Origin of the sequence: Parasulfuritortus cantonensis, from assembly GCF_004337445.1 — a bacterium.
Lineage (GTDB): Bacteria > Pseudomonadota > Gammaproteobacteria > Burkholderiales > Thiobacillaceae > Parasulfuritortus > Parasulfuritortus cantonensis.
The window spans coordinates 1-51,698 of record NZ_SJZB01000035.1; the positions used below are offsets into that span (position 1 = coordinate 1).

Genomic DNA, 51,698 nt, shown 5'->3' on the forward strand with positions numbered 1-51,698 from the left:
CAGGTTCTGGCGCAGGCCGTGCGCGAGCATCCGGAGAAGGGGGATTACCGGACGGCGCTCATCCGTGCGCGCGAACAGTACATCCTGCGCGAGCTGGGCGCCGGCGACGCCGCCGTCAAGGACGGCCAGTTCGATGGCGCGGAACGCCATTACCGGGCCGTGCTCGGCCAGCACCCGGAGAACCCGCGCGCCCTGGCCGGCCTGGCCGGCCTGGACACGCTGCGCCGCAACCGCGTCCTGTTCGGCGAGGCCCAGGCGGCCTACCGGCGCGGCGACAACGAGGTGGCGGGCAACCTGTTGCACTCCATCCTGGTACGCGAGCCGGACTTCGCCGAGGCGGCCGCGCTGCGCCGGGAGATCCAGCAGAAGGACGGCCGCGACCGCGGCATCGAGTTCCCGCAGCTGGCGGCGGCGTTCCGCAAGCCGGTCACCCTCGAGTTCCGCGACGTGCCGCTCAAGATGCTGTTCGACAGCGTCGCCCAGCAGGGCGGCCTGAACTTCGTCTTCGACCGCGACGTGCGCGCCGATCAGCGCTCCACCCTGTTCGCGCGCGACACGCCGCTCGCCGACGTGCTCGACATGCTGCTGTCGTCCAGCCAGCTGGCCAAGAAGGTGCTGAACGGCAACACCCTGCTGATCTACCCGAATACGCCGGCCAAGCAGAAGGACTACCAGGACGTCGTCGTGCGCGGCTTCTTCCTGGCCAACGCCGATCCCAAGCAGACCATGACCATGCTGCGCAGCATGGCGCGGATCCGCGACGTCCATGTCGACGAGAAGCTCAACATGGTGGTGGTGCGCGACAACCCCGAGTCCGTGCGCCTGGCCGAAAAGCTGATCCGCATGGCCGACCAGCCCGAGCCGGAGGTGATGCTCGACGTCGAGGTGCTGGAGGTGAAGCGCTCGAAGCTGATGGACCTGGGTGTCCAATGGCCGACGGCGTTGAGCGTCCTGAGCAAGGAGAAGGTCGCGTCGACGACGACCACGAGCACCTCCGTGTACAGCGACCAGCTACAACGACGTGCCCCTGACCCTCAGCCTGCTGCGCCACCTGAGCAGCGATACCACCCTGATGAACTCGGCCCCGACGCTCAACGCCGGCAAGACCGATTCCGACGTCAACCTGCTCGCCAACCCGCGCATCCGGGTCCGCAACAAGGAAAAGGCCAAGATCCACATCGGCGACAAGGTGCCGGTGATCACCTCCAACGTCACCTCCACCGGGGTCACCTCGGAGTCGGTGTCCTACCTCGACGTCGGCCTCAAGCTGGACGTCGAGCCGCAGGTGTACCTGGACGGCGACGTCGCCATGAAGGTCGGCCTCGAGGTGTCCAACATCGTCCAGCAGGTGAAGAGCAGTACCGGCACGCTCACCTACCAGCTCGGCAGCCGCAACGCCACCACCGTGCTGCGCCTGAAGGACGGCGAGACCCAGGTCCTGGCGGGCCTGATCTCGGACGAGGAGCGTACCAGCGCCGCCAAGGTGCCCGGCCTGGGCGACATCCCGCTGCTCGGCCGGCTGTTCTCCTCGCACAGCGACAACAACAGCAAGACCGAGATCGTCCTCCTGATCACGCCGCACATCCTGCGCAACGTGGTGCGTCCGGAACTGGCCGAGGAGGAGTTCTACGCAGGCACCGAGAGCATGGCCGCCGACCAGCCCATCCGCCTGCGCCGCACCGGTGTCCTGGGTGGCGTCGGCGGCCAGCCGGCCGGTCCGGCTATCCCCGATTCCGTGCTGGTCCGGACGCCGGCCGCGTCCGACGCCGGGGCCGAGGAGGCGCCGGCGCCCGCCGAGGAAGGCAACGCCCCGGCCGACAAGGCGCCCGAATGAGGCTGCCCGGCCGCGGCACGCGCGGTTTCACCCTGATCGAGCTGGTCGTCGCCGTCGCCATCGTCGGCGTCCTGGCGGTGCTGGCGACGCCCCTGCTCGAGGTGACCATGCAGCGCCGCAAGGAGACCGAGCTGCGCGACGCCCTGCGCCAGATCCGCCAGGCCATCGACGCCTACCACCAGGCCGTGTTGGACAAGCGCGTCGAGGTGCCGGCCGACGCCTCGGGCTACCCGCCCGAGCTCGACGTGCTCGCCAACGGGGTGCCCGACATCACCCGGCCGGACCGCCAGCCGATCTACTTCCTGCGCCGGCTGCCGCGCGACCCCATGTATCCGGCCGCCGACGTGCCGGCGCGCGAGACCTGGGGCAAACGCAGCTACGCCAGTCCGCCGGACGCGCCCCAGGAAGGCGACGACGTCTACGACGTCTACTCCCTGTCCACGGCGAGCGGTCTGAACGGCGTGCCGTACCGGGCCTGGTGACCATGCGCCGGCGCGGTTTCACCCTGATCGAGCTGCTGGTGGTGCTGGCCATCATCGCGACGCTGCTGGCCCTGGCGGCGCCGCGCTATTTCCAGCACGTCGAGCGATCCAAGGAGGCGGTGCTGCGGGAAAACCTGGCGACGCTGCGGGACGCCATCGACCAGTACCACGCCGATACCGGGCGCTGGCCGGCCACGCTGGCCGGCCTCGCCGAGTCGCGCTACGTGCGGGCCGTCCCGGTCGACCCGGTGACCGACAGCACCGAGACCTGGACCACGGTGCCGCCACCGGATGGCGGCGAGGGGATCTACGACGTCCACAGCGGCGCGCCGGGCGAGGCCAGGGATGGTACGGCGTACGCCGGCTGGTGAGCGCGGCTTCACCCTGCTCTGGCTGCTCTTCCTGGTCGCCGGCATGGGGGTCGGCCTGGCCGCGCTGGGCACCGTCTGGCACACCGCCGCCCAGCGCGAGAAGGAAAAGGAGCTGCTCTTTGCCGGCCTCGAGTACCGGCGCGCCATCGCCAGCTTCTGGCAGGCCGTTCCCGGCCAGCAGCGCCTGCCCCGGGAACTCCGGGAACTGCTGCGCGACCCCCGTTTTCCGACCACCGTCCGGCACCTGCGCCGGCTCTACCCGGACCCGATGAACAACGGCCAGGACTGGGGCCTGGTCCGCGACGCCGACGGCGGCATCGCCGGGGTGTACAGCCGGTCCGACGCGAAGCCGTTCAAGACGACGGGCTTCCCGGCCGGCCTGGACGGCTTCGCCCAGGCCGAGAGCTATCGCGACTGGGTGTTCCAGTTCCAGCCCCCGGTCGTGCAGCCGGTGGCCCGGCCGGGCAGCAAGGCCGCCCATCCGGAGGTGCTGTAGTCCGGTCGGCGCCCGGCCGGGGATAGGGCGGGGGCGCGAACGCGCATACAATGCGCGGGTTTTCATGGACACCCGCCGCCGCATGGCTTATTCCGAATCCTCCATCCGCGTCCTCAAGGGCCTGGAGCCGGTCAAGGAACGTCCGGGCATGTACACCCGGACCGACTCGCCCACCCACATCATCCAGGAAGTCATCGACAACGCCGCCGACGAGGCCCTGGCGGGCTTTGCCGGCAAGATCGCGGTGACCCTGCACGCGGATGGTTCGGTGTCGGTCGAAGACGACGGCCGCGGCATCCCGGTCGGCATCCACCCGGCCGAGGGCGTGCCGACCGTGGAGGTGGTCTTCACCCGTCTGCATGCGGGCGGCAAGTTCGACAAGAAGTCCGGCGGCGCCTACGCGTTCTCCGGCGGCCTGCACGGCGTCGGCGTCTCGGTGACCAACGCGCTGTCGTCGCGCCTGGAGGTGTTCGTCAAGCGCGAGGGCCAGTTGCACCGCATGGTGTTCGGCGACGGCAACGTGATCGAGCCGCTTGCGGTGGCCGGCAGCGTCGGCGCCCGCACCACCGGCACCGTGGTGCGCGCCTGGCCGAACGGCAAGTATTTCGACAGCCCGAAGATCAAGCGCAACGAGCTGGAACGCCTGCTGCGCGCCAAGGCGGTGCTGCTGCCGGGCGTCAAGGTGATCCTCAAGGACGAGGAATCGGGCGAGGAGAAGGTCTGGCAGTACGCCGACGGCCTGGTCTCCTACCTGAACGAGACCCTGCCCGAGGCGGGCGAGGGCAGCTACGTCAGCCCGGTGTTCGCCGGCGAGCGCTACGCCGGCGCCGACGACGCCGCCGGCTTCGCGGAGGGCGAGGGCGCCGCCTGGGCCCTGGCCTGGTGCGAGGCGGGCGGGGCGGGCGAGTCCTACGTCAACCTGATCCCGACCCCGTTGGGCGGTACCCACGAGGCCGGCCTGCGCAACGGCGTGTTCGACTCGGTCAAGGAGTTCGTCAGCCACCACGGCCTCCTGCCCGGCAAGGTCAACCTGCAGGCCGACGACGTCTGGAAGCACGTCCGCTACGTCCTCTCCGGCCGGGTGCTCGATCCCCAGTTCCAGGGCCAGACCAAGGACAAGCTGACCAGCCGGGACGCCATGCGCCTGGTCGCCACCCGGGTCAAGGATCCGCTCGACGCCTGGCTGAACGGCCACATCGACGCCGGCAAGAAGATCGCCGAACTGGCCATCAAGACCGCTCTCGCCCGGCAAAAGGCCGGCAAGGTGGTGGAGAAGAAGAAGCAGTCGGGTGCCGCCGTGCTGCCCGGCAAGCTGACCGACTGCGAGTCGGAGGACATCGCCCGCAACGAGATCTTCCTGGTCGAGGGCGATTCCGCCGGCGGCTCCGCCAAGCAGGGCCGCGACCGCGAGTACCAGGCCATCCTGCCCCTGCGCGGCAAGGTGCTGAACACCTGGGAGGTGGCCCGGGGCGAGATCTTCGCCAACAACGAGGTGCACGACATCGCCGTCGCGCTCGGCCTCGATCCGCACGATCCGGACGCCCCCGACAGCGTCCTGGACAACCTGCGCTACGGCAAGATCATCGTCATGGCCGACGCCGACGTCGACGGCAGCCACATCCAGACCCTGTTGCTGACGCTGTTCTTCCGCCATTTCCCGCGCCTGATCGAACTCGGCCACGTCTACATCGCCCAGCCGCCGCTGTACTCGATAAAGGTGGCGGGCCAGGGCAAGAGCCGGCCCGAGCGCCGGCTGTACGCCCTGGACGAGGACGAGCGCGACCAGATACTCGCGCGCCTGGCCGAGGACGGCGTGCGCGAGGCGAACATCCATGTCGGCCGCTTCAAGGGCCTGGGCGAGATGAACCCGGAGGAACTGCGCGAGACCACCATGCATCCGGACACCCGGCGCCTGTTGCCGGTGACCCTGCCGCGCAGCGAGCTGGACGAGGTGAAGCGCATGTTCACCCTGCTCATGGGCAAGGGCGAGGCGGCCGGCCGCCGGGCCTGGATGGAACAGAACGGCAATCTGGTCGAGGCGGACATCTGATCATGAACCACGACGACGATTCCCTGGACCTGTTCGCCGACCTGCCGCCGGCCCCCGAGCCGGCCGGCGAACAGCCGCCCGAGCCGCCGGCGGACGGCGGGCCCCTGTACAGCGTCGACGGCGACGGCGGCGTGCCCCTGCACCTGTTCGCCGAACGCGCCTACCTCACCTATGCCATGTCCACCGTGCTCGACCGGGCGCTGCCCTTCGTCGAGGACGGCCAGAAGCCGGTCCAGCGGCGCATCCTCTACGCCATGCGCGAGCTGGGCAACCGCTCCGACGCGCCGTTCAAGAAGTCGGCCCGCATCGTCGGCGATGTCATCGGCAAGTTCCATCCGCACGGCGATTCCGCGGTCTACGAGGCGGCGGTGCGCATGGCCCAGGATTTCACCCTGCGCTATCCGCTCATCGAGGGCCAGGGCAACTTCGGTTCCCGCGACGGCGATTCGCCGGCCGCCATGCGCTACACCGAGGTACGGCTGTCGAAATTCGCCGAGGACGTCCTCCTGGCCGAGATCGAGCGCGGCACGGTCGACTTCCGGGAGAACTACGACGGCACCCTCAAGGAGCCGGCCCTGTTGCCGGCGCGCCTGCCGGTGCTGCTGCTCAACGGCGTCTCCGGCATCGCCGTCGGCATGGCTACCGAGATCGCCCCGCACAACCTCAAGGAGGTGGCCGAGGCCTGCATCGCGCTCATCCAGGGCGGCAAGGACGAGGCGGTCTACGGCGCCATACCGGGCCCGGACTTCCCGGGCGGCGGCCAGATCATCTCGGCCCCGGAGGACATCCGCAAGGCCTACGAGAGCGGCCGCGGCAGCCTGCGCGTGCGCGCCCGCTGGGCGGTGGAGCCCCTGGCCCGCGGCCAGTACCGCATCGCCATCACCGAGCTGCCGCCCGGCACCTCGACCGCCAAGGTCCTGTCCGAGATCGAGGAGCTGATCAATCCCAAGCCCAAGACCGGCAAGAAGTCGCTCTCGGCGGAACAGCAGAACCTGAAGAATGCCGTCCTGGCCGTGCTCGACACCTTCCGCGACGACTCCGACAAGGCCCATCCGGTGCGCATCGTCCTGGAACCGCGCAGCCGGACGGTGACGGCGGACGACATGATGACCCTGCTGCTGGCCAACACCTCCCTGGAGGGCAACGCCAGCCTGAACATGACCATGATCGGGCGCGACGGCCGGCCGCAGCAGAAGAACCTGCCCCAGGCCCTGCGCGAATGGTGCGAGTTCCGCATGGAAGTGGTGGAACGGCGCCTGCGCTTCCGCTTCGACGAGGTGGCGCGCCGCATCCACATCCTGGAAGGCCGCATGGTCGCCTTCCTGCGCATCGAGGAGGTCATCAGGGTGATCCGCGAGGCGGACGCGCCCAAGGCCGAACTGATGGCGGTGTTCGGCCTGACCGAGGTGCAGGCCGAGGACATCCTTGAGATACGCCTGCGCCAACTGGCCCGCCTGGAGGGCATCAAGATCGAGCGCGAGCTCAAGGACCTGCAGGAGGAACGCGACAGCCTACAGCAACTCCTGGACAGCGAGGGCGCCCGGCGCCGGCTGATCGTCCGGGAGATCCGCGAGGACATGAAGAAGTACGGCGACGCCCGGCGCACCCTGATCGAAGCGGCCGAGAAGGTCACCGCCGCCATGGTCGACACGGTGGCCGACGAGCCGGTCACCGTGATCCTGTCCAGGAACGGCTTCATCCGCAGCCGCGCCGGCCACGGGGTCGACCGCGCGTTGCTGACCTGGAAGGACGGCGACGGCGAACTGGCGGTGATCGAGACCCGCACCGTGCACCCGGTCATCCTGCTCGACGGCGCCGGCCGGGCCTACACGGTACGGCCCATCGACCTGCCGGGCGGCAAGGGCGACGGCGTGCCGGTGTCGTCCCTGGTTGAGCTGCAGGGCGGCGGGGTCAGGGCCATGCTGTCGGCCGCGCCGGAGACCCGCGTTCTCATGACCACCACGGCCGGGGTCGGCTTCATCGGCCGGATCGCCGACATGGTGTCGCGCCTGCGCGCCGGCAAGGCCTACATGGCGGTCGACGAGGGCGCCGAACTGCTGCCGCCCAGCCCGGTCCCGGAATCGGCCCGGTTCGTTGCCGCCCTGGCCGACGAGCCGCGCCTGCTGGTGTTCCCGATCGAGGAGATGAAGGAGCTTTCGGGCGGCAAGGGGGTCATCCTGATCGCCCTGGACGGCGCCGAGAAGCTGCTCGGGGCCAAGGCCTGCGCCGATTGCGTGACCGTGTTCGGCATCGGTCGGGGCGATCGTCCCGTGGACTATCAAGTCTGCAGCGAAACCGTCGATAATTACGCCGGCAAACGGGCCCGGAAGGGTAAGCCGTTGTCCGTGAAGTTCAAGCGCGTGCTGGGTGTGCGCTGACAGTCTGCTCCATGGTCGAGTGAAGTACCTTAAGAGAGACGCATGACACAAGAAACGAAGACTCAAGCGCCCGCCTGGGATGTCCCACGCGAGGCCGGGCGCACGCATGACCCCCTGTTGGAGTGTTTGATGACCCTGGCCCGCCTGCACGGCGTGCCGCATACCCGCGACGCCCTGGTTGCCGGTCTGCCCCTGGTCGACCGCCAGCTGACCCCATCGATATTCGGCCGCGCGGCGAGCCGGGCCGGACTCAGCAGCAAGATCGCCCAGCGCAGTCTGGCGTCGCTGACCGGGGCCCTGCTGCCGGTCATCCTGTTGCTCAAGGATCGTACCGCCTGCCTGCTGGTCGGCTGGGAGGCCAACGGCGCGGCTCGGGTGATGCTCCCCGAACTGGGCGACGCCGCCACCGTCCTGTCCCGGCAGGAACTGGAGGCGCGCTACCTGGGCAGCGCGATCTTCTGCCGGCCCCGCTTCCGCTTCGACAAGCGCGCGCCGGAGGTGCGCCAGGTGCCCCACCGGCACTGGTTCTGGGGCGCGATCCTGGAGAACCTGCCGGTCTACAAGGACATCCTGTTCGCGGCCTTCCTGATCAACAGCTTCGCCATCGCCCTGCCCATGTTCACGATGAACGTGTACGACCGGGTGGTGCCCAACCAGGCGACCGAGACCATGTGGGTATTGGCCGTCGGCCTGGCCATCGTGATGGCGGCCGACATCACCCTGCGCCTGATGCGCGGCTACCTGATCGACCGCGCCGGCAGCCGGGTCGACGTCGACCTCTCGGCGCGGATCATGGAGCGCGTGCTCGGCATCCGCATGGAAAGCCGCCCGGTCTCGGCCGGCGCCTTCGCGGCCAACCTGCGTTCCTTCGAGACGGTACGCGATTTCATCGCCTCGGCCTCGGTGACCACCCTGATCGACCTGCCGTTCGCCTTCCTGTTCGTGTTCGCGATCGCCTGGGTGAACTGGGTGATGATCCTGCCCCTGCTGGCCGGCATGGTGCTGGTGATCGGCTATTCCGTCCTGGTGCAGAGCCGCATGCACGAGCTGGCCGAGACCACCTACCGGGCCAGCGCCATGCGCAACGCCAACCTGGTCGAGAGTCTGGTCGGGCTGGAGACCGTCAAGGCGATCGGCGCCGAGAGCGTCATGCAGCGGAAATGGGAGCAGAGCGCCACCTTCCTGGCCCGGACCACCACCCAGCTGCGCCTGCTGGCGGCAACGACCATCAACGGCGCCATGGGCGTGTCGCAACTGGTCTACCTGACGGTCATCGTGCTCGGGGTCTACCAGATCGGCGCCGCCGAGCTGACCATGGGCGGCCTGATCGCCTGTTCCATCCTGACCTCGCGCGCCATGGCGCCGTTCGGCCAGGTGGCCGGTCTGCTCACCCAGTACCACAATGCCGCGACGGCGTTGAAGTCGCTCGACCAGATCATGGCCAACGAGGTGGAGCGCCCGGCCGACGCCAGCTTCGTGTCGCGCAGCCACTTCGAGGGTGCCATCGAGTTCAACGACGTCAGCTTCGCCTATCCGAACGAGGAACGCGACGCCCTCCGGCACGTCTCCTTCCACATCAAGCCGGGCGAGCACGTGGCCCTGATCGGCCGGGTCGGCTCCGGCAAGACCACGCTGCAAAAGCTCATTCTCGGCTTGTACCGCGCGACTTCGGGCTCGGTACGCATCGACGGCGTCGACATCCGCCAGCTCGATCCCGCCGAGTTGCGGCGCAGCGTCGGCTACGTCCCGCAGGACCCGACCCTGTTCTTCGGCACCTTGCGCGAGAACATCGTCCTGGCGTCGCCCGACGTCGACGACTCGGCCCTGCTCGCGGCGGCCGACGTGGGCGGCCTGCTGGACATGGTGAACCGGCATCCGCGCGGTTTCGACATGGTGGTCGGGGAGCGCGGCGAATCCCTGTCCGGCGGCCAGCGCCAGGGGGTCGCCATCGCCCGGGCGGTCGTCACCGCGCCGCCCGTCCTGCTGCTCGACGAACCGACCGGCTCGATGGACTTCAGCAGTGAGGACGAAGTGAAGCAGAAGCTGCGCAGCTACGCGGCCGGCCGCACGATGGTGCTGGTCACGCACCGGACTTCGCTGCTGGACCTGGTCGACCGCATCATCGTCATCGACCATGGCAGGGTCATGGCCGACGGTCCCAAGGCGGCCGTCATCGAGGCGCTCAAGCAAGGCCGCATCGAGAGGGCGAAATGAACGACGAAAAGAAGAAGACCCCGAAGATCGAGATCCAGGGCGGCAAGAAGCCGCAGGGCCCGCTGCCGGACTCGATCCCGCTGCCCGACTGGATGGACCGGCCGCGCAACGGCCTGGACCGGCTGCTGTCGCGCTGGATTCCCAAGGAGAACAAGGAGGAACTCGACTGGGTCAGCGACGCCGACTGGGCCCGCATCCAGCAGGAACCGCTGCGCGCGCGCTTCGTCCTGCGCTGGTTCGGCATCATCCTGGCGGTGCTGCTGCTCTGGGCCGCCTTCGCGCCGATCGACGAGATCACCCGCGGCCAGGCCAAGGTCATCCCGTCGCGCCAGCTTCAGGTCATGCAGGCCGTGGACGGCGGCGTGGTGTCCGAGATCAACGTGCGCGAGGGCCAGGTGGTCGAGGCCGGGCAGCAGTTGCTCAAGATCGACCCGACCCGGTTCGTCTCCTCCCTGGGCGAGAACCGCGCGCAATACCTTGCCTACCTGGCCAAGGCGGCGCGCCTGAAGGCCATTTCCGACGGCACGAGTTTCGTGGTGCCGCCGGAGGTCGCCAAGGAGGCCCCCGATCTGGCCGAGCAGGAACGTTCCTTATATCTGTCCCGGCGTTCCGAACTCGATGCCCAGATCGCCATTGCCCGCCAGCAACTGGCCCAACGCAATCAGGAACTGGTCGAGGTCAAGGCACGCCGGGACCAGGCGGCCCAGGCCTACGACCTGACCGCCAAGGAGTTGTCCGTCACCAAGCCGCTGGCCGGCTCGGGGGCGGTGTCCGAGGTCGAGTTGCTGCGCCTGCAGCGCGACCTTGGCCGCTTCCAGGGTGACCGCGACCAGGCGGCGGCGCAGATTTCGCGCATCCAGTCGGCGATCGCGGAGGCGCAACGCAAGATTCAGGAGGTCGACCTCAACTTCCGCAACCAGGCCCGCATCGATCTGGCCGACACCACGGCAAAGATCAACAGCCTGTCCGAAAGCAGCACGGCCCTGTCCGACCGGGTCAAACACTCCTCGGTACGCTCCCCGGTCAAGGGCACGGTCAAGCGGCTTCTGGTCAATACCGTGGGCGGCGTCGTCCAGCCCGGCGCCGATATCGTCGAGGTGGTGCCCCTGGAGGACGTCCTGTTGCTGGAGGTCAAGATACTGCCCCGGGATATCGCCTTCCTGCGCCCCGGCCTGAAGGCGACGGTGCGCTTCACGGCCTACGACTTCTCCATCTACGGCAGCATGGACGCGGTGGTCGACCAGATCGGCGCCGACACCATCACGGACGATAAAGGCAATTCGTTCTATATTGTCCGGGTACATACCCTGAAATCCAGTCTGGGCAAGAACCTGCCCATATTGCCGGGCATGGTGGCCGAGGTGGACATCATGACGGGCAAGAAGACTGTGCTTTCATATCTGCTTAAGCCTATCCTGAGAGCACACGCTCACGCTTTGACAGAGAGGTAACGGTGGTGAAGCGGCATATTTTCCTGACCCGCCGGGCCCATGAGGTCGCGCGCTGGCGCGAGGCATTCCCGGACGCGGAGGTGGTGTCGTACTCGGATATCGGCACCATCCTGGTCGGCAGCCCGGGTGAGGCCATGATCTGGCTGCACCTGCCGACCGAGGCCGGGGCCCCGTTGCCGGATGCCGCCGGCAGCCAGTCCGGGCCGGTGGAACGGCGCCGCGACGCGAACTCCGCCGAACTGGTCAACCTGGCGGTGCACATCGCCCCCAGTTGCGCGGTCGTCGCGCTGAGTAACTACGTCACCCAGGAGGAAGGCCTGCTTTGCCTGGAGGCGGGGGCCTCCGGGTATACCAGCGCACTGTCCAACCCGGCCGTCCTGCGGCAGATCGCCATGGTGGTGGAAAACGGCGGCCTCTGGGTGGGCCCCGACCTGATGGCCCGCCTGCGCACCGCGCTGTCCCGTCTGCAACCGCAACAGTTGCGCATGATCGAGGCCAAGCTGGCGGCCCTGAGCCCGCGCGAGCGGGAGGTGGCCTTGGCGGTTTCCGCCGGCGCGGCGAACAAGGAGATCGCCCGCGACATGGGGATCACCGAACGGACGGTGAAGGCGCACCTTACCGAGATATTCGAGCGCATGGGTGTGCGCGACCGCATGCAGCTGGCGTTGCTCATCAACGGCAAGGCGGCCGAGAATTAAGCGGTAAAGCCTTCCCGGCAGGGCGTTTCCGAGCGGAGTTTCGGGACGCCGTCGGGGGCCGCCGGGCGTGTCCGGGCGATACCCCTGTACCAAGGTCCAATATTAATTGCTTGCCATCGGCTCTATATAGAGGGCAAGCAATATTCCCAATGAATTGGCTCATCTACCAAAGGACGCAATCATGGCCGCTATCCAATCCAATCAAGCCATTGCCCATGTCGTTTCCGTAAAGGGCGAAGCCTTCGCACGTGCCGCCGACGGTTCCATGCGGCTGCTGAAGGCCGGCGATATGATCTACGTCGGCGAAACGTTGGTGACCGGCCACGGTGCCGAGGTCGTGCTGGCGTTCCAAGATGGCCATCAAGCCACCATCCTCCCGAACGAGTCCTTCTACATGGCTCCCGAGGTCGCCCACGACTTCCAGCCCGACATGAACCAGGCCGCGGTCGGCACCGCCGAGATCGACAAGGTTATCCAGACCATCGCCCAGGGCGGTGATCTCAACAACATGCTGGAAGAAACCGCGGCGGGCATCGCCGCCGGCGTCGGTGGCGAGAACAGCGGCAATTCGTTCGTCCGCCTGCTGCGCATTTCCGAAAGCGTGACTCCGCTCGACTATCAGTTCACGCCGACCACCGAAGGCGTGCTCTACGAGCCCGAGGGCACGGTGTACCCGACCGATCAGCCGGTCAACGGGACGATCACGCTGGTTGCAGAGAACCCGGTCTATGAAGGTAGCGATGGCATCACCTATACCGCGATTCTGTCCACCCCGGCCTTGAGCGACATGACCGTCACGCTGTCCAACGGCCTGATCATCAATATCGCCCAGGGTGCGGTGAGCGGCTTCGTGGTGGCCCCGGTCCAGGGTGACGACGTCTACGTCGACCCGGAAACCGTCACTGCCATGATCAGCAGCGTGGTCGGCGGCGGTTTCGATACGCTGACCGTGGATGAAACCCAGGCCGTTACCGCGGTACAGGACACGATCAACACGGTGACGGTGGGGATCACGACGAGCGACGTGCTCGAGAACGCGCCGAGCGTGTTCACGGTGACGGTGAGCCAGGCGCTGGATCGCGACCTGACGGTGACGCTGTCGAACGGCGCGACGGTGACGATTGCGGAGGGTGACACCTCGGTGACGTACACGGTGGCGGCGCAAGGCGACGACGTCTATGTGGACCCGGGCTTCGTGACGCTGGGCGTGAGCGGTGCGAGCGTATCGGGTGCGACGTTCGAGAACCTGGTGATCAGCCCGGCTTCGGCGACGTCGAACATCACCGACACGATCAACACGGTGACGGTGGGGATCACGACGAGCGACGTGCTCGAGAACGCGCCGAGCGTGTTCACGGTGACGGTGAGCCAGGCGCTGGATCGCGACCTGACGGTGACGCTGTCGAACGGCGCGACGGTGACGATTGCGGAGGGTGACACCTCGGTGACGTACACGGTGGCGGCGCAAGGCGACGACGTCTATGTGGACCCGGGCTTCGTGACGCTGGGCGTGAGCGGTGCGAGCGTATCGGGTGCGACGTTCGAGAACCTGGTGATCAGCCCGGCTTCGGCGACGTCGAACATCACCGACACGATCAACACGGTGACGGTGGGGATCACGACGAGCGACGTGCTTGAGAACGCGCCGAGCGTGTTCACGGTGACGGTGAGCCAGGCGCTGGATCGCGACCTGACGGTGACGCTGTCGAACGGCGCGACGGTGACGATTGCGGAGGGTGACACCTCGGTGACGTACACGGTGGCGGCGCAAGGCGACGACGTCTATGTGGACCCGGGCTTCGTGACGCTGGGCGTGAGCGGTGCGAGCGTATCGGGTGCGACGTTCGAGAACCTGGTGATCAGCCCGGCTTCGGCGACGTCGAACATCACCGACACGATCAACACGGTGACGGTGGGGATCACGACGAGCGACGTGCTCGAGAACGCGCCGAGCGTGTTCACGGTGACGGTGAGCCAGGCGCTGGATCGCGACCTGACGGTGACGCTGTCGAACGGCGCGACGGTGACGATTGCGGAGGGTGACACCTCGGTGACGTACACGGTGGCGGCGCAAGGCGACGACGTCTATGTGGACCCGGGCTTCGTGACGCTGGGCGTGAGCGGTGCGAGCGTATCGGGTGCGACGTTCGAGAACCTGGTGATCAGCCCGGCTTCGGCGACGTCGAACATCACCGACACGATCAACACGGTGACGGTGGGGATCACGACGAGCGACGTGCTCGAGAACGCGCCGAGCGTGTTCACGGTGACGGTGAGCCAGGCGCTGGATCGCGACCTGACGGTGACGCTGTCGAACGGCGCGACGGTGACGATTGCGGAGGGTGACACCTCGGTGACGTACACGGTGGCGGCGCAAGGCGACGACGTCTATGTGGACCCGGGCTTCGTGACGCTGGGCGTGAGCGGTGCGAGCGTATCGGGTGCGACGTTCGAGAACCTGGTGATCAGCCCGGCTTCGGCGACGTCGAACATCACCGACACGATCAACACGGTGACGGTGGGGATCACGACGAGCGACGTGCTCGAGAACGCGCCGAGCGTGTTCACGGTGACGGTGAGCCAGGCGCTGGATCGCGACCTGACGGTGACGCTGTCGAACGGCGCGACGGTGACGATTGCGGAGGGTGACACCTCGGTGACGTACACGGTGGCGGCGCAAGGCGACGACGTCTATGTGGACCCGGGCTTGGTGACGCTGGGCGTGAGCGGTGCGAGCGTATCGGGTGCGACGTTCGAGAACCTGGTGATCAGCCCGGCTTCGGCGACGTCGAACATCACCGACACGATCAACACGGTGACGGTGGGGATCACGACGAGCGACGTGCTCGAGAACGCGCCGAGCGTGTTCACGGTGACGGTGAGCCAGGCGCTGGATCGCGACCTGACGGTGACGCTGTCGAACGGCGCGACGGTGACGATTGCGGAGGGTGACACCTCGGTGACGTACACGGTGGCGGCGCAAGGCGACGACGTCTATGTGGACCCGGGCTTGGTGACGCTGGGCGTGAGCGGTGCGAGCGTATCGGGTGCGACGTTCGAGAACCTGGTGATCAGCCCGGCTTCGGCGACGTCGAACATCACCGACACGATCAACACGGTGACGGTGGGGATCACGACGAGCGACGTGCTCGAGAACGCGCCGAGCGTGTTCACGGTGACGGTGAGCCAGGCGCTGGATCGCGACCTGACGGTGACGCTGTCGAACGGCGCGACGGTGACGATTGCGGAGGGTGACACCTCGGTGACGTACACGGTGGCGGCGCAAGGCGACGACGTCTATGTGGACCCGGGCTTGGTGACGCTGGGCGTGAGCGGTGCGAGCGTATCGGGTGCGACGTTCGAGAACCTGGTGATCAGCCCGGCTTCGGCGACGTCGAACATCACCGACACGATCAACACGGTGACGGTGGGGATCACGACGAGCGACGTGCTCGAGAACGCGCCGAGCGTGTTCACGGTGACGGTGAGCCAGGCGCTGGATCGCGACCTGACGGTGACGCTGTCGAACGGCGCGACGGTGACGATTGCGGAGGGTGACACCTCGGTGACGTACACGGTGGCGGCGCAAGGCGACGACGTCTATGTGGACCCGGGCTTGGTGACGCTGGGCGTGAGCGGTGCGAGCGTATCGGGTGCGACGTTCGAGAACCTGGTGATCAGCCCGGCTTCGGCGACGTCGAACATCACCGACACGATCAACACGGTGACGGTGGGGATCACGACGAGCGACGTGCTCGAGAACGCGCCGAGCGTGTTCACGGTGACGGTGAGCCAGGCGCTGGATCGCGACCTGACGGTGACGCTGTCGAACGGCGCGACGGTGACGATTGCGGAGGGTGACACCTCGGTGACGTACACGGTGGCGGCGCAAGGCGACGACGTCTATGTGGACCCGGGCTTGGTGACGCTGGGCGTGAGCGGTGCGAGCGTATCGGGTGCGACGTTCGAGAACCTGGTGATCAGCCCGGCTTCGGCGACGTCGAACATCACCGACACGATCAACACGGTGACGGTGGGGATCACGACGAGCGACGTGCTCGAGAACGCGCCGAGCGTGTTCACGGTGACGGTGAGCCAGGCGCTGGATCGCGACCTGACGGTGACGCTGTCGAACGGCGCGACGGTGACGATTGCGGAGGGTGACACCTCGGTGACGTACACGGTGGCGGCGCAAGGCGACGACGTCTATGTGGACCCGGGCTTGGTGACGCTGGGCGTGAGCGGTGCGAGCGTATCGGGTGCGACGTTCGAGAACCTGGTGATCAGCCCGGCTTCGGCGACGTCGAACATCACCGACACGATCAACACGGTGACGGTGGGGATCACGACGAGCGACGTGCTCGAGAACGCGCCGAGCGTGTTCACGGTGACGGTGAGCCAGGCGCTGGATCGCGACCTGACGGTGACGCTGTCGAACGGCGCGACGGTGACGATTGCGGAGGGTGACACCTCGGTGACGTACACGGTGGCGGCGCAAGGCGACGACGTCTATGTGGACCCGGGCTTGGTGACGCTGGGCGTGAGCGGTGCGAGCGTATCGGGTGCGACGTTCGAGAACCTGGTGATCAGCCCGGCTTCGGCGACGTCGAACATCACCGACACGATCAACACGGTGACGGTGGGGATCACGACGAGCGACGTGCTCGAGAACGCGCCGAGCGTGTTCACGGTGACGGTGAGCCAGGCGCTGGATCGCGACCTGACGGTGACGCTGTCGAACGGCGCGACGGTGACGATTGCGGAGGGTGACACCTCGGTGACGTACACGGTGGCGGCGCAAGGCGACGACGTCTATGTGGACCCGGGCTTGGTGACGCTGGGCGTGAGCGGTGCGAGCGTATCGGGTGCGACGTTCGAGAACCTGGTGATCAGCCCGGCTTCGGCGACGTCGAACATCACCGACACGATCAACACGGTGACGGTGGGGATCACGACGAGCGACGTGCTCGAGAACGCGCCGAGCGTGTTCACGGTGACGGTGAGCCAGGCGCTGGATCGCGACCTGACGGTGACGCTGTCGAACGGCGCGACGGTGACGATTGCGGAGGGTGACACCTCGGTGACGTACACGGTGGCGGCGCAAGGCGACGACGTCTATGTGGACCCGGGCTTGGTGACGCTGGGCGTGAGCGGTGCGAGCGTATCGGGTGCGACGTTCGAGAACCTGGTGATCAGCCCGGCTTCGGCGACGTCGAACATCACCGACACGATCAACACGGTGACGGTGGGGATCACGACGAGCGACGTGCTCGAGAACGCGCCGAGCGTGTTCACGGTGACGGTGAGCCAGGCGCTGGATCGCGACCTGACGGTGACGCTGTCGAACGGCGCGACGGTGACGATTGCGGAGGGTGACACCTCGGTGACGTACACGGTGGCGGCGCAAGGCGACGACGTCTATGTGGACCCGGGCTTGGTGACGCTGGGCGTGAGCGGTGCGAGCGTATCGGGTGCGACGTTCGAGAACCTGGTGATCAGCCCGGATTCGGCGACGTCGAACATCACCGACACGATCAACACGGTGACGGTGGGGATCACGACGAGCGACGTGCTTGAGAACGCGCCGAGCGTGTTCACGGTGACGGTGAGCCAGGCGCTGGATCGCGACCTGACGGTGACGCTGTCGAACGGCGCGACGGTGACGATTGCGGAGGGTGACACCTCGGTGACGTACACGGTGGCGGCGCAAGGCGACGACGTCTATGTGGACCCGGGCTCCGTGACGCTGGGCGTGAGCGGTGCGAGCGTATCGGGTGCGACGTTCGAGAACCTGGTGATCAGTCCGGATTCGGCGACGTCGAACATCACCGACACGATCAACACGGTGACGGTGGGGATCACGACGAGCGACGTGCTTGAGAACGCGCCGAGCGTGTTCACGGTGACGGTGAGCCAGGCGCTGGACCGCGACCTGACGGTGACGCTGTCTACCGGTGACTTGGTGACGATCGCGGCGGGTGCGACCGAGGCGACCTACACGGTGCCGGCGCAGGGTGACGACGTCTACGTGGACCCGGGTTCGGTGACGGTATCCGTGACGGGTGCGAGCGTGGCGGGCGCGACGTTCGAGAGCCTGCTGCTCAGCCCGGCCTCGGCGATCTCCTACGTTACCGACACCATCGATACCACCACGGTTACCCTGGAGGGTACCTCCGCGAGCGAGGGCAGCACGCTGACCACGATCACGGCGACGGTGGACTACGTGCCGGAAACCAACCTGACGCTGACGATCGTCAACGACGCGACGCACGCGACGCTGGGGACCATCACGATCCTGGCCAATCAGACGACGGGCAGCATGACCTACAACGTCCCGTCCGGCGCGACCATCGAGGTGAGCATCTCCTCCTATACGGGTGGCAACTACGAGTATCTGGATACCAGCGACACGGCCTTCATCGGTTCGCCGCCGAATATCCTGAACGGCACCCTGGTCACCAACACCAACGTGGTCGACCAGAGCCTGGTGCTGACCTTCGTGGACGAGACGACGCCGCAGAATTCCTACGCGAAGTTGTTCTCGCTCAATGCGCAAGGCCAGCAAGGCTTGGTGAACACGGATACCGGCTTCAACATCGACACCACCGCCAAGTACGCGGTGTCGCTGGAGGCGGTGGCCGACCAGGGTACGAAGGAGATCGTCACCGACTTCAGCCTCGAAGGGGTGCAGATCGTCGGAACCGGTAACCAGCAGATGGACTCGTCGGCCGCCGGCAAGCCTTATGCCTTTACCGCCGAGATCATCCCGCAGGGGTCGCTCACCCAGGCTGTCACGGCGTCGACCGACGGCGACAATGCGTCGAATACGCTTGGCGATCCGTCCTCCACCGCGGTGAACTACCTCTGGGGCGGAAACGGTGTCGATACGCTGAACGGCGGCGACGGGATGGACTTCCTGAACGGCGGCGGCGGTGCCGATAAGGTCTACGGTAATGGCGGCAACGACCTGTTGGTCTACGATTCGGCCGATACCGTCATCGACGGCGGCGCCGGGTTCGACACCCTGCGTCTGGATGGTGGCGCCTTGTATCTGTGGCAGAACCCGTCGGCGACGGAAGGGATCGTCGATCTCCGCGGTGTGACCAGCGTCAGCAACATCGAGGCCCTGTTGATCACCGACGACACGGCGTCGGCTTCCGACAAGGGTACAACGGTGTACCTGAATGCCGCCGACGTCTTCAACATGACCGACAGCGAGCATGTCCTGTACGTCAACGGCAACGATGGCGACAAGGTGGACCTGTCCGGTGACGCGGCGGGGACCTGGACCAACACGGGCTACGACGCGACGGGCAACTTCCAGGTCTACGAGGCCACCTATGGTGGCGCGACCGTGAAGTTGCTGGTTGAGGACGGTGGCAACCAAGTCAGCGTGACCCTGGCGCCGTAAGCTCGGCACGGGGGCCGGCCCGCCGGGCCGGTCCCCGGGGCAGCGTTCGATTCTCTATACTGGCGAACCTGGCGGATAATCCCCCAGGTTCTTTTTTTGGAGGCCGGAGATGCCGTACGTGGAGCGGGATGAGGCAGGGAAGATCGTCGCCATGGCGGCGCAGGAATCTGGCTCGGTCCGGGAGTGGTTGGCCGAGGACAGCCCCGAGTTGGAGGCTTGGCTGCGCGGTATGGCCTCCGGGGCGGCGGGCGACGCCAACGCGGTACGGGCGCTGGGCGAATCCGACCTGGCCGTGATCCGCGTGGTGGAAGACTTGATCGACCTGCTGATCGACAAGAACGTGCTGTGCTTCACGGACCTGCCGGCGGCGGCACAGGAGAAGCTCCTGAATCGGCGTTCCCTGCGCCGGGCCCTGCATCCGCTGGTCGTGATGAAGGACGACGACGGCGTCATCTGATCCGGAACGCCACAGGGCGCGGCCGCCGATGTCGGCGGCCGTACCCCCGGTCGTTCAGTCCTGCACCCGGCGGGTGATCTCCTGTCCGGTGGCGCCGTCGAAGCCGAGCTCGATCAGGGTGGCTAGCTCGGCCGCCGAGCTGACTCCCTCCGCAATTACCAGCATGCCGACGTTATGGGCAATGCGGCATAGGCCGCGCAGGAATTCCTGGTTCCCAGTGTGGCTGTCGATGTCGCGAACGTAATTGCTGTCGATCTTGAGGTAGTCCAGACCCAATTCGGCCAGACGGGCGATCTCGCCGAAATGATGGCCGAAATGTTCGATGCCGAGCTTGCAGCCATGCCGGGCCAAGTGGTGGCAGAAGCTCCGGAAGGCGTCGAAGTTGCGGAAAGCCCCGTACTCTGGCACTTCTATCCACAGGCGCTTGGCCTTGTCCGGGTTGTGGCTCAGCAAGGCCGCCAGGTCTTCGTTGAAACGCCAGTCGGCAATGGTTTCGGCGGACAGGTTGACGGCGATCTCCTGCACGGCCTGGTCGAGATGGTCGAGGGCGATCTGGACGACGTCCATGTCCACGGCACTCGACAGCTTGAGGCGCAGCGCCATCGGCATGAAGTCGCCGGCGGTGAGCCATGGGCCGTGCGGGTCCAGCTGCATGCGGGCGGCGCTTTCCTGGTGCAGGGGCTGGTTCGACGCCGCCAGCACCGGGTAGCGTTCCAGCCGGATGCGGCCATCGTGGATCGCCTCGGACAACTCATGACGCCAGGATTCCGCACTGCGGCTGCCGGTCATCGACTGTTCCTCGGAAAGCACGTGGAGGGCGTTCATGCCCTTGCTTTCCGCCATTGCCAGTGCCTTGTCCACCCCGGACAGCAGGTCGCGCATTTCGTCGCCGCGTCGGAAGGCAACCACCCCGATATGGAACATCTCCTCAAGCTGCGGCCAGGCCGGCACGAGGTCCTCCTCCAGGGCCTGACGCAGGGTTTCGCCGAATCGGCGCGGGTCGTGTTCGCCGGTGGCCAGGAGTACGAAGTCGGCACCGTTCAGGCGTGCCGGTACGCCGTTGTCGCAGCCCTCGGCGAAGCGCTTCAGGACATCCGCCATATGCTGGATGAGGCGGTCGGTCAGTTGGTGACCCATGTCCGCGTTGATCTTGTCCAGGTGGCTGATCCGGACCAGGGCCAGATTGCCCTCTGCGGCGGCCTCCGCGGCGGTGAGTTGCTCGCGCAACTGGGTCATGAAAAATTCGCGGTTGGCGAGATCGGTCAAAGCATCGTGGTTGATCTGGCGGCGCAACTCGTCCAAACGCGCGGCCTCCTCGGCAAAGATGGCCTTGAGGCGGCTGACCATGGCATTCATGGCGACGACCACCGAGCGCAATTCCGGGGTACGCGGTTCGCCGACGGTGATGAAGCGACGCTCCTGAATGGCCTCGGCCTGCTGGACCACGCCGTGCAAGGGCTTGAACACGAAACGCAGCACCGCCGTGCCGAGCAGACCGGCCAGGCCGCCGGCGAGCAGGAACCACGCCGCCAGGCGTTCGACACCGTGCCAAAGGGCCTGGTAGGCGAAGCGGCTATGGCTGACCAGTCGGATGCTGCCGTACTGCTTCCAGCCATCCTGGACCAGGGCGGTCCCAGGGGCCGCATTGATCGGGAACATGCGCACGAACCAGGCCGGTGCGCCACTGGCGTCGCCGGCGTAATGGCGTTCGACCAGCACCTGATGCTTGGGATCGGTGAGGACGATTTCCTGGTAGTGGCCGGTGTCGAATTGCGACGAGATCATCAGTTCGACCATGACCGGATCCTTGTCCGGGAGTTGGGACAGGACCAGGGCGAGCGACGCCGCGTTGTCGACGTTCTTCATATAGAGCTGTTGCTCGATATAGTTGCGCGCGGTGAACAGGCTGACTACGAAGCTGCCCGCGAAGGCCAGCACCGTAAGCCCGATGATGGCCAGCCAGAATTGCCTGTATATGGACATGTCGTTCTCCTGTAGCCCCTGGATATCCTGAAATACTATTCGAAACCTTCCGCTTTCATCCGGCTCAACAGGTCGCGCCAACGCGACAGGCGGGATGTGGAACTGCCGGCGGACGTTCCTCCGGGTGCGTTGCCGACCCAGAGACCTTCGGTATTGAAGCTGAACACCGGCGTGAGGTCCGGGCGTTGCGAGGCGGGACGGATGTCGGCGAGCAGATTGTCGAGAATCAGCGGCTCGTCATTCGTCTCCGGATAGTAGCCGAGCACCATGTGGGCGATGGAGATGTTGCTGTAGCGGCCGCCTATCTTCGCCTTGACATAGGTGAGGCGGAGGCGGTCTGCGGGCAGCCCGGCCAGCAACAGGCTGAAATATTTTGCGATGGCGAAGTCTTCGCAGTCGCCGGCACCACGGCCCATCGTTTCCAGCGGCGTTGCCCAGTAGTCGCTTTGGCCCCAGACCTCGGAGTCTTCCTTATAGGTGATCTGGCGATTGAAGAAGTCGTTCACCTTGCGGACCCTTTCGACCTCCGGCAGCGTGCGGCTCGCCGTCAGCAGGTTGCGCCACTGGCCGGCGACCTGCTCGGTGCGCGCGCCGTAGCGACGGGCCGCCAACTGCACGAAGGCATCGAAGTCGAATGCCGTGGCGAGCAGCGCGAGCGCACCGAACGCACAGGCGAAGAGCGCCGAGAGTGAAAACACTCTAAGTGTTGCGTGGTGGATGCGGTTTCGGCCCATGTGGGTATCGCGAGAGGGGTCCTAAGCTTGCAAGATTCCTGGGATTGGCCTTAAATGCCGGAAAAGTTGAGCGTGCGGATATGTTTATATTAATCCGCCGATAAAGAAAATCTTCATTGGCTGGCGATCGCCGGTGTGGATTCCGAGATTTCGAATAGGTGTGCAGACAGGGGTCATCGATGAAACTGAATCATTCTCCCGCAAAACCGCACAAGCTGGCCGTGGCGCTTGCAGTTGCCATGTTCAGCGTGGCTTCCCAGGCGGCCGGCATCACGTTGAAGGAAGCTGCCCAGGAAGCCGTGTCAAAGAATCCGGAAGTCCTGGCCCGCTGGGATGCCTACAAGGCCGCGACCGAAGAGATCGACGTCGCCAAGGGCAACTACCTGCCGCAGCTGGACCTGACCGCGGCGGTTGGCCGGGAACACCGGAAGACACCGGGGATCATCAACGATTCCTACACCCGCAACAACGTGTCGTTGTTGCTCGACCAGATGCTGTTCGACGGCTTTGCCACCCGTAACGAGGTGGCCAAGTACAGCTATGCCCAGCGCGTGCGTTACAACGAATTGCTGGATGCTTCGGAAAACACCGCGCTGGAGGCGATGCGCGCCTACACCGACGTGCAGCGCTATCGGAAGCTTTATCAGCTGGCCCAGGAAAACTACGTCCAGCACCGCGTCGTGTTCGACCAGATTCAGCAGCGCGTGCAGTCCGGTGTCGGCCGCGGCGTCGACCTGGAACAGGCCGCCGGCCGCCTGGCCCTGGCCGAGTCCAATCTGCTGACGGAAGCGAGCAACCTGCACGACGTCAGTGCCCGTTACCAACGTGTCGTCGGCAGCCTCCCGCCGGAGGAAATGGCCGACCTGCCGTCTCTGGATGCCGGCATCCCGACCGGCGCCGACCTGGCTCTGCGCGCGGCCTATGCCCAGCATCCCGCGCTGCAAGCCGCGCAGGAAAACATCGTCGCCGCCCAGAGCGATGCCAAGATTCGTCACGCCGCCTTCATGCCGCGCGTCGACCTGCGCGCGCGCCAGGACCTCGGCCACAATCTCGACGGCTACCAGGGCCGGCACGAACTTTCCTACATCGAGCTGTTGCTCAACTACAACCTGTACAACGGCGGCTCCGACAAGGCCGCCGAACGCCAGTACTGGGAACAGGTCAACGTCGCCAAGGATGAACGCGACAAGGTTTGCCGGGATGTCCGCCAGACGCTCAACATCGCCTACAACGATGTCAAGCGCCTGAAGGAGCAACTGGGTTACTTGGAACAGCACCAGTTGTCGACCGAGAAGGCCCGCGATGCCTACCACAAGCAGTTCGACATCGGCCAGCGTACGCTGCTCGACTTGTTGGATACCGAGAACGAACTGTTCGAGGCCAAGCGTGCTTATCAGAACGCGTATTACGATCACCTCTACTCCATGGGGCGGACCCATGCCGGGATGGGTGACCTCCTGCAGGTGATGGGCCTTCAGCATTTGGATACCCCCAAGCTTGCCGACGCGGATGAAAAGGCGGCGTTCGATCCCGACACCATCTGCCCGCCCGAGGCGCCCAAGCAAAACAGCATCGACAAGGACAAGGTGTTCGCCGAGGCGATGGCATCCGCGCCCGTCGTGGTGCCGCTGGTCCCGGCCGGGAGCGGAGCGGCTGGCGGCAAGATGGCGGCGGCCGGTGAAGCGGACCAGGACGCCGATGGCGTCGTCGATGCCAAGGACCAGTGTCCCAATACGCCCAAGGGCACCAAGGTGGATGAAAAGGGTTGCCCGTACAAGGCGATCATCGAGTTGAAGGGTGTCAACTTCGACTACGACAAGGCCGTGGTCCGGAAGGACTCGATGCCGGCCCTCGACGAGGGTGTCGCGCTCATGAAGGCTCATCCGGAGATCAAGGTCGAGGTGGCCGGGCACACGGATTCGGACGGCTCCGAAGCCTACAACCTCAGCCTTTCGACCCGGCGTACCGAAGCGGTCGTCGCCTACATGGTGTCCAAGGGTATTGCCAAGGATCGCCTGGCTGCCAAGGGCTACGGCGAGTCGCAACCGGTCGCCGACAACGGCACGCCGGAAGGCAAGGCCAAGAACCGCCGTGTCGAGATGCGTATCCTGAACCAGTAAGCAGGTTCAGCATCCCGACCGACAAAGCCGCGTTTCCCGCGGCTTTGTCTTTTTTGCGGCACGACGATCACGTGGCCGAGCGTGCCAGGCGACGCGGCACGGACGGCCGGGCGCGATTGGCGGTTGCTAGAAAATCAATTAAGTCGTTAAAATGCCAAAAAGAGTAATTCCACGGTGGTATGTGGAATTTTTTCGTTTTTGGGACGCATCAGGGGCCGCAGGTGTTCGTACATGCGTCGTTCGCTTGAACATCCGGAGCAGGTAGGGAGCATCGATGAAGCACAACAGCAGCAACAAGGCGCGTTTACTGGTACTGGTCGGCGCGCTGGCGATGGCCACAGGCGTTTCCGCTGGCGAATGGACGCTCAAGGACGCTGCTCAGCAGGCCGTCCTGAACAACCCCGAGGTGCTGGCGCGCTGGCATGCGTACAAGGCCGCGACCGAGAACATCGATGTCATCAAGGGGCGCTACCTGCCGAGCGTGGACTTGAGCGCGGCGGCAGGGCTCGAACGCCGGGACACACCGACGATCAAGGACTCCTACAACCGCAATAACGTCTCCCTCATCCTGAACCAGATGTTGTTCGACGGTTTCGCCACCCGCAACGAGGTCGCGAAGTTCAACTATGCGCAGCGGGTCCGCTACAACGAACTCCTGGACACGTCCGAAAGCGCCGCGCTGGAAGCGATGCGTGCCTATGTCGACGTTCTGCGTTACCGCAAGCTGTATCAGTTGGCGCAGGAAAACTACGTACGCCATCGCATGGTCTTCGAGCAGATCGAGGAACGGGTCAAGTCGGGTGTCGGGCGCGGTGTCGACCTGGAACAGGCGGCCGGTCGTCTCGCCCTCGCCGAATCCAACCTGCTCACCGAGTCCAGCAATCTGCACGACGTCACCGCACGCTACCAACGTATCGTGGGCGACCTGCCGCCCGAGTTGATGGCCGAACCGCCGCTGTTCAACAGCAATATCCCGGGTACCTCCGAAAAGGCGCTGCGCGCGGCTTACGGCCAGCATCCGGCCCTGCTGGCCGCACAGGAAAACATCGTTTCGGCACAGAACGACGCCAAGGTGCGGCATGCTGCCTTCTTGCCGCGCGTCGACCTGCGCGCGCGCCAGGACGTCGGCCGCAATCTCGACGGCTATATGGGTTCGCACAGCCTCAGCTACGTGGAACTGCTCCTCAACTACAACTTCTACAACGGCGGTTCGGACCAGGCCGCCGAACGGCAATATTGGGAGCAGGTCAATGTCGCCAAGGATCAACGCGACAAGGTATGCCGCGACATCCGGCAGACCTTGTACATCGCCTACAACGACGTCGGTCGCCTGAAGGAGCAACTGGGCTACCTCGAGCAGCACCAACTGTCGACCGAGATGGCTCGTGACGCTTACCGCAAGCAGTTCGACATCGGTCAGCGTACCTTGCTCGACCTGTTGGATACGGAGAACGAACTGTATCAGGCCAAGCGCGCCTACCAGAACGGGCATTACGACTATGTCTACGCCATGGGCCGTACCCAGGCCGGCATGGGCGAACTGCTCGGCGCCATGGGCCTGCAACGCCTGAACACGGATGGACTGGCGAACGGCGATGAGAAGGCCGAGTTCGATCCGGATACCGTCTGCCCGCCGACCCCGCCGTCCACCAATGCGGTCGACAAGGACAAGCTGTTCGCCGAGGCCATGGCGAACGTGGCACCGCCGCCGCTGCCGAAGCCGATCGGTGACCAGGATGGCGACGGCGTGCCCGACGACAAGGACAAGTGCCCGGACACCCCGAAGGGGACCAAGGTCGACAAGGACGGCTGCCCGTTCAAGGAAATCGTCGAACTGAAGGGGGTCCACTTCGACTACAACAAGACGACGCTGCGCCCGGATTCCTATCCGGTGCTGGACCAGGCGGCTGCCCGGATGCTGGAGAACCCGGAAATCCAGGTGGAAGTGGCCGGCCATACCGATTACAACAACACCTACACCTTCAACCAGCATCTGTCCGAGGCGCGCGCCAAGGTCGTGATGGACTACTTGGTCTCGAAGGGCGTCGCGGCGGACCGCATCTACGCGGTCGGCTACGGCGAGACGCAGCCCATCGCCGACAACACCACGGAAGAAGGGCAGGCCCGCAACCGCCGTGTCGAGATGCGCGTGCGCGGCCAGTGAACCGTCGATCCACCTGAAAAGGCCGCGCCTTGGCGCGGCTTTTTTTTCGTGACCTCCGGGCCGGTATAATGGCCGGGCACATGGCCGATCCCACCTTCATCCACCTCCGCCTGCACAGCGAATTCTCGGTCCAGGACAGCATCCTGACCATAGATCGGGCAATCGCCCGCGCCGTGGAGGACGGTATGCCCGCCCTCGCGCTGACCGATCTGGCCAATCTGTTCGGCCTGGTCAAGTTCTACAGCGGCGCGCGCAAGAAAGGCCTCAAACCCGTCATCGGCTGTGACGTCTGGGTGGCCGGCCGCGACCAGGCGGACAAGCCGACCCGTATGCTGCTGCTGGTGCAGAACCGGGCTGGCTACCATCGTCTGTGCGACCTCCTGACCCTGGCCTACCGGAACAATCTGCACCGCGGCCGGGCGATGATTCGCCATGAGTGGTTCGACACGCTGGGTACCGATGGACTCATCGCCCTGTCCGGCGCGCAGTGGGGCGATGTTGGCCTGGCACTGCTCAACGATGCCTGGGACTCGGCCAAGACCATGGCCCAGGACTGGGCGGGTCTGTTCCCTGGCCGCTACTACCTGGAAATCCAGCGCAACGGCCGCGTGGAATCCGAGAGCCATCTTGTCCAGGCCGTTGCCCTGGCGGCCGAACTGGGCCTCCCCGTTGTCGCGACGCATCCCGTGCAGTTCGTCGGCGCCGAGGACTTCAAGGCCCATGAGGCTCGCGTCTGCATTGCCGAGGGCTATGTCCTGGCGGACCGTCGGCGGCCGCAGAGCTTTCAACGGGACGACTATTTCAAGAGCCAGTCCGAGATGGCGGAGCTTTTCGCCGACCTGCCCGATGCCCTGCGCAACAGTGTCGAGATCGCCCGGCGTTGCAATCTGGTCCTGGAACTGGGCAAGAGCAAGCTGCCGCTGTTCCCGACCCCAGAGGGCATGAGCCTTGACGACTATCTACGCCAGCGCGCGCGCGACGGGTTGGACCTGCGTCTGGCCACGCTGTACCCGGATCCGGTCGAGCGCGAGGCACGCGCGCCGGAATACCGCGACCGTCTGGAACTGGAACTCGGCACCATCGTGCAGATGGGTTTCCCGGGCTACTTCCTGATCGTCGCCGACTTCATCAACTGGGGTAAGAACAACGGCGTACCGGTTGGGCCGGGGCGCGGGTCGGGTGCCGGCTCCCTGGTCGCCTACGCGATCGGCATCACCGACCTCGATCCGCTCAAGTATGCCTTGCTGTTCGAGCGCTTCCTCAACCCGGAACGGGTATCGATGCCCGACTTCGACATCGATTTCTGCCAGGACAATCGCTACCGGGTGATCGAATACGTACGCGATAAGTACGGCGCCGACGCGGTCAGCCAGATCGCCACCTTCGGTACCATGGCGGCACGCGCGGTGGTGCGCGACGTCGGCCGGGTGCTCGACCTCCCGTACAACTTCTGCGATCAGCTGTCGAAGATGATCCCTTCGGCGCCGGGCAAGAACGTCTCCCTGAGCCAGGCCCTCGACGAGGTCCCGGAGCTGAAGGAACGCTACGAGTCGGAGGAGGAGGTGCGCGAGTTGATCGACCTCGCGCTCAAGCTGGAGGGGCTGACGCGCAACGTCGGCATGCACGCCGGCGGCGTCCTCATCGCGCCGGGCAAGCTGACCGATTTCTGCCCCCTCTATTGCGCCGAAGGCTCCGACTCGGTGGTGTCCCAGCTCGACAAGGACGATGTCGAGAAGATCGGCTTGGTCAAGTTCGACTTCCTCGGCTTGCGCAACCTCACCATCATCGAGCTGGCGGTGAAGTACATCGCGCGCCTGAATCCGGCCGATACGGTGGACCTGAACGCGCTCGCATTCGACGACCCCGCCGCTTACGACATCCTCAGGAAGGCCAACACGACGGCGATCTTCCAGGTCGAGTCGGAGGGTATGAAGAAGCTCCTGGCCAAGCTGGAGCCGGACCGCTTCGAGGACATCATCGCCGTGCTCGCCCTGTACCGGCCCGGCCCGCTCGGCTCCGGCATGGTGGACGACTTCATCCTGCGCAAGAAAGGCAAGCAGGCGATCGATTACTTCCACCCCGACCTGAAGGCCTGCCTGTCGCCCACCTACGGCGTCATCGTCTACCAGGAACAGGTGATGCAGATCTCCCAGATCATCGGCGGCTACACCCTTGGCGGCGCCGACCTGTTGCGCCGCGCGATGGGCAAGAAGAAGGCCGAGGAGATGGCCAAGCACCGGGAGATATTCAGCAAGGGGGCCAAGGACAAGGGCTACGACCCCGATCTGGCCATGCGCCTGTTCGACTTGATGGAGAAGTTCGCCGAATACGGTTTCAACAAGTCGCATACCGCCGCCTATGCGGTGATCACCTATCAGACGGCGTGGCTCAAGGCCCATCACACCGCGGCCTTCCTGGCGGCCACCCTGTCGTCGGATATGGACGACACCGACAGCGTACGGGTATTCATCGAGGACTCCCTCAAGAATGGCCTCGTCGTCGCCGGCCCGGACGTCAACCTGTCCGAATACCGCTTCTATCCGGTCGATCGCAAGACGATCCGCTACGGCCTCGGCGCCATCAAGGGGACGGGTGAGGCGGCCATCAGGAACATCCTGGCCGCGCGCGAGCAGGACGGCCCGTTCCAGGATCTGTACGACTTCTGTCGTCGGGTCGATCGGCGCATCGTCAATCGCCGGGCCATCGAGGCGATGGCCCGGGCGGGTGCATTCGACAGCCTGCACGAGAACCGTGCTGCCGTCGCCAACTCGGTGGGGGTGGCCATGGAGTGGGCCGAGAATGCCCAGGCCAATGCCGTCCAGGACAGCCTGTTCGGGGGTGAACTGAGCGAGCCCGAACTGGAACTGGTGAAAACGCCGGCCTGGTCGATCAAGGAACTGTTGGCTTACGAGAAGGGGGCGCTCGGGTTCTATTTCAGCGGCCATCCGTTCAGTGCCTATCAGGACGAGTTGGTCGGGATCGTCGATCACACCCTGGCCCAGGTCGCGCCGCAGCAACGTCCGCAACTGATGGCGGGCGTGGTGATGGAGGTGCGTACGCAGATGGGCCGGCGCGGCAAGATGGCGTTCGTACAGCTCGACGATGGCAGCGCCCGGCTCGACGTGGTGGTCTACAACGAGGTTCTCGAGACGTATCGCAGCCTGCTCAAGGAAGACAATCTGCTGGTCGTCGTGGGCAGGGTCAGCCACGACGACTACACCGGCGGGCTACGCGTCAGTGCGGACGAGATATACGGCCTCGAGGAGGCGAGAAACCGCTACGCCAGCCGCCTTTGCATCCGTCTCAATGGTCAGGCCAACAGCCAGAAGCTCGGCCATATCCTGACACCCTACCTGGCCGCCCAGGACGGATGCCCGGTGACCATGACCTACCGCACGGCCGGGCAGGAGTGCGAGATCAGTCTGGGGCGGCCTGGCGGGTCCGGCTGGAAGATGCCTTGATGGCCGATCTGCGTGACTGGCTGCGGCCCGAGAACGTCGTCGTGCACTATCTGCATTAAGTCCTGGTTCAGCATTCCATTAGTTTTTTTTATTTGAAATGGCGACGAAATTTGCAGGTCGTTCGCTATGACTACATTCGTCGTGTGGTTTTGTTTTTATAAATCAATGTATTGAACTTTTTCTTGGGAAGCCTGTCGCGTTGCTGATCTGCAACATGGACGGGCGCGGCGGCGGTCACCATAAATATCACTTGAAAAGCGTATCGAAATATTAGACAATTCTAATAACACTGATGTCGACGCTCTCCCTTAGCGTTATCAGTGTTGTCTCCTCCATCCTCCTCCTTTGGTGGATTTTCAAGCCCGGTATCCCTACCGGGCTTTTTTTATGCCGCCAGCCTGTAGAATGGTCGCCGTCGTCAAATTGGTCCCCCAGGCCCATGACTCAACACCTCTGGTACGTCCGCAGCAAGGGCACGGTGAGCGGGCCCTTCCCGGCGCCGCAGATCCGGCAGGCGTTCAGCGTCGGCGAATTGGACCTGCGCGACGCGGTGAGCCTGGACGGCGAGCATTGGCTGAGCCTGATGGATGCAGGTCTGCTCGAGGTAAGGCCGGGCAAGGCGGCGAGCGCGGAAACCGACGAGGACTGGCGCCAGGAGCGGGAGAAGGCGCGCCTGCGCTGGTTGAACGACAGCGTCGAGGATCGGGCGACCAGCGCGCCGCCGGACGCTGGCGTGGATGACAAACTGCGCCGTCACGAGGCGGAGATCCGTTCCATGCTGATGGCCGAGCGCAACAAGCGGCCGGCTTTCGCGGCCGGCTTGGCCTCGGTACTGATCCTCCTCCTGGTCGGGATCGGCGTCTGGATGGGACAGTCCCGCGAAAGCGGCATCCAGACTTCGCTGGCGACCAAGGTGCGCGATTGTGCCCAGCCGCCCGGCGAGGGCGTGGCTTGGGCCGGGTGCGTGAAGAACGACAGCCAACTGGCGGGCGCGGTGCTTCGAAATGCGAACCTGGCCAAGGTCGGGCTCGAACGCGCCGACCTGTCCGGGGCCGATCTCTCCTACGCCAACATGAATGGGGCCGACCTGCGTGGCGCCAATCTGCGCAACGCGGTCTTGCGCGGGGCATCGCTCAGGCAGGCGGACCTCACCGGTGCGGACATCAGCGGGGCCGACCTCGACTTCGCCGTATTGACGGACGCGCGCCTGGAAGGGGTGCGGATGGACGCTACCTCTTTGCAGCAGAGCACTTGGCCGGACGGACGGGTATGTGCGCCAGCCTCCTTGGGGTCATGCCAGTAAAGCACATCTCCTCCCGGGAAAACTCCCAGTTCAAGATTTGGCGTGCCCTGGCGGACAGCCGGCATAGCCGGCGCGAACTCGGGCGCACCCTGCTCGACGGCGAACATCTTCTGGCCGAGGCACTGCAGGCCGGCGTCATGCCGGAGCACCTCGTCGTCGATGCGGAGGCCCCGGCCATGGCTACCTGGCAGGCGCGGTTGCCGCAGGTGCCGATGACCAGTCTGCCGTCGGCCTTGTTCGCCAGTCTGTCGCCAGTCGCCGCGCCGACCGGTATCCTGGCCGTGATCGCCGTCCCGGCCACGTCGGTTGCCGCGGGCGACGGCAGTGCCGTATTGCTGGACGACGTCCAGGACCCCGGTAACCTCGGGGCGTTGCTGCGCACCGCGGCGGCGGCGGGCATCGACGACGCCTACCTGTCCAAAGGCTGCGCCGAGGTCTGGTCCCCAAAGGCGTTACGGGGCGGTCAGGGCGGGCAGTTCCACCTGCGTATCCATGAGGCGGCCGATCTGGTCGCCGTCGCGCGTGCCCGGCCAGGGGCGTGTACGCTGCCGCGCTGGGCGCCGAGCGCGACCTGTACGCCCTCGACCTGGCCGGGCCCGTGGCCTTCGCCTTCGGCAATGAAGGCGCCGGGCTGAGCCCGGCCCTGCTCCGCGAGAGCCGGCCCTTCTCGATCCCCATGGCCGGTGCCGTGGAGTCGCTCAACGTGGCGGCCGCCGCCGCGGTCTGCCTGTTCGAGCGCCTGCGCCAGGTCCGTCGGGCGGAGGTGCCGTCATGACGGCCCGGTGGTTCGTCTGGCTATGGCTGATGTGGGCGTGCCTGGTGCCCGCGTGGGCGGAACCGGTCGCCGTGCCGCCGCTGAAGGAGCGGGTGACCGACCTGACGGCAACCTTGCCGGCCGATGCCCGTTCGGCCATCGAATCGCGTCTGGCCGACCTGGAGCAGCGCAAGGGCAGCCAGATCGCGGTGCTCATGCTCGACACGACGGGAGAGGAGACCATCGAGCAGTACGGCATCCGCGTCGCGGAAGCCTGGAAACTCGGTCGCAAGGGCGTAGACGACGGCATCCTGATGCTGGTGGCAAAGGCCGACCGCGCCGTCCGCATCGAGGTTGGCTACGGCCTGGAAGGCGTGGTTCCCGACGTTCTGGCGAAGCGGGTGATCGAGGACGTCATGGTGCCGCGTTTCAGGGCCGGTGATTATGCCGGCGGCATCGCCGCCGGCGTCGACAGCCTCGTCAAGTTGGTCGACGGCGAGCCGCTGCCCGTTCCGGCCGGCCGTTCGGCCAAGGATTCCGGATCGGCGTTCGAGCGGCTCATCCCCATGGTCATGCTGTTCGTGTTCGTCCTCGGCGGCCTGTTGCGCGCCGTCTTCGGCCCATTGCTCGGGGCGACGGTGGCCGGGACGGTCGCGTTTTTCGGCGGGTGGTTGATGGCCGGTGCCCTGGTGGCAGGCCTGATCGCCGCCGTGGTGGTGTTCTTTCTGACCTTGGTCGGCGTGTCCGGCGGCGGCGGTTTCGGCGGCGGCAGCGGCGGATTCTCGGGTGGTGGCGGTTTTTCCGGCGGCGGCGGTGGTTTCGGTGGCGGCGGCGCCTCCGGCCGCTGGTGAGGGGGCATGATGTTCGCGCGTATGGTCAGACACTTGGCCTTTCCCGACTGGTGGTGGCGTCGGCCTCTCCCGGAAGCCGCGTTGCTGAGGCTGCAGGCCCTGGTTGCCGCCGCCGAGCAGGGACATGGCGGCGAGATTCGGGTGGCGGTGGAATCCTGCCTCGATCTTCATTCCCTGTTGCGCGGGGTCACGGCACGGGAGCGGGCGCTGTCGGTGTTCGCCAATCTGCGCGTCTGGGATACCGAGGAGAACAACGGTGTCCTGCTCTATGTCCTGCTCGCCGACCGCGATGTCGAGATCGTCGCCGACCGCGGCGTCGCCCGCCGGGTCGGCCAGGAAGACTGGGAGAGCATGTGCCAGGAGATGGAGGCGCTATTTCGTGCCGGCCAGGCGGAACAAGCGCTCGCCACCGGCTTGGGGCGCATCGGCAGGGTCCTCAGCGAGCTCTATCCCGGGAGCGCGCGTGGCCGCAACGAATTGCCCGATCGCCCGGCCGTGCTCGACTGAGCCTCCGGCCCGGCGGCCTGATCAGCGGCGCCGATTGCGCCGGCCGGGGCCGCGGATGAACTGGACCGTGTTCCTGACGACGGCGCGCGGTTGCGGCAACTGGCTTTTCAACGCCTGTCCCGTGGTCTGGCCATGGCCTGCGTGCAGCGGCAGGTGTGCCGCAGCGGCGGTCGCCAACAGGCGCTCCAATTCATCTTCGTGCTCGCGCATGTTGTACAGGTGCCAGCGCCGTACCAGATACATGCTGACGATGATGAAGGCGCCGAACAGCGCGATGACCACCGAAACCGACAACTCGGCGGCAACCATCAGCGTGTAGAGCGCCAGCATGATAAGGATGCCCAGGTTTTCGTTGAAGTTCTGCACCGCGATCGAATGGCCGGCACCCATCAGGATATGGCCGCGGTGCTGGAGCAGGGCGTTCATCGGTACCACGAAGAAGCCGGCCATGGCCCCTACGGCGACCATCAATACGGCGGCCGGCGCCAGGCTGTGGATGGGGATCATGAGCAGGGCGGCAAAACCCATGGCGATGCCCACGGAGATCACCCGGACCGACTTGTCGATCGGGATCAGCTTGCCGGCGAGGACCGCGCCGATGGCGACGCCGGCGGCGAAGATGCCCTGGAGATAGGTGGCTTCGTGCAGCGGGATGTTCAGCGCCGCTTCGGCCCAGCGCAACATGATGTACTGCAGGGTCGCGCCGGCGCCCCAGAACAACGTGGTGACGGCCAGGGTGATCTGGCCCAGCTTGTCGAGCCAAAGCAGCTTCACGCAGTGGGCGAAGTCGTGCAGCAGGAACCAGGGGTTGCTGTGCAGCACCCGATGGTCGACGCCGGTATCGGGTACCCACAGGTTGAACAGGGCGGCAACCATGTACAGGCCGGCGATGGCGCCCATGCTGTAGTCGAGCAGGCTGCCGGCCAGTTCGCCGAACAGGAACTTGTCGACCGAATGGAACGCCTCCTGGACGAACGGGCTGATCAGCCAGCCGCCCATCATGGTGCCGACGATGATGGCGCCGACCGTAAGCCCTTCGATCCAGCTGTTGGCGACCACGAGTTTCGAGTGGGGCAGGTATTCCGTCAGGATGCCGTACTTCGCGGGCGAATAGGCGGCGGCGCCGAGGCCGACCACCGCATAGGCGTAGAGCGGATTGGTGCCGCCGATCATCATCAGGCAGCCGACGACCTTGATGGCGTTGCTGATCAGCATGACCCGACCCTTGGGCATCGAGTCGGCGAAGGCACCGACGAAGGCGGCCAGGGCAACGTATGAAAAAGTGAAAAACAATTTCAGGAGCGGTTCATATTCCGCCGGCGCCTGAATTTCCCTGAGCATGGCGATCGCGGTGATGAGGAGGGCATTATCAGCCAGCGCAGAAAAGAATTGCGCTGCCATGATGATGTAAAAGCCGCGATCCATTGAATAGAGAAAAAGATGTCGAGGTGGGGTTATAACATGCCACTTGACGGTCTGCCATCGGGAATCGGTTGCATGGCGCGGCGGGGCGTTTCGGGGCGGAAAGCGCTGGCCTAAATTAGCAGATTATGATTCAATAAAATTTATTGGATATTTGGGTTTGCTTATGGCTGACCGCCGCCTGCAGGTATTCTTCACCGTCGCCAAGCAGTTGTCTTTTACCAAGGCGGCGGAGCTGCTTTTCATGACGCAGCCGGCCGTCACCTTCCAGGTCAAACAGCTGGAAGAGCACTTCAATACCCGTTTGTTCGAGCGGTCGCACGGCAAGATCACCCTCACTCCGGCCGGCGAACTGGCGCTCGATTACGCCGAGCGCATCCTGAACATGACCGCCGAGATGGAGGCGCGCATCTCCGAGCTGACCGGCCAGGTTAGCGGGCCGTTGCTGATCGGCGCCTCGACCACCATTGCCGAATACATGCTGCCCAGGCTGCTGGGCGACTTCAAACGCAAGCATCCCGAGACCCAGGCACGCCTGACGGTGGCGAACTCCGAGACCATCGAGCACAAGGTCGCGGACCATACACTCGATCTCGGCCTCATCGAGTCCCCCTCGCATAACCCGAATCTGGTGACCAAGGTCTGCTGCGAGGACGAGCTGGTCATGATCTGTGCGCCGCACAGCGAACTCGCCCGTCTCAATCTGGTGACTCCGGCGCAGGTCGCCTCGCATCCCTACATCAGCCGCGAGTCGGGGTCCGGCACGCGGGAGTGCATCGACGACTATTTCCGCCTCAATGGCGTCAACCTGGACGAGCTCAACCTGGTGATGGAGCTGGGCAGCCGCGAGGCCATCAAGGGGGCGGTGAGCGCCGGCCTGGGCGGGGCCATCGTCTCGGTGACCACGGTGGCCAAGGAGCTCCAGCTCGGCGAGCTGTCCGCCGTCCCGCTCGATCCGCCCCTGCGGCGCCAGTTGTCCCTGGTCTATCCCCAGGAGAAGTTCCGCAGCAAGCTGCTCCAGGCCTTCCTGGACTTCATCGAATCCAGCTCCCTGATCCGGGATCAGAACAACCTCGTTCTCTGAGCCGATGACCAGCGACGAGAAGCGGCTGCTGAAGCTCTACCGCGCCCTCTCGGAACGTGCCCGGGCCAGTCTGCTGGACTATGCGGACTTCCTCGCGGCGCGGGATAATGCGCCCGAGGCCAGTGTGTCGGAGACCCCGCTGGCCATTCCCCGTCCGGTTGAAGAATCGGTGATCAAGGCGATCAAGCGCCTGCGTCACAACTATCCGATGCTGGAACGGGACAAGCTGCTGAACGAAACCTCCGCCTTGCTGACGAAGCACGTCGTCCACAAACACCCGGCTGCCGAGGTGATCGACGAGCTGGAGGCCCTGTTCAAGCACCATTACGACCTGCACGTGCAGGCCAAACAGGATCAGACGACATGACCAACGCCGATCAAGCCGAACTCGACAAATTCAGCGCCTTGGCGCACCGCTGGTGGGATCCGCAATCGGAATTCCGACCGCTGCACGAAATCAACCCGCTGCGCCTGGAATGGATCGACGGCCTGGCCGATATCGCCGGCAAGAAGGTGGTCGATGTCGGTTGCGGCGGCGGCATCCTGGCCGAGGCCATGTCGGAAAAGGGGGCCCAGGTCACCGGTATCGACCTCGCGGACAAGGCCCTCAAGGTTGCCAAACTGCATCTGCTGGAATCCGGCAAGGCCGTGGAATATCTGGCCATCGCGGCCGAGCAGCTCGCCGAGCAGCGTCCCGCTGCTTACGACGTGGTCACCTGCATGGAGATGCTCGAGCACGTCCCCAACCCGGCCAGTACCATCGCGGCCTGCGCGCACCTGTGCAAGCCGGGCGGGTGGCTGTTTTTCTCGACCATCAACCGCAACCCCAAGAGTTACCTGTTTGCCGTCATCGGCGCCGAGTACGTGCTCAAGCTGCTGCCGCGCGGCACCCATGAGTGGGCCCGTTTCCTCAAGCCGGCCGAGTTGACGCGTTTCACCCGCCAGGCGGGCCTGGACATGGTCGAGATCACCGGGATGAGCTACAACCCGTTCAGCAAGGTCTACAGCCTGGGGCGCGATACCGACGTCAACTACCTCATCGCCTGCCGCAAGCCGGCCTGACATGGTTCGTGCGGTCCTGTTCGACCTCGACGGTACCCTGGTTGACACGGCACCGGATCTCGGTACCGCCCTCAATCTGCTGCGGGGGCGATACGGTCAGCCGGCGCTGCCGCTCGCCGCGATACGCGAGCAGGCCTCCCACGGTGCCCGTGGTCTAATCGGCCTGGCCTTCGGCCTCGGCGAGCAGGCGGACGGTTACGCCGCGTTGCGCCAGGAGTTCCTGGCCATCTACGCGGAGCACCTGACCGAGCGCTCCACGCTGTTTCCCGGCATCGACGAGTTGCTGGACGCCTTCGAGGATCAGGGTATCGCCTGGGGGGTGGTCACCAACAAGCTGACGCGCTACGCCGAGCCCCTGCTCGACTGGCTCGGCCTTTCCCGGCGAGCCGCCTGCGTGGTCTGCGGCGATACCTGTGCCCGAGCCAAGCCGGCACCGGAACCGATCCTGTATGCCTGCCGTACGCTGGCCGCCGAACCCGGCCAGTGCCTGTATGTCGGCGACGCCGAGCGCGATGTCCAGGCGGCGCGCGCGGCGGGCGTGCCGGCGCTCGTCGCCCTGTATGGTTATCTTGCCGCGACGGACCGCCCGGAGACCTGGGGCGGTGACGGCTATCTGCGTCGTCCGGTCGATCTGCTTGACTATCCGGGCCTGGCCCCGTAGCCTCAATAACCGCCGCGAACTTTGTTCGCTGGCGGGCGTCTCAACGCTACACATGGGGCCGACCTGGCTTCGACGTGGGTTGCAAAGCAGACAGGTGCATACCGAGGACCAGTTCCCTCGTAAATCTACTGGAACTAAATAGTCGCCAACGACGAAACTTACGCTCTGGCCGCCTAATGGCCGGACTCCTCACCGGCAGGCCCGTGGGCCGGGCTGGGCAACCAGCTGAGGAGTCATTCACACGGGATCGCGTCGGATCGGGCCGCTTGGTCCGGCGTTAAATCTAGGCGGCTCGCCTGAACCCAGCCTGTCCGGCCGGCGGGGAACGGGTTAAAGCCAAACGACCGGACTAAGTATGTAGATCTTGCTGTAGAGGGCTTGCGGACGGGGGTTCGATTCCCCCCGGCTCCACCATCTCATTGAGGCCAACCGCTCGGTTGGCCTTGTGACGTAAAGCATAAAGTGGCCAAATGGCCACGATATGCTTTATTTCACGTTCGGCCACATTTTGGTTTACCAGGTAACCTGTGGTATGGCCGATAGGCCATTTTATGCTTGATTTTCCAGGCACAAAAAGGCCGGCTCACAGGCCGGCTTCTTGGGGAATTGCCTGAATTCAGGCTACATCGAGTTCATCCCTGACCTCGCGGATGACGTCAAATGCCCCTTCGACCGCGTTGAGGACCTTGGCTGGTACGGCATGACGCAGTTGTGTCAGGTTGAAAGGGAGTCCGGCTTCCATCAGTTCGGGCAAGGCATCTTGAAGGTGAGTACGTAGTGCGTCCCGATGGATGGCCTTCTGACTGTCCTGAAACCGCTTCCACTTTTCACCGAGCGCTCTGGCTAGGGCGTTGGCCCGGAGATAGAGATGACGGTCATCGATGTCCAGCCGTCGACCGGCCTCCGCCACACTGATTGGCTCGGGCAATTTCAGCATCGTTTCGAGTTCCCGCTTGATGGCATCCCAGTCGAGTTGCCTGGGTGCCGCCTTGGCCGCTTTTCGGCTCAAATCAAACGGCAGGGCAATCTGGGCATCGGGCGTGTTCGGCGCCCAGGTCGTGAGTTCGCCACGCATGACCTGATTCAGGCTCAGACCAGAATGCGCTGCCATGGCCAGGTAAGCCTGGATGGTGGGCAAATTACCGTCCCTGAGCCAGCCATGCACCGTACTCTTCGCCAATCCGATGCGTTTGGCAAAGCGGCTAGGTTGCCCGCCATCCAGACCCAAGATAAGCGTGTTCAGAGTTTCTGTGACCGAAACGCTATCAGCGAAATCCGCTGCCGGCGTCTGACTGGCAATCCATTGCCCCACCTGTCTAGCCACCCAAAGCTGGCCAGGAGTGGCAGATGGCGCATCCGCGTCGCCCAGGAAGCCGCCACACTGGGTACACCATCCGGGCAGGACGATGCCGGCATCGTGCCGGACATGTCGCCTGCCACAATGCGGGCAGGTGTCGACCAGTTGCACCTTATGGCGATGGCAGGCTTCAACCGGACCAATCTCCCAGCTCAGCCTGAAGTAGGGTTGATTCCCAGCCTTGCGGTCCTCGGCCAGGCAATGTGGGCACCAGTGGGAACGCCTTGGCGACAGCCCTTTGGCAGGCAGGAAGCTCGACCAGTTGGTCAGGGTGAGCAGGTCGAGTCGTTCCACGCCCGTGGCAGCGGCCAACCAGGCCGCCCAGTTCCGGGCGGATTCCGATATCCCGGACAGGTTGCGCTGCTGCCACTCGAAGTCCTGCCGAATGTCATGGTCGATGTGTTTGACCACCAGACGGGCCAGGTCGGCCGTGCTGACCGCGTGCGAGACGGCAAGGCGGCAGAAGTACGACAGCAGGCTCTCGACCTCCGGAGTTCCAACCCCGATGGCCTCCTGGGCGTGAAGGAACGAACGGGAAATGGGTTTCATGCGGCCTCCCTGCGGAGCTTGGGCGTCTTGCTGCCGGAGGACAGGTGACGCGAGATACCGGGAGCGATGCGCTGCTCGCCCTCGAGGATTTCGCGGAGGATTTGCTCGCGCTGGGTATCGGTAAGCAAGGCGGCCTCCAGGGCATCAACCGACCAGTCGCCACGCCCCTGGGCAAACTTCGCCGCGCGCTTGAGTACGGCCTTGAGGGTGCCGACGCAGCCCAGTGTGTTCTCCATCAGCGCGTCGGCATAGGGCATCAGGCCATCGCCCCAAAGGTCTTTGCGGGTGTTCTGGAATTGCTGGACACAGGCTTTGAACGCGCGGACATCGGCCTCATTGTCCTGGCGGTAGCGCGGGAAATGAACGACCTGGATTCGACGGGCCAGTTGGCCGCTCAGAAACAGGAGCTCATATAGGTCATAGGAACCGATAAGCACCAACTGTACGCCAGTCGTGTTGGACAGTGATTTCAGGGTATCCAGCTGGATGAGGAGCTTCCTGGGGCTGCATTGACGGAAGATGTGCGCCGCTTCATCAACGACGACGGTCCGTAGCTTGCGAGCGACCAGGGAGCGTTCCACCGCCGTACGCAGGCCCGCCAGGGTGTTCATGGGCGTCCGGCGACTGCGCCTCATGCGTCCGGTAACGGGGTCGATGTCAAAATCCTGGCGCGGCATCGTCAGGTCTTCGCCCAACTCTTCAATGATGCCCATGTAGAACAGACGCCAGGAGAACTCGGCCTCGCCCGATGCCACGGCTTCGACCCGGATTGCCGGTGTGAACCCGGCGTTGGCTGCCATTTCGGTTTCGTGATTGCGAATGGCATTCTCGACGAGGTAATGACCGAGGACCGATTTGCCGACGCCAGCCGGACCCATGATGGCCAGGATGTCGCCATCCGGGTCGAGCAGGCTGTTGATGTCTGACATCAGGCCGCCCAGGCGGGCATGGCGGATGCGCAGGTTGGCGAGAGGGTCGGCCGGGACGGCCTTGATGGGAAAGGTATTCACGAGAGGCTCCTAAGGGTCAGAATGTGTCGAATTCGGGATAGCTGGTGTCTGAGAACGCCGAGGTCATCGGTTCGGCCAGGTCTTCAGAGATGTCCTCGTGTAGGCACGCGGCAGGCAGACTGAACCGCCCCGGGTTTTGAGGAGGCTTCATCTCTTGAGAGAATGAAGCCATGAAGAGCAAGAAACCCACTCCGCAGTATTCCCCTGAAGTCCGTGAGCGGGCCGTCCGCCTGGTGCAGGAACACCGTGGCGAGTATCCCTCGCTGTGGGCGGCCATCGAATCGATTGCCCCGAAGATCGGCTGCGTTCCGCAGACGTTGCACGAATGGGTCAAGAAGCACGAGATCGATACCGGCCTGCGCGATGGCGTCACAACCGATGAGCGCGAACGCCTCAAGGCCCTGGAGCGCGAGAACAAGGAGCTGCGCAAGGCCAACGAGATTCTCAAGCTGGCGAGCGCGTTTTTCGCCCAGGCGGAGCTCGACCGCCGACTCAAGTCCTGATCGACTTCATCGACCGGCACCGAGAGGTCTACGGGGTCGAGCCGATCTGCAAGGTCTTGCGGATTGCCCCGTCCGGGTATCGGCGCCATACGGCGCAGCAACGCGACCCCCGCCTGCTTTCGGCTCGGGCCCAGCGCGATGCTGAATTGATCCCCGAAATCCAGCGCGTCTGGCACGCCAACATGCAGGTCTATGGGGCCGACAAGGTCTGGCGCCAACTGAACCGCGAAGGCATCCAGGTCGCCCGCTGCACGGTCGAGCGCCTGATGAGGCGGCTGGGACTGGCAGGCGTGCGGCGCGGCAAGGTCATGCGCACCACAATTCCCGACCATGCGGCCCCGTGCCCGCTTGACCGGGTCAACCGGCAGTTCAAGGCGGACCGTCCGAATCAGCTGTGGGTATCGGACTTCACCTACGTCTCGACCTGGCAAGGCTGGTTGTATGTGGCCTTCGTCATCGATGTGTTCGCCCGACGCATCGTGGGTTGGCGGGTCAGTCATTCGATGCGCACGGACTTCGTCCTAGATGCCTTGGAGCAGGCGCTGTACGCCCGGCAACCGGAACGAGCCGATGCCTTGGTGCACCACTCCGACCGGGGCTCGCAGTACGTCTCCATTCGCTACACCGAGCGGCTCGCCGAGGCCGGGATCGAACCCTCAGTGGGTAGCCGTGGCGACAGCTACGACAACGCCCTGGCCGAGACCATCAACGGCCTGTACAAGGCGGAACTGATCCACCGTCGGGCACCCTGGAAGAGTCGGGAAGCGGTTGAACTCGCCACCCTCGAATGGGTAGCCTGGTTCAACAACCACCGGTTACTTGAATCGATCGGCTATATCCCGCCGGCCGAGGCTGAGGCAAACTACTACCGTCGGCTCGCCGACACCACCGTGGAAGCCTCTTAACTTAAACCAATCAGCCTCCACAGAACCCGGGGCGGTTCAACCTTTATCGACGACGAGGACTTGAGTGAGCCCTGGAAACGACCGCCGCCATTGCTCAGGAAACTGAGCGGCCCAATGCCGGCAACCTTGAAGGTGACACTGGCCAATCTGGTCTACTTCGAGAAGCCTGAGCTACCGCAGCCGATGGCCAACCGCCTGATACGGCTTGCCGCGTTCCAGAATCCCGAGTTCTACAAGGCCCAAGCCATGCGCCTACCGGCCTGGGATAAGGCGCGGGTCATCGGCTGCGCCGAAAACTACCCACGTCATATCGCCTTGCCACGCGGTTGTCTGGAGGCAGCGCAAGGCCTCTTGCGTGACAACGACATACGGTGCGAGCTCAGTGATGAGCGGAACGCCGGCACTCCTCTGGAAATGAGCTTCGCGGGCACGCTACGCATTGACCAGGAGATGGCCGTCTCAGCCATGCTTGAACATGACACTGGGGTATTGTGTGCGCCGACCGCCTTTGGCAAGACGGTGACGGCGGCCGCCATCATCGCTCGCCGCGGGGTGAATACCCTGGTCCTCGTGCATCGGACCGAACTGCTGAATCAGTGGCGTGAGCGTTTGCAGGCCTTCCTCGCGCTCAATAAGGCGGAGGTCGGCACCATCGGTGGCGGCAAGGCCAAACCGAACGGCCGCCTAGACATTGCCGTGATGCAGTCGCTGTCCCGCCAGGGCGAGGTGAATGATCTCGTGGAGAATTATGGACAGGTCATCATCGACGAGTGCCACCATGTTGGTGCGGCCTCGTTCGACGCCATCCTGAAGCGCGTGCGCGCGAAATACGTACTGGGCCTGACAGCGACGCCCATTCGGCGCGATGGTCAGCAGCCCATCATCTTCATGCAGTGCGGTCCCGTTCGTTATACCGCCAAGAGGCCTGAGAGCGCCCCGCACGATCTGGAGGTTGTGCCGAAGCTACGCGAAGCCACCATCACGCTGCCGGCAGAAGCGGGCATCCAGGACGTCTTTCGTTCTCTGGCCGAAGACAGCGAACGTACGGCCCTTATCGTGGAAGAGGCGAAGGCTGCTTTTGCCCAAGGGCGTAAGGTGCTTGTTTTGACGGAGCGTACCGACCATCTTGATGCCATCCGGGAAGGCCTGGAAGGCAGTATTGGCAACCTTTTCGTGTTGCACGGACGAATGTCTCGGAAACAACGAGCGGCCTTGACCATGCAACTGGATGAATTGCCCCCAGAGGCCCCACGAATCCTGCTCGCGACCGGGAAGCTGGTTGGCGAGGGGTTTGACCATCCTCCGTTGGACACCCTCCTGCTTGCTATGCCGATTTCGTGGAAGGGAACCTTGCAGCAGTATGCTGGACGATTGCACCGGGAACATGCCGGCAAGACCGACGTACGCATTATTGATATCGTGGATGCCGGTCATCCAGCCTTGCTGCGGATGTGGGACAAGAGGCAACGAGGATATCGGGCGATGGGGTATCGGATACTGCCCGTTAGTGAGGGGCAGAAGACAACGCAGCAATAGGAGATATCGTGGTGGATGCGTTCGATTGCAGAATACGGGAATCGAACCGGCGTCCGAATTAAAGCAATTCGCGGCCGAAAATTCTGTCGGTCAGCTTATGCTTAACTTCGTCGCGATAGGCCAAGATACGCTTGAATGAGGTAGAGACGGAGTGGCCTGGAGGGCGCGAAACGGCCAGTAATTGCCTGATTTATGGCCAGCTTTCGGTTAACGCCACAGGCCTTTTTTCTTGGCCGGTTTGGGCGTCCCAGCCATGGCATCAACATGCCATGGCTGGGGACGGTTCCCGTTGCCATAATATGCTTTTCGACACGAGGGACAGGCGATGAACCACTTCAAGGCGATGCTCCTGCTGGCTACCACGATGGCCGTAAGTGGGCCGGCACGGGCCGATTTGACGGATGTGCTGAAGAGCGTGCTGGAAGCGAACACGGGTTCGTCGAGCACGGCGACCGCGTCGACCCCGACCGCCACCTCGGTGGCGGCGACCACGACGCTGAGTCAGACCGACGTCGTCGCCGGGCTCAAGGAGGCCCTGGCCAAGGGCGCCAAGGATGCCGTCGCCAGCCTCGGCAAGGACGGCGGCTTTCTCAACAACGCCGGGGTCAAGATTCCCATGCCGGACAGCATGGCAACCATCGACAAGGCGTTGCGTTCCCTCGGTCAGGGAAAATACGCCGACCAGTTCGTCGTGGCCATGAACCAGGCGGCGGAGAAAGCCGTGCCCGAGGCTGCCGGCATCCTTTCGGATGCGATCCGCGACATGACTCTGGAAGACGCCCAAGCGATCCTGAAGGGTCCGGATGACGCCGCCACCCAGTATTTCCGCAAGAAGAGCGAGGCCAAGCTGGCGGAGCGCTTCAAGCCGATCGTCAGCCAGGCGACCGACCAGGCCGGTGTCACCTACGCCTACAAGAAGATGGTCAAGAAGGCGGGCTCGTGGGCCGGCCTGCTGGGGGCGGGCAACGAGGATCTCGATGGCTACGTGACCCAGAAGTCGCTCGACGGCCTGTTCAAGATGGTGGCCGAGGAAGAGAAGAACATCCGAGCCAACCCGGTCGCGCGTACCACCGACCTGCTCAAGAAGGTGTTCGGCTCCTTGTCGAAGTGACGACCTCAGGTCAGGCGGCTGCGCCGCGCTTGGCCAGGATGTAGGCCCCGAGCTTCTTGTCCGTGTGGAGTATGTGGTTGACCAACCAGTTGTTCAGGAACCCGATCAGGTCGTCCCGACCGATCGGGATGCCTGCGCGCAGGTTGTCGCGCACGGCGACCACCTTGCTGGAAAAGCTGCGGTGTTGCTGCAGGTGCCGATCGGAGTCTTCGCCGCAGGCGTCGGCATAGCCGTATTCCTGCATCAACTCCTCTTCGGTTTCGAAGTGGTATAGGGCATAGCTGAGCAGGTCCTGGGTGATCTGCTCGACGAAATCGATGCTGACGTCGTCCGTCAGCTTGGCATTGGCCTCGTTCAAGGTATTGACCAGGATACGGTGCTGTTCGTCGATCTCTCTCACGCCGGTGGCGAAACTGTCATTCCATTCGATTGGTCCGTGCCCGATCATGGATTCTTCTCCTTCATGGCAGGAATGAGGCGAGGGCGCGGCGCGCGATTGAGGCGTGCGCGCATCTCCTTCAATAGCTTGAGCATGTGGAATTGCTCTTCAAGCAGTTGTTCCTCGTCGGTCGTCGCCTGGGCGACGCGTTCGGCGAGGCAGTCGGCACCGAGTTGGCTGACCAACTGATGGATGCGCGGGTGCCGCCGTTCGATTTCCAGGAACTCGTCGTATTTCCGGAAACGCAAGGTACCCGGGTGGTGGAGCCAGGCACCGAACGGGCATTCCCGGTCGTCCGACAGGCTGTCGACGTAGCGGCTCTGCTTGCATAGTTGAATGGCGCGGCTGATCCAGGCGCGGAAATTCGCCTCTGCGATCAGCAGTTCGAAGTGATCGCGGGTCGGCCTGGACATGGTCGACAGGCGCCAGAGCGGGTCCGGCTGGAATGCGTGGAGCCACGCCTCGAATTTCTCCGGCGGCATGGGCCGCGCCAGGCTGTAACCCTGGATGTGCGGGCAGCCGAGTTCCAGCAAGGTCAGCAGGTGTTCGATGGTTTCGGCCCCTTCGGCCGCGACCTGGCAGCCGAACGGCGCGGCGAAGCCGATGATCCCGCCCACGATGGCGAGGTCGTCGGCCGCCGCCAGCATGTTCTGCACTAGGCTCTGGTCGATCTTCAGGTTGTCGCTCGTCAGGCGCTTGAGATGCGGCAGCGAGGCGTAGCCGATACCGAAGTTGTCGAGGGTGACCCTGACCCCGAGCCGCTGGCATTCGTGCAGGGTTTCGGCGCAGGCGGTGATGTCCGCCATGACCGCCGCTTCGGCAATCTCCAGGACGAACCATCCGGTGAGTTCAGGCGGGTAGGCGGCCAGTTGCCCGGCCAGCCAGTCGGTGAACCCCGGTTGGCTGAGGTGACGGGAGAATACGTTGACGCTGAGGCGCAGCTTCAAGCCCGCGGCGTGCCACGCCGCGAGTTGGCGCAGGGCTTCGCCGAACACCCATTGGCCGACGTCGATGCTGAGATCGTCCTGGTCGATCAGAGGAAGGAATTCGAGCGGCGCCAGGACGCCCAGGATGGGATGATGCCAACGGATCAGCGCCTCCGCGCCCTCGACGACGCCGTGTTCGCAATCGACGATGGGCTGGTAGTGGAGCACGAATTGCCGCTCCCGGATGGCCGTCTCGATCTTGCGCAGCAGCCCGCGGTTGGCCTGCAAGCGCATGTCCAACTTGCGGTCGAAGAACTGGAAACGTCCCTTGCCCGCCTGTTTGGCCTGGTACAGCGCGGTATCGGCATGATCGAGCAACTGGTCCGGCTGGTTGCCGTCGCTCGGGAACAGGGCCACCCCGGCGCTGGCGCCGATGCGTACCGTCTGCCCGGCGATCTGATAGGGCTGGCCAAGACGCGTCAGCACGCGGGTCAAGGTCTGTTCGCATTCCGATACCTTGTGCAGGCTGCCCAGGAGCATGGCGAACTCGTCGCCGCCGATGCGGGCAACGGTGTCGTCGCCACGGATCGACTCCTCCAGACGGATGGCCACCTCGCGCAACAGTTCGTCGCCGGCATGGTGGCCAAGGCTGTCGTTGACTGCCTTGAAGCCGTCCAGATCGAGCATGCAGAAGGCGACCATCTCCTGTGACCGGCGTGCACGGGCGAGGCTGATCCTCATGCGCTCGGCGAGCAGGAGCCGGTTCGGCAACTGGGTCAGCGGGTCATAGCTGGCCAGGTGTTCGAGGCGCTGCCTGTGTTCGATGAAATCGGTGATGTCGGTCGCCGTGATCACCACGCCGATGAGGTCGTTTTCGGCGTTGGTGATCGGCTCGCCGCCGACCTTCAGCCAACGGGTATCGTCCTCGCCGGGCCGGATGGTCATGATCAGATCATTGACCGGCGCATGGGTGGCAAGGACGCGGCCGACCGGGAGTTGCTCCGGCTCGAACGCGCAGCCGTTCTCCTGCAGGCAATCGCAGTACAACTGCTGGTGCAGGGTGGTGTGCGCCTCGGCCGGGCCGAATATGGCCTCCGACGCCGGGTTCTCCATGACCAGCCTGCCGGCGGAATCCCATATCTGGACCGCCTCGTGGGTCAGCGCCAAGGCCGCGCAGAGGGGCGATTCGGCGTGCGAGGCCTCGCCGGTCATCAGGCTGGACCAGTCGATCTTCCGCAGCCTGCCCGGGTCGACAGCACTCATGGTTGGCTATCCCGGGCCGACACGGCAACGCGGTTCTTGCCCGCGCGTTTGGCCGAGTACATGCCGTCGTCGGCGGCGGAAAGGACCAGGTCGGGCGCCACGGCGGTACCGTCGATCATGGCCACGCCGATGCTGGCACCTACCTGGCAGGTTCTACCCAGCAACTCCATGGGGTGGCTGATGGCCTTGATCAGGCGTTCGCCGATCGCCTTGGCCCGTTCGCTGTCGGTGACGTCGGTCAGCAGGGCGACGAACTCGTCACCCCCGAGACGGGCAACGAAATCGCGGCCGTCGAGCGAACCGCGCAGGCGCCGGGCGACGACCTGCAGGGCCGCGTCGCCGATGTCATGTCCATACTGGTCGTTGATCGGCTTGAAGTCGTCGAGATCGATGAACAGCAACGCGCTGGTATGGCCATGGCCTCGTCTGCAGGTTGCGTCGAGGCGTTCCGAGAAGCTGGCCCGATTGGGCAGCCCGGTCAACTGATCATGGTGAGCCAGGAATTCGACACGCTGGTGGGCCGCTTCCTCTTGCGACACGTCACGGACGAGACAGATGAACTGGATGCCGTCCGGCTGGTGGATGGCTGTAACCGCCAGGCGCAGGAGGAAGCGGCTGCCATCCTTTCGACAGCCAATGGCCTTGTAGCCGTCGGCGGTTTCGGAGCTGTCCTGCCGGTCAAGGACATCGGCGGGCCGGAAGGCGGCCTCGCCGCCATCCACGTCGGCCACCAGCACGGCGATGTTTTGGCCGATGATTTCGGCATCGGCGAAACCGAACAGATGCTGCGCGGCCAGATTGAAGGATTGGATGAGACCGGCTTCGTCGGTGCCGATGATGCCGTCGAAGGCGTGGTCGAGGATGCCGTGCAGGCGCCGTTGGATGTTGATGATGCGCAGCATCGAGTTGATCCGGGCGTCCAACTCGTGCGGGTCGACCGGCTTGGTCAGGTAGTCGTCCGCACCGGCCCGCAGGCCGGCGATCAGGTCCTTCTTCTCGCTCAGCCCGGTGATCATGATCAACGGCACCCAGTGATCGGTACACATTGCCTTGATCCGGCGCGTCGCCTCGATGCCGTCCATGACCGGCATCATGACGTCCATCAGGACCAGGTCGGGGGGATCCGATTTGAACGCCTCGACGGCTTGTTGCCCGTCGGTGACGTGGGTCACCCGATGCCCATCGCGTTTGAGGTAGGCGACGACGATGAGTGCCGTTGCCGTCGAATCGTCGGCCAACAGGATATGGAGGCCGCTTGGATTGGTTTGAGCGAACGCATTCATCTAAAGGTCGGCTCGGGCGGTTAGCTCTGGTGACGGCGGGTGTATTTGAGTATATATGCCAGCATATTTACGGTAAGAGTTTCGTAAAGTTTAGACAATCACCGTGCGCTGCACGAAAAATCACTCGGTCGCCGGCGATTTTCCTTTCCGCCTCGGCGCGCAGCGCAAAACACCACGTTCAACACTGATCGACAGCACTAGGCAGCCACACCCTATCCGGGGATGGGAAATGTGTACTAGTGATAATTTGAAATAATCGATAAAATCATCTCGTTTCTGAGTATTATTCGTCATGCCATTCTCTGTCGCCGCCGTTGCGGCGGGATGGCCGGCGTTGACGGTCCCGGTGTGGCGTCGGCCGACGTAAGCGTCGCCGGTCCCGGGGCATGATGTCCAACTTCAAGGTGTCTTACGTAATATGAATCGCCCAACTGTATTTGTCGTCGACGACGACGCTGCAATTCGTTACAGCCTTGGCATGCTGCTCGAAACGGAAGGCTATTCGGTTCAGACCCACAAGAGCGGCGAGGACTTCCTGGCGGCGTTCGACCATGGCAGCCAGGGTTGCGTCATCCTCGATCTGCGCATGCCGGGCATGGGCGGTCTGGAGGTCCAGGCCGAGTTGACCCGACGGGGTGTGCATCTGCCGATCATCTTCCTGAGCGGGGTCGGTGACATTCCCACCACGGTCGATGCCATGAAGGCCGGTGCCGAGGACTTCCTGACCAAGCCGACCGAGTCCAGCGTGCTGATCGGCAAGGTCCGTGCCGTGGTCGACAAGGCCGAGCATCTGAAGGACCTCAACCAGGAAAGTGACGAACTCCGTGCCCGGCTGAATGAACTTACCGACCGCGAACGTGAAATTCTCAGCATGGCGATCTCGGGACAGTCCAGCAAGGGTATCGCCCAGCAACTCGGCCTGAGCCAGCGCACGGTCGAGAACCACCGCCTGCGCATCAACAAAAAATTGCGTACCGGCAACCTGCTCGAGTTCTATCACCGGGCGGCGCGCTGCGGTATCGAACTGGAGCCGCCGGCGCGCTACAACTGAGCCGCCGCGTTTCCCGGACGGTGCCGCCTCGGCCTGCCGCCGCTGAATGCCGGGCCAGGTCCGGATGTGGTGGTGCGGTTACGCCGGCTCGGGAGAGCCTGGCCGGCATGGGCGAGATTGACCGGCTCGGTTAGAATCGGACCCGGCAGCCAGGAGGTGTGGCAGAGTGGTCGATTGCACCGGTCTTGAAAACCGGCAACGGGCAACCGTTCGTGAGTTCGAATCTCACCGCCTCCGCCAAAGCGGAGCCGCCCGCAACGGCGGGTCCTGCAGTCACTCCTCGACGCAGATCGCGCAGTTCTTGACCGCCAGGGCGGTCCGCATCACCAATCCCGCGATGACCACCGTGACGATTCCCAACAGGATGCCGGACAGGCGCAGATAGAGGACGCTGCCGGTGTGCTGGAACATCACCAGGGTGGCGACGGCGATGGCCGCCAGCGGAAACGAATAGGCCCACCAGGACAGGAAGAACTTCAAGCGGGCGAACCACCTGGCCTGGAAGAACAGCAGCAGGGTGAAGAATAGGGCGCTGCCGTACAGGACGTGCGCGAACGCATCGACGCCCCCGGTCAGCCTGACGTAGGACAGGAAGCCGACCGCCGGCGGGGCGATCAGGATGAACATGGTCGGCATCAGGCGTTCCGGCAGGCTGCCGTGAAAGATCACCCGATAGAAGATGATGGTCAGCAGGATCGGCCAGAAGGTGAGGCCGATGCCGAAGAAGAACCAGGACACCTCGGCCGGGGCATGGTCGACGCCGGAGATGGGAACCAGGATGTTGCCGACCACCGGGATGAACCAGGCGGGGTTCATGTGCACGATGTCGAACTTCGAGTGGTGTATCCACTGGGTGATGATGTAGAGCGTCAGAAGCAGGTGGCCGACGGTCCCGACCAGCCAGAGCAGCTGTGAATAGGCCGGATTCACCGGCAGCCAGGCAATCGAGAGGAGGATCAGGCTGATCGAGATGCTCGGCACGAAGTTCATCTTGACCGGGTGTGCCCATTCCTTGAGCGTCGCGTCGCGGTACTTCAGTGCCTTGGCCGCATAGAACGCGGTCAGGACGATGAACAACAGGGTGCACAGGACCAGCAGCCACTGGCTCAGGTGTATCGGCAACTGGAGAATCGCCTCGGCCCGGTGCCAGGCGATGGTGAGGCCGCTGAGCCCCATGACCGTGGCGAACCAGGTGACCGGGAAATTCTGCAGTCTGGAGGCGTGCTGATCGCTCATGATCTCGCTCTACCGAAAGGCCTGGAACAGAATCGACTACAGGGGTTTCTTCACCGAAATCGCCCCACGCAGCATGTTGGGCAGGTAGCCAGTCGCCTGGTCGGTCGGATATTCCGCAGCCAGCTTGGCCTTGACGCCGTCTGGGATGGTCTCCGGGGTGCCGTGGCAGGTCATGCAGATCTCCTGTACCACCAGACCTTTCATGTAACGGAAGGTCTTGGTGTCGCCTTCGCGGATCACTTCGCTGTACTCGAGATTGGCGGCGCTCTCGCCACGCGCCAGGCGCCGTTCGAAGTCGTGCAGTACCCGGGTTTCCCAGGGGTCCGGGACGCTGGCCGGATTGCGGCTCTTGAAGGTCACCCGGCGGAGTCCGACGCCATGCTCCTGGGCCACCTCGGCCGCAATCGCGGGTGCCCGGTCCTTGCACACCGTTATCGCGCCTTCCGGGCCGACGCCCTTCATCGCCGCTTTGAGTTCTCCGCCCAGCGTCTTTGCGAATTCCCCGGCGGTGGCACGGGCCTCGGTGGTGTACTGAGCCTGTCGTTCGGAACTGACATTGACACAGGCGGCCAGGAAAAGGG

General features: G+C 64.7%; 37 protein-coding genes, 1 tRNA gene, 1 other RNA gene, 1 pseudogene and 1 other annotated feature. Of the genes and pseudogenes, 30 read left to right on the forward strand and 10 right to left on the reverse strand.

From position 1 onward, the window contains the following. Positions 1-459: 459 nt before the first annotated feature. The 12 genes and pseudogenes from EZJ19_RS16800 to EZJ19_RS09625 all read left to right on the forward strand — a co-directional run. Positions 460-804: pseudogene (locus EZJ19_RS16800) on the forward strand (STN domain-containing protein); the annotation flags it as partial. A 217-nt stretch (positions 805-1,021) separates the two neighbouring features. Further along, positions 1,022-1,834, forward strand: coding sequence for a type II secretion system protein GspD (locus tag EZJ19_RS09575; RefSeq protein ID WP_240754728.1), 813 nt, complete (start codon positions 1,022-1,024; stop codon positions 1,832-1,834). Next, complete coding sequence (locus EZJ19_RS09580; protein ID WP_131447062.1) at positions 1,831-2,316, forward strand: type II secretion system protein; 486 nt, start codon at positions 1,831-1,833, stop codon at positions 2,314-2,316. Before EZJ19_RS09575 ends, EZJ19_RS09580 begins: the two co-directional genes overlap by 4 nt. 2 nt (positions 2,317-2,318) lie before the next feature. Beyond that, on the forward strand, positions 2,319-2,687 hold the full coding sequence (locus EZJ19_RS09585) for a type II secretion system protein (RefSeq protein WP_131447012.1): 369 nt from the start codon (positions 2,319-2,321) through the stop codon (positions 2,685-2,687). Next, a complete protein-coding gene (locus tag EZJ19_RS09590) occupies positions 2,662-3,183 on the forward strand; it encodes a type II secretion system protein (RefSeq protein ID WP_131447014.1) in 522 nt (173 codons plus the stop codon). The genes EZJ19_RS09585 and EZJ19_RS09590 overlap by 26 nt, the downstream gene beginning before the upstream one ends. Before the next feature lie 82 nt (positions 3,184-3,265). After that, positions 3,266-5,233: a DNA topoisomerase IV subunit B gene (gene parE, locus EZJ19_RS09595; protein ID WP_131447016.1), complete on the forward strand. Its 1,968-nt coding sequence runs from the start codon at positions 3,266-3,268 to the stop codon at positions 5,231-5,233. A gap of 2 nt (positions 5,234-5,235) precedes the next feature. Next, complete coding sequence (gene parC / locus EZJ19_RS09600) at positions 5,236-7,611, forward strand: DNA topoisomerase IV subunit A (RefSeq protein ID WP_131447018.1); 2,376 nt, start codon at positions 5,236-5,238, stop codon at positions 7,609-7,611. Between the two features lie 42 nt (positions 7,612-7,653). Next, positions 7,654-9,825 (forward strand): type I secretion system permease/ATPase, encoded by a 2,172-nt coding sequence (locus tag EZJ19_RS09605; protein ID WP_131447020.1) that lies wholly within the window; start codon positions 7,654-7,656, stop codon positions 9,823-9,825. Further along, positions 9,822-11,276: an HlyD family type I secretion periplasmic adaptor subunit gene (locus EZJ19_RS09610; RefSeq protein ID WP_206199389.1), complete on the forward strand. Its 1,455-nt coding sequence runs from the start codon at positions 9,822-9,824 to the stop codon at positions 11,274-11,276. Before EZJ19_RS09605 ends, EZJ19_RS09610 begins: the two co-directional genes overlap by 4 nt. 5 nt (positions 11,277-11,281) lie before the next feature. After that, a complete protein-coding gene (locus EZJ19_RS09615) occupies positions 11,282-11,974 on the forward strand; it encodes a response regulator transcription factor (protein WP_206199390.1) in 693 nt (230 codons plus the stop codon). A gap of 181 nt (positions 11,975-12,155) precedes the next feature. After that, the gene (locus EZJ19_RS09620; RefSeq protein ID WP_131447022.1) at positions 12,156-19,385 is read left to right on the forward strand and encodes a retention module-containing protein; all 7,230 of its coding nucleotides are present in this window, start codon (positions 12,156-12,158) and stop codon (positions 19,383-19,385) included. Positions 19,386-19,494: 109 nt separating this feature from the next. After that, positions 19,495-19,842: a hypothetical protein gene (locus tag EZJ19_RS09625; protein ID WP_131447024.1), complete on the forward strand. Its 348-nt coding sequence runs from the start codon at positions 19,495-19,497 to the stop codon at positions 19,840-19,842. 54 nt (positions 19,843-19,896) lie between these two features. On the opposite strand, the gene EZJ19_RS09630 is transcribed toward EZJ19_RS09625, so the two are convergent. Next, positions 19,897-21,825, reverse strand: a complete 1,929-nt coding sequence (locus EZJ19_RS09630) for a bifunctional diguanylate cyclase/phosphodiesterase (protein ID WP_131447026.1) — start codon at positions 21,823-21,825, stop codon at positions 19,897-19,899. Between the two features lie 35 nt (positions 21,826-21,860). After that, on the reverse strand, positions 21,861-22,559 hold the full coding sequence (locus EZJ19_RS09635) for a transglutaminase-like cysteine peptidase (protein WP_131447028.1): 699 nt from the start codon (positions 22,557-22,559) through the stop codon (positions 21,861-21,863). Positions 22,560-22,738: 179 nt separating this feature from the next. Here EZJ19_RS09635 and EZJ19_RS09640 point away from each other — a divergent pair, with 179 nt between their 5' ends. From EZJ19_RS09640 to EZJ19_RS09670, 8 genes are all read left to right on the forward strand, one after another. Further along, a complete protein-coding gene (locus EZJ19_RS09640; protein ID WP_165873538.1) occupies positions 22,739-24,679 on the forward strand; it encodes a TolC family outer membrane protein in 1,941 nt (646 codons plus the stop codon). 274 nt (positions 24,680-24,953) lie between these two features. After that, positions 24,954-26,843: a TolC family outer membrane protein gene (locus tag EZJ19_RS09645; protein WP_165873539.1), complete on the forward strand. Its 1,890-nt coding sequence runs from the start codon at positions 24,954-24,956 to the stop codon at positions 26,841-26,843. Positions 26,844-26,923: 80 nt separating this feature from the next. Beyond that, complete coding sequence (gene dnaE, locus EZJ19_RS09650) at positions 26,924-30,304, forward strand: DNA polymerase III subunit alpha (RefSeq protein ID WP_338069425.1); 3,381 nt, start codon at positions 26,924-26,926, stop codon at positions 30,302-30,304. Positions 30,305-30,743: 439 nt separating this feature from the next. Next, on the forward strand, positions 30,744-31,607 hold the full coding sequence (locus tag EZJ19_RS16610; protein WP_165873540.1) for a pentapeptide repeat-containing protein: 864 nt from the start codon (positions 30,744-30,746) through the stop codon (positions 31,605-31,607). Next, positions 31,598-32,242: a TrmH family RNA methyltransferase gene (locus EZJ19_RS16615; protein WP_276320106.1), complete on the forward strand. Its 645-nt coding sequence runs from the start codon at positions 31,598-31,600 to the stop codon at positions 32,240-32,242. Before EZJ19_RS16610 ends, EZJ19_RS16615 begins: the two co-directional genes overlap by 10 nt. Next, the gene (locus EZJ19_RS16620) at positions 32,206-32,382 is read left to right on the forward strand and encodes a TrmH family RNA methyltransferase (protein ID WP_276320107.1); all 177 of its coding nucleotides are present in this window, start codon (positions 32,206-32,208) and stop codon (positions 32,380-32,382) included. Before EZJ19_RS16615 ends, EZJ19_RS16620 begins: the two co-directional genes overlap by 37 nt. Then, positions 32,379-33,212: a TPM domain-containing protein gene (locus EZJ19_RS09665; RefSeq protein ID WP_206199391.1), complete on the forward strand. Its 834-nt coding sequence runs from the start codon at positions 32,379-32,381 to the stop codon at positions 33,210-33,212. The genes EZJ19_RS16620 and EZJ19_RS09665 overlap by 4 nt, the downstream gene beginning before the upstream one ends. An 81-nt stretch (positions 33,213-33,293) precedes the next feature. Further along, entirely contained in the window at positions 33,294-33,719 is a 426-nt protein-coding gene (locus EZJ19_RS09670; RefSeq protein WP_240754730.1) for a TPM domain-containing protein, read from the forward strand. Positions 33,720-33,740: 21 nt separating this feature from the next. On the opposite strand, the gene lplT is transcribed toward EZJ19_RS09670, so the two are convergent. After that, positions 33,741-35,144 carry a lysophospholipid transporter LplT gene (gene lplT, locus EZJ19_RS09675; protein ID WP_131447034.1) on the reverse strand — a complete coding sequence of 468 codons (1,404 nt, stop codon included), beginning with the start codon at positions 35,142-35,144 and terminating at the stop codon, positions 33,741-33,743. Between the two features lie 163 nt (positions 35,145-35,307). Between lplT and EZJ19_RS09680 the strand changes: the two genes are divergently transcribed. From EZJ19_RS09680 to ssrA, 5 genes are all read left to right on the forward strand, one after another. After that, positions 35,308-36,225: a LysR family transcriptional regulator gene (locus tag EZJ19_RS09680; RefSeq protein WP_131447036.1), complete on the forward strand. Its 918-nt coding sequence runs from the start codon at positions 35,308-35,310 to the stop codon at positions 36,223-36,225. Positions 36,226-36,229: 4 nt separating this feature from the next. Continuing rightward, entirely contained in the window at positions 36,230-36,592 is a 363-nt protein-coding gene (locus EZJ19_RS09685) for a hypothetical protein (RefSeq protein ID WP_131447038.1), read from the forward strand. Then, positions 36,589-37,287: a bifunctional 2-polyprenyl-6-hydroxyphenol methylase/3-demethylubiquinol 3-O-methyltransferase UbiG gene (gene ubiG / locus EZJ19_RS09690; protein ID WP_131447040.1), complete on the forward strand. Its 699-nt coding sequence runs from the start codon at positions 36,589-36,591 to the stop codon at positions 37,285-37,287. Before EZJ19_RS09685 ends, ubiG begins: the two co-directional genes overlap by 4 nt. Position 37,288: 1 nt before the next feature. After that, positions 37,289-37,948, forward strand: a complete 660-nt coding sequence (locus EZJ19_RS09695; RefSeq protein WP_131447042.1) for an HAD family hydrolase — start codon at positions 37,289-37,291, stop codon at positions 37,946-37,948. Positions 37,949-38,002: 54 nt separating this feature from the next. Further along, positions 38,003-38,362: a transfer-messenger RNA gene (ssrA, locus tag EZJ19_RS09700) on the forward strand. A 202-nt stretch (positions 38,363-38,564) separates the two neighbouring features. Here the strand turns inward: ssrA and EZJ19_RS09705 are convergent. Continuing rightward, positions 38,565-39,854: a TniQ family protein gene (locus tag EZJ19_RS09705; protein ID WP_131447044.1), complete on the reverse strand. Its 1,290-nt coding sequence runs from the start codon at positions 39,852-39,854 to the stop codon at positions 38,565-38,567. After that, on the reverse strand, positions 39,851-40,864 hold the full coding sequence (locus EZJ19_RS09710; RefSeq protein ID WP_240754731.1) for an ATP-binding protein: 1,014 nt from the start codon (positions 40,862-40,864) through the stop codon (positions 39,851-39,853). Before EZJ19_RS09710 ends, EZJ19_RS09705 begins: the two co-directional genes overlap by 4 nt. Positions 40,865-41,034: 170 nt before the next feature. On the opposite strand from EZJ19_RS09710, the gene EZJ19_RS09715 reads away from it, so the two are divergent. The 3 genes from EZJ19_RS09715 to EZJ19_RS09725 all read left to right on the forward strand — a co-directional run bounded on the left by EZJ19_RS09715 (position 41,035) and on the right by EZJ19_RS09725 (position 44,919). Next, positions 41,035-42,272, forward strand: a protein-coding gene (locus tag EZJ19_RS09715) for an IS3 family transposase (RefSeq protein WP_131444734.1) whose coding sequence is annotated in 2 segments (ribosomal slippage) — positions 41,035-41,332 and positions 41,332-42,272 — 1,239 coding nt in all. Because the reading frame shifts where the segments join, the coding sequence is not laid out codon by codon here. Next, positions 41,322-41,438: a sequence feature (AL1L pseudoknot), on the forward strand. Its footprint overlaps the gene before it by 117 nt. Before the next feature lie 114 nt (positions 42,273-42,386). Further along, a complete protein-coding gene (locus EZJ19_RS09720; RefSeq protein WP_131447046.1) occupies positions 42,387-43,808 on the forward strand; it encodes a DEAD/DEAH box helicase in 1,422 nt (473 codons plus the stop codon). A 325-nt stretch (positions 43,809-44,133) separates the two neighbouring features. Then, positions 44,134-44,919, forward strand: a complete 786-nt coding sequence (locus EZJ19_RS09725; protein ID WP_240754732.1) for a DUF4197 domain-containing protein — start codon at positions 44,134-44,136, stop codon at positions 44,917-44,919. A 10-nt stretch (positions 44,920-44,929) separates the two neighbouring features. Here EZJ19_RS09725 and EZJ19_RS09730 read toward each other — a convergent pair whose 3' ends face one another. Genes EZJ19_RS09730 through EZJ19_RS09740 form a run of 3 tightly spaced genes read right to left on the reverse strand, consistent with a single transcriptional unit; the run spans position 44,930 to position 48,830 of the window. Next, positions 44,930-45,367 carry a bacteriohemerythrin gene (locus tag EZJ19_RS09730; protein WP_131447048.1) on the reverse strand — a complete coding sequence of 146 codons (438 nt, stop codon included), beginning with the start codon at positions 45,365-45,367 and terminating at the stop codon, positions 44,930-44,932. Continuing rightward, on the reverse strand, positions 45,364-47,547 hold the full coding sequence (locus EZJ19_RS09735) for an EAL domain-containing protein (protein WP_131447050.1): 2,184 nt from the start codon (positions 47,545-47,547) through the stop codon (positions 45,364-45,366). Before EZJ19_RS09735 ends, EZJ19_RS09730 begins: the two co-directional genes overlap by 4 nt. Beyond that, positions 47,544-48,830, reverse strand: a complete 1,287-nt coding sequence (locus EZJ19_RS09740) for a diguanylate cyclase domain-containing protein (RefSeq protein WP_131447052.1) — start codon at positions 48,828-48,830, stop codon at positions 47,544-47,546. Before EZJ19_RS09740 ends, EZJ19_RS09735 begins: the two co-directional genes overlap by 4 nt. Before the next feature lie 418 nt (positions 48,831-49,248). Here EZJ19_RS09740 and EZJ19_RS09745 point away from each other — a divergent pair, with 418 nt between their 5' ends. After that, entirely contained in the window at positions 49,249-49,881 is a 633-nt protein-coding gene (locus EZJ19_RS09745; protein ID WP_131447054.1) for a response regulator transcription factor, read from the forward strand. Between the two features lie 152 nt (positions 49,882-50,033). Further along, positions 50,034-50,121: transfer RNA gene (locus tag EZJ19_RS09750), tRNA-Ser, on the forward strand. A 33-nt stretch (positions 50,122-50,154) separates the two neighbouring features. Here the strand turns inward: EZJ19_RS09750 and EZJ19_RS09755 are convergent. Both EZJ19_RS09755 and EZJ19_RS09760 read right to left on the reverse strand, forming a co-directional pair. Then, complete coding sequence (locus EZJ19_RS09755; protein ID WP_131447056.1) at positions 50,155-51,117, reverse strand: SLAC1 anion channel family protein; 963 nt, start codon at positions 51,115-51,117, stop codon at positions 50,155-50,157. A gap of 36 nt (positions 51,118-51,153) precedes the next feature. Beyond that, positions 51,154-51,698: Tll0287-like domain-containing protein (locus tag EZJ19_RS09760; protein WP_131447058.1), on the reverse strand; the 545-nt coding region annotated here is incomplete at its 5' end.

Excerpts from the sequence above, each read along its gene's own strand:
- EZJ19_RS09580 (WP_131447062.1), top strand. The coding sequence starts at position 1,831 with ATGAGGCTGCCCGGCCGCGGCACGCGCGGTTTCACCCTGATCGAGCTG.
- EZJ19_RS09585 (WP_131447012.1), top strand. The coding sequence starts at position 2,319 with ATGCGCCGGCGCGGTTTCACCCTGATCGAGCTGCTGGTGGTGCTGGCC.
- EZJ19_RS09590 (WP_131447014.1), top strand. The coding sequence starts at position 2,662 with ATGGTACGGCGTACGCCGGCTGGTGAGCGCGGCTTCACCCTGCTCTGG.
- parE (WP_131447016.1), top strand. The coding sequence starts at position 3,266 with ATGGCTTATTCCGAATCCTCCATCCGCGTCCTCAAGGGCCTGGAGCCG.
- parC (WP_131447018.1), top strand. The coding sequence starts at position 5,236 with ATGAACCACGACGACGATTCCCTGGACCTGTTCGCCGACCTGCCGCCG.
- EZJ19_RS09605 (WP_131447020.1), top strand. The coding sequence starts at position 7,654 with ATGACACAAGAAACGAAGACTCAAGCGCCCGCCTGGGATGTCCCACGC.
- EZJ19_RS09610 (WP_206199389.1), top strand. The coding sequence starts at position 9,822 with ATGAACGACGAAAAGAAGAAGACCCCGAAGATCGAGATCCAGGGCGGC.
- EZJ19_RS09620 (WP_131447022.1), top strand. The coding sequence starts at position 12,156 with ATGGCCGCTATCCAATCCAATCAAGCCATTGCCCATGTCGTTTCCGTA.
- EZJ19_RS09625 (WP_131447024.1), top strand. The coding sequence starts at position 19,495 with ATGCCGTACGTGGAGCGGGATGAGGCAGGGAAGATCGTCGCCATGGCG.
- EZJ19_RS09630 (WP_131447026.1), bottom strand. The coding sequence starts at position 21,825 with ATGTCCATATACAGGCAATTCTGGCTGGCCATCATCGGGCTTACGGTG.
- EZJ19_RS09635 (WP_131447028.1), bottom strand. The coding sequence starts at position 22,559 with ATGGGCCGAAACCGCATCCACCACGCAACACTTAGAGTGTTTTCACTC.
- EZJ19_RS09640 (WP_165873538.1), top strand. The coding sequence starts at position 22,739 with ATGAAACTGAATCATTCTCCCGCAAAACCGCACAAGCTGGCCGTGGCG.
- EZJ19_RS09645 (WP_165873539.1), top strand. The coding sequence starts at position 24,954 with ATGAAGCACAACAGCAGCAACAAGGCGCGTTTACTGGTACTGGTCGGC.
- dnaE (WP_338069425.1), top strand. The coding sequence starts at position 26,924 with ATGGCCGATCCCACCTTCATCCACCTCCGCCTGCACAGCGAATTCTCG.
- EZJ19_RS16610 (WP_165873540.1), top strand. The coding sequence starts at position 30,744 with ATGACTCAACACCTCTGGTACGTCCGCAGCAAGGGCACGGTGAGCGGG.
- EZJ19_RS16615 (WP_276320106.1), top strand. The coding sequence starts at position 31,598 with ATGCCAGTAAAGCACATCTCCTCCCGGGAAAACTCCCAGTTCAAGATT.
- EZJ19_RS09665 (WP_206199391.1), top strand. The coding sequence starts at position 32,379 with ATGACGGCCCGGTGGTTCGTCTGGCTATGGCTGATGTGGGCGTGCCTG.
- lplT (WP_131447034.1), bottom strand. The coding sequence starts at position 35,144 with ATGGATCGCGGCTTTTACATCATCATGGCAGCGCAATTCTTTTCTGCG.
- EZJ19_RS09680 (WP_131447036.1), top strand. The coding sequence starts at position 35,308 with ATGGCTGACCGCCGCCTGCAGGTATTCTTCACCGTCGCCAAGCAGTTG.
- EZJ19_RS09685 (WP_131447038.1), top strand. The coding sequence starts at position 36,230 with ATGACCAGCGACGAGAAGCGGCTGCTGAAGCTCTACCGCGCCCTCTCG.
- ubiG (WP_131447040.1), top strand. The coding sequence starts at position 36,589 with ATGACCAACGCCGATCAAGCCGAACTCGACAAATTCAGCGCCTTGGCG.
- EZJ19_RS09695 (WP_131447042.1), top strand. The coding sequence starts at position 37,289 with ATGGTTCGTGCGGTCCTGTTCGACCTCGACGGTACCCTGGTTGACACG.
- EZJ19_RS09705 (WP_131447044.1), bottom strand. The coding sequence starts at position 39,854 with ATGAAACCCATTTCCCGTTCGTTCCTTCACGCCCAGGAGGCCATCGGG.
- EZJ19_RS09720 (WP_131447046.1), top strand. The coding sequence starts at position 42,387 with ATGCCGGCAACCTTGAAGGTGACACTGGCCAATCTGGTCTACTTCGAG.
- EZJ19_RS09725 (WP_240754732.1), top strand. The coding sequence starts at position 44,134 with ATGAACCACTTCAAGGCGATGCTCCTGCTGGCTACCACGATGGCCGTA.
- EZJ19_RS09730 (WP_131447048.1), bottom strand. The coding sequence starts at position 45,367 with ATGATCGGGCACGGACCAATCGAATGGAATGACAGTTTCGCCACCGGC.
- EZJ19_RS09735 (WP_131447050.1), bottom strand. The coding sequence starts at position 47,547 with ATGAGTGCTGTCGACCCGGGCAGGCTGCGGAAGATCGACTGGTCCAGC.
- EZJ19_RS09740 (WP_131447052.1), bottom strand. The coding sequence starts at position 48,830 with ATGAATGCGTTCGCTCAAACCAATCCAAGCGGCCTCCATATCCTGTTG.
- EZJ19_RS09745 (WP_131447054.1), top strand. The coding sequence starts at position 49,249 with ATGAATCGCCCAACTGTATTTGTCGTCGACGACGACGCTGCAATTCGT.
- EZJ19_RS09755 (WP_131447056.1), bottom strand. The coding sequence starts at position 51,117 with ATGAGCGATCAGCACGCCTCCAGACTGCAGAATTTCCCGGTCACCTGG.